The organism is Alicyclobacillus acidiphilus NBRC 100859 (assembly GCF_001544355.1).
GTDB classification, from domain to species: Bacteria; Bacillota; Bacilli; order Alicyclobacillales; family Alicyclobacillaceae; genus Alicyclobacillus; species Alicyclobacillus acidiphilus.
Window position 1 is genome coordinate 1 of the sequence record NZ_BCQI01000020.1, and the last position, 49,663, is coordinate 49,663.

Genomic DNA, 49,663 nt, shown 5'->3' on the forward strand with positions numbered 1-49,663 from the left:
GGAGGTGCAGGAGCAAATAGGCGGCCCAGAGACGCTTATTTCGGTGAAATGGCCGGATCGAGGGAAAATAGGCGGCTCCCAGACGCCTATTTGCCTCCGCCGCCCTCGAAATGGAGGGGGTGCAGCCATTTAAGCGGTCCTCGACCGCTTATTCCGTGCAAATGAGATGATTCGACACACTTAAGCGGCCAGGGGAGGCTTATTTTCCGCTACCGCTACCGTCACCACTACCATCACTACCATCACCGCTGCTCCGATTCGTGTCCACTGAGAACTGTTCCTCTTTCATTTCTACCAAACGATGACTCTGCATAGCGCTTGCATAGAAGAATACAGCCTATCTCTGTACTCCCTTATGAATCGAAAAAGAAGATGCTCTTACAATCCCACCCTACACCCCCGCGGCGCTGGACACGACACTGATCAGTGTCCTATGATAAATCATACGTCAATGGGCATTGTTCAAACCGTGGCAGTAAAGGGGGCGTGATTTTGAGTCATACAAAACCCGCGAGGGATGTGTATGAGGCGATTGCCGACCCGACGCGACGGGAATTGCTCCGACTCTTGGCGGATGTGGATGAATCGCCTCTTCACGATTTAACAGTTCACTTTCAAATGGGGCGAACAGCGGTTTCGAAGCACTTGGCCGTGTTGAAAGAGGCTGGACTAGTGCTGGATCGGAAGGTTGGCAGGGAAACAAGGTACAAGCTCAATGCTGAGCCGCTCCGAGAAATTCAAGATTGGGTGGCTTTCTACAGCAAGTTTTGGAATTGCAAAATGGCGCGGTTAAACCAACTGCTGCAAGAGGAAGAGTAGTTTTTTATTCGATCCCGTGTGGACGGCTGATGAACAGTGGAAGAGGGGTTTTCCGTGGAGACGGATCGCAGACTGAATCCGAAGGTTGATGATTTTTTAAGAAAGTCTAAAAAGTGGAAAGAAGAATATGAGAAGCTGCGGCAGATTGTTCTGGATTGTGGGTTGACGGAAGAATACAAGTGGATGCATCCATGTTATACATTCGAGAACAAGAACATCGTTTTGATACATGGTTTTAAAGAATATTGCGCGCTTTTGTTTCACAAGGGCGCTTTGTTGAAAGATCCCTATGGAATCCTCATTCAACAGACGGAAAATGTGCAGGCGGCGCGTCAGATTCGTTTCACGCATGTGCAAGAAATTATCGATATGGAACCCATGTTGAAAGTCTACATTGAGGAAGCGATTGAAGTTGAAAGATCCGGTTTGGAAATCCAGTACAAAAAGAACACAGACTACGCTATTCCAGAAGAGTTGCACCACAAATTCGATGAAATCCCCGGCTTGAAGACTGCCTTTGAAGCCTTGACGCCGGGACGGCAGCGAGCCTACATTCTTTACTTTTCGCAACCGAAACAGCCCAAGACTCGAGTGTCGAGGGTTGAAAAATACGTAAAGCAAATTCTTGATGGAAAGGGACTCAATGATTAGATCGAGGCTCAAAAACAGGCGTGGACCACGAAATGGACAGGATGCCGAACACCGCCATGGAACTTCGCTTGTTTGGTGGTGAGAGGCAGGGGCTGGACGCCCCTCCTACTCGATGAGAACAGTTCTGTGCGAACAGGAACGGGTCAGTCCACTTTGTTCGACAGGGTGAAAATCGGACGCAGTCGAACGCCGACTAAGCTGCCGATGAATCCAAAAACTGCCCAAGCCCATCCATGCAGGCTGAATGACGCAATTCCGTCAAAATATGCCCCGATGTTGCAGCCAAAGGCGATGCGTGCCCCGTAACCCATCATGATGCCGCCGATGATGACGGCGATCGTCATCCGAGTGGGAATACGCCGAAAATACGGTTTTGGAAAACGACCAGACATCGATGCGGCCAACAGCGCGCCCAAGATAATGCTGACATCCAATGCCATCGTCGAATTGGCGAAGACATTGGCGTGAAGCGCGTGGGCGTTTGTAGGCGTCTGCCAATATCCCCAATGAGTCACGGGAATGCCGACAGCCTGTGCGATTTTTGCGCCCACGAGCGCAAAGGCAAAGGTTACGCCCCACGCGTTGCCGGTGATCATCAAAACCACTGCGTTGCCGATGGCCAGGATGACGCTTCCGGCCAGCAGTGACCAAGGGCCTTTGAACACTCTCCGCCAGCCGAGTCCATCGCCGCTCGCGAGAATCGACTTTACATTGCCGTTTCTGCGGCGTTCCCACAGCAATGTGCCAAAGAACACAATCGCTAGGAGCAGCAGGTTGAACAGAAAGCCGCCGGCCGCGCCAAACGTTTGGATGAAGGAGATAGGCTGCAACTGCCAAGTGGACTGCCACCAGCCAAAGTTCCAACTGCCTAGCACCGATCCGACGATAAAACCAAGGATGGTGAGTGCGCCGCGAACATCTCCACCGCCGGAGTGAAACAAGGTGCCTGACGCGCAGCCGTCGGCGACTTGCATACCTAAGCCAAACAAGAACGAGCCAGCGAAGACGGACAAACCGACTGGATCGACGGATCCCGTCACGGGGTGCCCGAAAATATGTCCACGCAACAGGAGTGGAAGAAACAGAATGTTGGCAATGAAAAACATCACCATATGCGATCGCAGTCCTGCGCCGCGCCGCGCAACAATGAAATTCCGCCAAGCGCTGGTGAATCCGTAGCGAGCTTGGTACAGCGTGATGCCAAGAATGCCGCCAACCAAAAAGAGCAAGGCTTGGAGCCAAGAGATGGAAAAGCCAATATACAAAGTACCGACGAGAAACAGGATGATTGCGAATACGAGAAGCCCCTTGTTGGAACCGCGGCGTTCGTTCACGGATTTCGCCGTTGTCGGTCCGTCAAGGTTGACCACGTGATTGGATACTGCCAAAACGTTCACCTCCCCTAACGAACGTCATCTTACAATAAGTAAGCAATCTAATCAAGTTTAATAATACCGGAATTGTCGGAATTGACCGTTGACGCGAAATCGCCTTGGCGTGAGCAGCCAAGGCGATCGAAGTGTCTTGCGGGGGGCTGCGCGTCATTCGCTCAATGACCGGGGGCGATTCGCTTGCTTCGCGCTTCGTCATACCCGCCGAGATACGTTGTCGCAAGGCCGTCTTCCAGCCAAACCGTGACGTTGCAGACGCGGTTGAGAAAGTGCCGATCATGCGAGACGACCACCAAGGTGCCGTCATAGTCGTCCAGGGCGTCCTCCAAGGCTTCACGCGAGTCGATATCCAGGTGGTTCGTCGGTTCGTCGAGCAAGAGCAGGTTGACGTCCTGCTGCATCAGTTGTGCCATGCGCAACCGCATCCGTTCGCCGCCGCTGAGAGACGCATACGATTTGAACACGTCCTCACCGTAGAACAGAAACTTCGCCAGAATGTTGCGCGCCTGTTCTTCGCTGACCGCGACTTCGCTTCGAAACATGCCGATCACGCTGGTTCGCAGGGGCTCATCCAGCGCCTGCTGGGACAAGTAGCCGGCGCGAACGGACGAACCCAATCGCACCTCGCCTTCGTCCGGCTGCAGTTCTCCGATCATCAGCTTCAACACCGTCGATTTGCCAGCGCCGTTGTGGCCGACGATACCCACGCGATTGCCCCAGCGCACTCGCAAATGGACATCCATGAGCACGATCCGCTCCCCGAACCGTTTGCCGACACCATGCATCGTCACCACGTCCTGCCCGCTGCGCTCTCCTACCTCAAACCGCGCAGCCATACGCGCACGCTCCAACACGGGTCTGTCGAGTTTCGCGATCCGATCCATCGCCCGCTGCATATTGGTAGCCCTCCGATGCAGTCCAGCGTTTGGCGGATGGGCACGGTTCGCCCATTCACGCAGCCGTTTGATGGCTTTGCGCATCTGTTCCAGCTTTTTCTGCTGCTCCTGATACGCGTGAAATTCGGCGAGCAGTCGCGCTTCGCGTTGCCGCATCGCACTCGTGTAGTTGCCGTGGTACACTTCCAGCTTGCCAGCATCGAGATCGAACACTTTTGTTGCGACCCGATTCAAAAATTGCCGATCATGCGAAACCACCAGCAGCGCCCCACGATAATTGGCCAGAAACGTCTCGAGCCACTCAATGGCGTCGAGATCGAGATGGTTCGTCGGTTCGTCCAGCAGCAACAGATCCGGTTCGCGCATCAACAGTGCCGCCAGCTCGACTTTGGATCGCTCACCACCGCTCAGCGACACGCACGCGGTGTCCAGCATCGCCTCGGCAATGCCCAGGCCGCCAGCCGTGGACCGAATTTTCGCGTCCACCTGATAGCCGCCGGCTTCCTCATAGCGTTGCTGCAGCGTCGCGTACTTGGCCAACAGTCGGTCGAGTTCCCCCGATTCCGCCGCTGGATCGGCCATCTGCGCTTCAACGCGCTCCATCTGCCGCTCGATCTCGCCGATGTCCGCAAACGCCCTCTTCAATCGCTGCCACACCGTCAAATCCGCGTCATACGCTGGCAGTTGCTGCAGATAACCGATTTCGATGCCGCGTTTCACAGCGACCGTTCCGCCGTCCGGCTTGCGCTCTCCGGTCAACACCCGCAATAGGGTCGATTTGCCGCAGCCGTTCGGGCCGATGAGTGCGACGCGATCGCGATGGTGAATCTCCAACGAAACGTCCTCAAACAGCGGCTCTTTGTAAAAAGCCACCCGTACATGTTGTGCCGAACAGTAGATCATGTTCACGCGCTCCTTGAGCGCCCGCATAAACAAAAAGACTGTGGGCGTAAGCTCCCACAGTCCATTCAAGTCCGATATCCGCTTGGACGAAGGAAGGCCTGCTTATGCCGAGACGCCGATTGTATGATGAAAATTGGACAAAGCTATCCCGTTCAAGCTGACCGTGCCCAATTTCACGTGGCGTTCACACATGCACCACGCATCAAACAACCTTGCGCTCGTAAGCATTCCTTCACCTCCTCCACAAGTTCAATTGTCCCCATTGTATGCGCTCAGTCTCGGCAGCGCAAGACCCGTGTATCGTCGTCCCCGCCGCATGACGCTGTAACATCGAACTTTCACCGCTGTCCGCCCATTGCCGGACGACAAAGTGTCGGAGGATGCCGTAACATAGTCTCTATGAGAATCGCATGTGCAGAGAGCTTCCATGTGTGACGCAACGGGTGCGAAGTGACTGAGGTGTTCGCTGGAGGCAAACGTTCTCATGCCCAATCCAGGAATCGAAGATCCGATGATTGGAAACAAGCACGCAGCTGGCAAATATCCCTGTTACAGCGACGGGCTGCAAGTTTGGCCTTACTGGAGATAAGACGTTCCAATGGGACGGAGAAGGAAGCGGAGGAAGCGGAGGAAGCGGAGGAAGCGGAGGAAGCGGAGGAAGCGGAGGAAGCGGAGGGTCGCCTGCGCGATCGCGCTGCCGGCCGGGCGATGGGGCGACCGACGCGAATAAGCGGCGCTAGGCCGCTTAAGTGTGTCGAATCGTCTAAGTTGCGACGAATAAGCGGCGCGCAGCCGCTTAAGTGACTGACGCCGCGCCATTCTAAGCGTAACGGAGGCAAATAAGCGTCTTTGGGCCGCCTATTTGCTTTTGGTCCGGCCATTTTGCCGAAATTGGCGTCTGAGAGCCGCTTATTTGCCTGTCACCTTCGACAGCCATCGACAGCGGGGCGTCACCCGCGCGATCACGCTACCGTAAGGGAAGATTTGTCCGCTATGTCTCGGGAGTCGCGTGCCCGCCCGCGCGATCACGCCGACGTAAGGGAAGATTTGTCCGTTATGTCGCGGAAGTCGCCTCGCCGCCCTTCGCGCCCTTGCGTGCCCTTCGTGCCCTTGCGTGCCCGCCCGCACCTTCGCCGCAAGGCTGCAACACGTTCAGATTATAATCCACCGTTGAAGGAGCCTCAGCATGGTTTACTTGGCTGTAACGTTGTTCATCGTCACATTGGTGTTTGTCATTTGGCAACCGAGGGGCTTGTCCATTGGCTGGAGTGCGATTGGCGGCGCCGTTCTGGCTCTGGTTTTCCACGTCGTGTCGTTTCACGATGTCATTTCCGTCACGAAGATCGTCTGGGATGCGACGCTCGCATTCGTAGGGATCATCATTACGTCGACCATTCTCGACAAGACAGGGTTCTTCGAGTGGGCTGCGTTGAAGATGGCGCGGGCGGCGAATGGAGACGGGCGCAGGGTGTTTCTGTTTGTCATTTTGTTAGGGGCGATGGTTTCCGCCTTTTTCGCGAATGATGGTGCTGCCTTGATTCTGACACCGATTGTGTTGGAGAAGGTCAAGTTGTTGAAGTTTGACATGAAGAAGATGATTCCGTTTATCATGGCGTCCGGATTCGTTGCCGATACCACTTCGTTGCCGCTGATCGTAAGCAATCTGGTCAACATCGTGTCGGCGGACTACTTTCATGTCGGTTTTCTAACGTACTTGGCGCATATGGTCGTGCCTGATCTGTTTTCGCTCGGCGCCAGTATGCTCATGCTGTATCTGTTTTTCCGAAGAGACATTCCGGAGAGATACAATCCGAACGATTTGTCCGATCCGTCGAGAGCCATCGTCCATCACGGCATGTTTAGGGCTTCCTGGGCGATCCTTGCGGTTCTTCTGGTTGGCTACATATTGACCGAATTGTTGCATATTCCGGTGTCGTCGGTGGTGGGTGTCATTGCGATCGTGTTTCTTATCGTCGGCAGCCGGACGCGGGTGATTCGACCGTGGAACGTGATCAAGGAAGCTCCGTGGGCAATCGTGGTCTTCTCGATTGGCATGTATGTGGTGGTCTACGGACTTCGGAATGCGGGATTAACGACGCTTCTCGGTCATGTGATTGAAGGGGCGGCGCATGACGGGTTGTTTGCCGGAACCATGGCAATGGGCTTCCTTGCGGCGATCCTCTCAAGCGTCATGAACAACCTGCCGACGGTGATGATCGATGCGCTTGCGATCCACTCGACGACGGAGACTGCCGCAACGCAGCATGTCTTGGCTTACGCGAATGTGATCGGCTGTGATCTGGGACCGAAAATGACGCCGATTGGTTCGCTGGCAACACTGCTTTGGCTGCACGTTCTTGGGAAGAAGGGTATCACGATTTCGTGGGGGCGCTATTTTCGAACTGGGATCGTGTTGACGATTCCGACGTTGTTCGTGACGTTGTCTGGGTTGTATGTGTGGAGCGTCGTGATTGGATGACTGGGAGGTACGCATGTGGAAGACGAGGGTATTCAGGTGATCACAACCCGTGTCAATAGTGTATCGTTCGAACGGCGCACGGTGGTCAACTCCCTGCGCCGTCATGGAGCGATTCATTTGAGTCGGCGCGTTTCATGAGATAGAAGAACCTGACCCAGGTGGATTGAACCAAAAGATAAATCACGAACGAGACTTGCAGTTTATAGCCATGATCATAATGGAAAATGCCGATCTTCACTGCAGCCCATTCGCAGCATGTCGAGATGAGCGCGGAGCACAGAATGTATATGGGAGAGAACTTGGGCTTTACATGGAAACGGTCGTAGACATAAAAAAACAAGTAACTGATGGGCCCGTACATCCAGTACGAAATGAAGTCCATGATTTGGAACTGAGATGTGTCGTTGACATCGTAAAAGCTGACCGGCATCACGCTGATGACGTGATCGAAAAGGAACCCACAGGTCACGCCGCACATGAAGAAGACGATGGAGAGCTTGCGCGAGAAGCGGCGCGGGAGCAGGTAGATCAATACCAGCCCGACGCAGAGCCCAATCATCACGGTCCATTCGTTTTGATTGAATTGAGTATCGTACACTTTCACGGGCTCGTTCATAGTTGGACATTCTTCCTGTCAGAGCTTCTGTACCACCGCGTTAACCCCCACGAAATGACAATGAATCCCAGATAAACGATGGATGTGGTTAACGCGTGCCAAACAAACGAGTTGCGATATGTGATGATCTTGAGAAGATCGAGCACCCAATCGAAAACTGTGAGCACCAGCCATATCGCGATGGCGGTGAGCCAATTTGGTTGCCTCCCTTCAGAGGGCTGTAATGCGTCGACTGCCATCATAATAAGCACTGGGATGGTGACCAGTCGAGTTAGAATCGTTGCAAAGGAGATGGAAGGGGCTCTGCTGATCGTTACAACGCGCAGGTTCACATCAAATATGGTATACGATGCGGTCGTCAAAATGAAAATGACACAATACAAAAATACGAGGTCCAAAATCGACAACCTCTTTGGGACGATGGAAAAGAGAATGATCGCGAGCCAGGCGAACAGGGCGCTCAATGCGAGTTGCATGTGTTAGACCCCTCAGTATACCAATGTGTAGGTACCTGTATACTACCCTTTCCAATCATCCACCATGTATGGCAAGGGTACGGATGTTGGATGGAACGAACGCGGGGCTCGTGATCGACAAGGACTGTGGGGCGGTGCCGCCACAGTCCTTGCGCAAACAGAGCGATTGTCTTTACCTCAGCGGCCGATTCCGCACGCTCACTGGTACATTTGGCCGTTGTAGATCACGAAGCCGAATGGGTGGTGCGTTTCGTCGATCACGGCGTATCCAGGATTCGCCGCGCTCGGATACGCGTCGGCTGCGGGAATGTAGCGGCCTTGCAGCGTGATCGACTGCCCCGGCGCGAGTCCAGGCACTTGGCTCGGCAGCCCGTCGGCGTCGCCGTAGCGAATGGCGACGTACGCTTGGCTGTCGATATCCTCCTGTGTGCCATTCCACACCTTCAGCACCTGGACGTCCCGGACCAGGAGCTGTTGGTGGCTGCCGTCGCTGGTGTGTTCATCCGCTTCCACCTTGTCGATCACGGCCTCCACACGCACCAGCACTCCCTTGTCGCTTCGCGGCGGCGAAGGCAGTGTGGGATTCGCGCCGCCGTCTCCGCGCAGCGGTGCCGGTTCGGGAGTCGCTGGTTCCGGATTGCTTCCGGACGGATTCGATGACGTGCTTGGGGCAGGCGAGGTCGGCGTGCGTCCAACGTTCGGCTGGCTCAGGTAGTTGATAAGCGCTGTCGCGTCGAACGAGCCGAACCCGGTGCAGGCGTCCCATCCGGGCGCAGCGTCGTAACCCTGCACACCGTTGAACGAGTTGTTGCCTGTCGTAATATCGCGGAACGCCGACTGCGCTTCCGATGCGTAGAGGGCACAAGCCACACCGGACAAAGGTGGCAGTCCGTTTTGCTCGCGCTGTTGATTCGCGAGCGCAATGACCGCCGCGAACACAGGGCACGACACCGAAGTGCCGCCGACGACAGCAGGCTGCCTTTGGAAGATGATTTGATATCCGGTCGCTGGATCGGCGTTGCACGCGATGTCAGGCAAGCCTCGCATCGAACCGGAAATGCCGTTTTGATACGCGGGTTTGTCGAAAATGGCGCTGAAGCCGCCGCCAGTCGCTCCGCCGTTTTGCGGACCGAGGTAGGTCCATGCGGTCTCCGTGCCGTTCGGGTTGAGAGATGTGCCGCCGACCGCGATTGCGAAGGGCAGCGAAGCTGGTGCATCCGCATGCCGCGTTTTCGGCCCGGTCGTATCGTGCAAGCCGTACGCGCCCTGATCGCCCGAGGAAATGCAGACGGTCACTCCTTTGGCGTCCAGTTGCTGAATCAACCGCGCCCACGCGTCCATATCGCTTTGCTCGAAGGAAGATTCGCCGTCGCCGTAGGAAATCGACAGAACGCTCGGTTGGTACTGCGTATCGTCGAGGATATATTGCAGCGTGCGCGTGATGGCAGCCGCAAATTCCGCATACGTGCTGCCGCCGTTCGCTTCGTATACCACGATGTGCGCGCCCGGCGCGATTGCGCCAGCCCATTGGAGGTCGAGCGTCGCTTCTTCATCGTCCGGACTGGACCCGTTGTCGTTGCGAGTGCCATCGACGGAGACAAACGAGACCTTCGGCGGCGTGATGCCGTGGCTTTGCCAGAACTGCGTAGCGTCTCGAAGGTTGTAGCCGTTGGAGAATTCCAGGATGCCGATGGTCTGGCCGCTGCCGTCCAGATTGGAGGGAATGTTGTACGCTTTCTTGATGTCGGCGGGGAAATAGCCCTGCCCACCGTTGGGTGCGGCAGCGTCACCAAACAAAATCGTGCGTCGCGTCATGTTCGAGCCAACCTCCTTGGGGATCGAAAAGTTTGGGACTGCGTGTCCCATATATACGAATTCGATCACGCCGACAGAATTGTGTTGGATCTGTTCCGGGTTTTCTAAAAATGGGCGTGCGGCGAGGCCGCGGGGCCTTCGTCTGTAAGCGTCCAGGAAGCCGATGGGACGTTGTAATCCACGTGTACTGCCGCGTGGCGAACGACATACAATTTTGCCATATGGGCACCTCCAGACGGATTCCGACGATTTCGAAGAATTCGTGCTCGTTTCGAATTCTATGCGGTATACTGTAGCTCGGCCGTAGTCTTGCGGTCGAACTCAGGAGGAAACCTATGATTGTCCGAGTGCTGCGGAAGTACGTGTTCCGTCGCTATGCGAAGTTTCTTCTCATCGGTGTGGTGAACGCGTGTATCGATTTGATCGTGCTGAACGGGTTGTTGTTTTTGATTCCCGTGCGATCCAGTTTTCTACTAACCATGTACAATACGATTGGCGTCATCTGCGCCATCTTGAATAGCTACTTCTGGAATCGATATTGGGCCTTCAAGGACATCGCCCGCGGCGGTCGCACGGAAAGGTTCAAGTTTTTCGCTCAGGCTCTGATCAATATTGCGCTGAATGACGTGATTGTCGTGGTTGCGACGAAATACCTCACGGCGAACCGCTCCATCCCCTTCGTGGTCAGCAGCGATCTCGCCAAAGGCCTCGCCATGCTCCTCTCATCGTCACTCACTTACATACTTCTCAAGTATGTCGTTTTTCGCGGCGCGCGTACATCGGGAGCGCGGAAAGATTGAGCCGTTTTGTTATGATGGTGGTACAAAGGCGGCCGGACATCGCCGTCACAGGCACGATGCTGCACATTCACTTGTTTCTCAGAGGGAGGGCATTCCTATGGATCTAGGCGTGAAGGGCAAGGTCGCTCTCATCACCGGCGGCAGCAAAGGCATCGGTTTCGCGACCGCGCTGGAATTGGCGAAGGAAGGTGCGCGAGTTGCCATCTGCGCGCGAACGGAGGCTGATTTACAGAGGGCGGCGGCCGAGATTCAATCCGCGGCACATGGCGACGTGTTTTACGTGCCGGCTGACGTGCGCCAGGCGGACGATTGCGCGCGGGTTGTGCAGGCGGTCTTCCATCACTATGGCCGCCTGGATATCTTGATCAACAATGCAGGCACGTCGAACGCTCGACCGTTTACCGAGGTCGGCGAGGAAACGTGGCGGGACGACATCGATTTGAAGGTGTTCGCGGCTATCCACTGTTCGAAGGCGGCAGTGCCCCTGATGAGGCAAAACGGCGGCGGATCGATTGTCAATGTGACGGCCATCGGCGGCAAGGCGCCGTCCGCGAGCTCGGTGCCGACGTCGGTCAGCCGCGCCGCAGGGCTTGCGTTGACGAAGGCGATGAGCAAGGATCTGGGACCCGATGGCATCCGTGTGAACGCGGTGTGCATCGGTTTGGTTCGATCCCATCAAATCGAAAAGATGGCGGCGCGGACGTACCCGGATCTCGCGTGGGAAACGTATGCCCGCTTGCCCGAACATGGGGTGCCGCTCGGCCGCATCGGCGATACGGAGGAAGCGGCGCGCGTGATTGCGTTTCTTGCTTCCGACGCCGCGTCGTACGTGTCAGGCACCGCGGTGAACATCGACGGCGGCAAAGCGGCCGTCTTGTGACACGGCCTACATCCAAGTACAGGAGCGTCGATAGCGAGTGACTTTGAGAATCGGATTTCTGGCGTCGCACAACGGATCGAGCATGCGAACCATCCTGCAAGCCATCGACGACGGCGCCATCGACGCGCAGCCGACCATCTGCATCAGCAACAACGCGTCGTCCGGGGCCATCGCTTATGCCAAGGATCGAGGCATTCCGACGCGCTGCCTGAACGCGAAGGTTTGCGGCGGTGAGGAAGCGGTGGATCGAGCCATCCGCGACGCCCTTCAAGCGGTGCGTACAGACTACGTGATTCTGTCTGGGTATATGAAGCGAATCGGTCTGCTTACGCTCGCCGCGTTTCCGGATCGGATCTTCAATATTCATCCCAGTCTCCTGCCCGCGTTTGGCGGCGAAGGCATGTATGGCATGAACGTGCATCGCGCCGTGCTTGCCGCAGGCGTCCCTGAAACGGGAGCGACGGTTCACGTCGTGGACGAGGTGTACGATCACGGCCGCATTCTAGCCCAAGTTCGCGTCCCGGTTCTCCCGGACGATACCGAAGAGACCATCCGCGCAAGGGTGGCCGCCGAAGAAGGACCATTGTACGTCAAGGTGTTGACCGAATTGGCGAAAGGCGAAAACGCCCAAAATATGTTAAGCTGATTCGGAATCTGGAAACGTGTTGACCTGCGTGATGGGAGGTTGCGAATATGCTGGCAATTACCACGCCATCTTTCGGCGCTCCGGAGGTGCTCACCATCGCCGAGGTGGAGACACCTCGGCCCATGCCCGGCGAAGTGTTGGTACGCGTTCGTGCGACCGCGCTGAACCGTGCAGATCTGCTGCAGCGACGGGGGCTGTATCCGCCGCCCAAGGGCGCGACAGACATTCTCGGCCTGGAGATGGCGGGGGAAGTGGCTGAAGTCGGCGAGGGAGTTGGTGGTGTGGCCAATGGAGATCGCGTCATGGCCCTGTTGCCAGGAGGCGGTTACGCCCAGTACGTCCCAGTGCCGGCCGGCATGCTGATGAAACTGCCGGATTCCATGACTTTTGCCCAAGGCGCAGCCATCCCGGAAGCGTTTTTGACGGCTTATCTCAACTTGTTCCCAATCGGTCGGCTGTCGCCAGGCGAAACCGTGTTGGTGCACGCTGGTGCAAGCGGCGTCGGGACGTCCGCGATTCAGTTGATCCGGCTGGCGGGGGCGAGATCGATTGTCACAGCCGGCTCCGAGTCGAAGATCGAACGTTGCTTGGCCCTGGGTGCTGAGGCCGGTTGGAACTACCACGACGGATCGTTCAGATCCTTCGTCGAGGAGCAGACGGCAGGTGAAGGTGTCAACGTGATCTTCGACTTCATCGGGGCGCCGTATTTCGCGGACAACCTGGCGTCGCTCGCCGTCGACGGCCGTCTGATCATCATCGGCACGATGGGCGGAACACAGGTCGAAGACATCAATCTCGGCATGCTCCTGTCGCGGCGTTTGGAAGTCATCGGGACGGCGTTGCGATCCAGATCGCTCGCCACCAAAATCGAACTGACCGCGGCGTTTCAGACATTCGCCGGGGATGCCTTGGCGCGTGGGGAGATTGCGCCGGTGATTGATTCGGTCTTTGACTGGAAAGACGTGCAGGAAGCGCACCGATATATGGAGTCGAACAAAAATGTCGGCAAGATTGTGCTGGCTGTCGACTGACGCCTGACAGTGAGGGCTGACCGATGACCGGTCGGCCCTCAGCGTTTTTCACACACCGACAAGACCAGTACGGCGGTCGTCGCGACAAGACCGAATGCGGTGAACCCAACATCGCGCCATGTCCACCGTCGCCGCGGCGCCGCGTTGGTTGGGAACGGTCGAATAAAGATCAGGCGGGCCGCCATCGCGTCCGCGGTCGTCTCGCCAAATTGGATGAGGCGAATCACCAACGGCGTCAAGATATGGACGATGCGCAGCCACGCCCACGCCCGTGATGTTCCGCGCGCGTGCGAACGGCGGCCCAGCGTGCGTGCCTCGTAGGCGCGAACCTGTTGGCGATACATCGCGTCGATGGCCGATATATACCGCGTCACCAGCATGGCGATCACGCCGGTCGTCCGCTGCCATGGCTGTGGCAGACGCAGTGCGCCGAACGTCCGAGCAAAGAGCGCGCCGACTTCGAGTGGTGTGAACCCGGTCACGTACAATTGGCTGAATTGCAGATAGCACCAGTACGGGACGATTTCGCGCAGATCCTGGACTGCAGCCTGCGCATGAAACGCGGGGTGCGCATGAAACGGCGGACCGAGCTGCAAGGCGCTTACGGCGAGCGTGAGTATGGCGAAAACGGCCCAGCCAGCGGTCAAGCGCATGGTCCTTCGCAATGGAGTTCGCAAGGCGATGAGGATACCGATGGTGGCCGCGACCGCTACAGCCAGCGGGGCAGGCTTGCCCGCGCAGGCGATCGCGATGGTCAATGCGGTCAGAACGAGCCAGCGCAGTCGAATGTCGATGTCGGCCGCAGGTGTTCGGCGGCCCTCGCCGCCCTCGCGGTCGTCGGGATCGGACCACCGCTCTCCGCGATCCAGCGGCTGCGGCACGGCTTTCGACCTTGGCGCCTGAAAGTCTCCGCTCGCCAAGGCAATCCGGAGCTTGGCGCCGAGTTGCTCTGGCGCGGCGTCGTCCAGTGTTCCCGCTGTATCGCCGGGCAGCAGTCCGGTCTCGCGGAGCATCGCGCGCAGTCGCAGGCCAGGTGAGAGGCCAACGCCCGCTTCAAGCAATCGTTCCGGCTCCGCGCAGATTGCCTCCGGTGGGCCGTCGAACACGATGCGGCCACCATCCAGCAGCCAGACTCGGGTTGCCATGGGCAGGAAGTCGTCGAGATCGTGCGTGCTGACAATTGCCGTTTGCCCGTTCGCCACCTGTCGCTGCAACTGGCACAGCACGGCTGATCTCGCCTTCGCATCCAATCCGGCCGTCGGCTCGTCGAGGAGCAAATACTTGGCCGACTGCGCCTCGGCCAAGGCATACGCGAATTTTCGTTTCGTCCCCGTACTCCACGTCGGCGGCAGCGAGGTCGGCGACACATCCAGCAGTCCGAGCGGCGACAGCGATTTCGCCTGGACGATTGGCCATTGTCGCACGATCTCGTCGACCGATCTCCGCAGCGTGAACGCGAATTCTTCGCTGGCATTCGTTCCGAACAGGCTCGTTTCCGGCGTCTGGTAGAGATAGGCGAGCGAGGTGTTCGATGAAGGCGGCCTTGTTGACGCGTCGGGACCAGTTGTGTCGTCGCCGTGATGAAGCGTGATCGAGCCCTCCGTGGGTGCGGAAAGCCCTGCCAATACGTCGAGCAGGGTTGATTTGCCCGCACCGTTCGCGCCAATCACGACGACCAGTTCACCCAGCCCCACACTCAGCTCCGGTACGTCCAGGCGAACTTTTCCATTCGTTGTGACGCGAACCTGCTCAAGCTTGATGGCCATGCACGAGTACCTCCACCAGTTGTTCTTCCGACAACGGCGACACCTGCCGCGCCCACACGGGGTGGATGCTTTTCGCCACCCGCACGAGATATGGCGGCTCGAATCCCCACTGTTCGCAGGGCGACTCGCCGTAGAAAAACTCCGCGGGTGTCCAGTCGCCGACCATCGTTCCCGCGTGGAACAGCAGCACTCTGTCGCAGGCGAGCACGTCTTCCATGTGGTGCGTGATCGACAAAATCGTCTTGCCCGATTGCGTCAGTTGTCGCAACAGGACGGATATCCTGGCGCGCGCGGCGGGATTAAGTTCCTGCAGGGCTTCGTCGAGGATCAGCACGTCCGCCCCGGACATGATGCACTGTGCAATGCACAAGCGGGCGAGCTGTCCGCCGGACAGATGATGGATTGGGGTGTCGAGCGGAATGTCGAGATCGAAGTCGCGGCAGATGCTCCGGACCGCTTCAGGCCGAACCTGTGCCTCCGAGGATGCGGGGGAGGCTGCCAAGGTCATCGCCAATTCTTCATAGACTGTCGATCCCAGGACCTGCGCCGCCGGCGGTTGAAACACCATCTGGACGCGAGCGCTCGGCTGCCGCCGGATGGGTTCGCCGAATACGCTCACGTCGCCGGATGCGAGCGGGATCAACCCAGCCAGCACCCTCGCGAACGTCGTCTTGCCTGCGCCATTGTGTCCGCAGATCGCCACGAACTGACCCGCGTCCACCCGCACATTGACGCGTTGGAGTGTCGATTTTTGCTGACCGATTCGACGCACCACCGCGTCCCGAACTTCAATCGCGATTTCTCCCAAACCTATTCCCTCGTTTACGTCTCTATGGTATTCTTTCGATTGTTAACTTTACGTATATAATAAGTTAACAATATGGATTCAGTAAAGGAGAATGACCATTGCGATATCGAGGTCTGATCTTCTCGACACTGTTCGCGGCTTTGTTCGCGGTCTTGAGTCTGGTCGAGATTCCCATCGGCACTGTGCCGATCTCCCTCGAAACACTCATCGTCATGATCGCCGGGGGCCTGCTCGGACCTTGGTACGGAGGGCTCACATTTCTCATCGTGATCGGCCTCGATCTCGCCGGCCTTCCGCTCATCGCCGGCCACGCTGGCCCGAGCTTCCTCGTCAGCGCCACTGCCGGCTATATCTGGGGGTGGCCGTTCTGCGCCTTCTTCGCAGGACTTGCTGTCCGACGGGTACGCGTCGGAGCAAGAGGCGAGTGGATTTGGCTGCTGCTGATTCTCTTTTTTCTCGGCGACTTTCTCTGCTACTTTTCGGGGGTGCTGTGGCTGCGCCACGTCGTCGCGGCGGTTCGTCCGTGGGGATCCGCCTTGGCGGCAGGCTTCTGGCCTTATCTCCCAGGGGATGCGGCCAAGGCCGTGATCGCAGCCATCATCGTCGCGCGCGTTCGCCGCATCTATCCGATGGACTCCATCACGCGCGGCGAGCAGTTCGTTCAAGGCGATTGAGCAGAATTGGTGTTGACGGACAAGGGGCGGAGCGCCGCCCTGATCCAGGTGACTGGCGGCGGATGAGAGGTTGACCTCCGCCAGTCACGAGTCCTCAGCAAACTCGACTATCGATTGCATCATTCTGCGGAATTCGCGTACTGGTAGAATCCTTTACCTACGCGTTGAATGAGACCGTTTGACTTGATCATTAAGTTGGACAATTTCACAGCTGGATTACTGCCCCATTTGATTTCAGGCAACAGAGAACGCAACTCGCCCGCTTTCACCGGGCGGCGAATTTCCTTCAATACTTTGAGAAGAGCCGATAGTTCTTCAGTAAGTCGATCACTTTTTTCAGCGTTCATACCGGTGCTAGGTTTGTCCGCCACCGGCCCCCGAACCTCTTTCGCATGTTCCCTTGAAACAGCTCGATCCGCGCTTTCTCGCGATTGCGAAGTCAACATGCTCCGGAGCTCTTGGATTTCTTCTCGCAACGAAATCATCTCTTCGCGCAACTTGGCGTCGACAGCCTTTTCGATCACCTCAGGCAGAACTCGGGAGATGGCAGCCTCCACGGACGTTGCAAATATCTTGGAGAAGGTTTCCAATCCTTCCTGGGTAAACGTCGCAGCGACATTGTCCGTTCTTGCACTGCGCGGATTGCCGCTGTCCTTTTGACTTGAATGACGAGAGTTCGGCGTATTTGTTCGCTGATTGGCATTGCCCAAGTTCGCTTTTGAATTTGGCCCATTTGTCCAACTCACTCATCATGACTCCCTTAGTATTTTGTCATCCATCGTACCATAAGAAAGTCAGTCATTGGCGACAGATTCGCACGGTGCGCCAGAAATAGGTTTGTCGATTCTATGCGGAAAGGCCCGTGAAGGCGCAGGGAGTTGATGTATACTGGTTTTGCAAACCGTTCAATTTTTCTAGACTCTCATATCTAGCGGACAGGGGCGACAACCAGAGTGGAAGTCCGGGATTTTTTAGCGGGGCTGCTGTTTGCGTACATACCACTTATTTTGTGTGAATTTTGGTATACCAGAAGAGCGCACGCACCCTCTACAAGGTATTTGACAAGTTCGGGTTTGGTCGTGTTGATCGGCGTTTTTTCGTCATTGTGCACTTTGTTTACGTTTCAAATCGGGCCAGGTACACCGCTGAATTTCGCCTTGGTGTGTCTGACATGGGGATTCTTCCTGCTCCCTTGGAGCAGAGCGCTCGTATCCCTAGTGATATACATGCTGTGCCAAATCACCATGTCGTTTGTGTTACTCACGGAAAAAGGCGATTCTGCGCAACAAGTGACGCACATCGTCGTATCCGGGTTAAAACACTCGATTCTCACCGTGATCGTGTTTGCTGTATTCATGTCGATCACGTCCTGGATCCTGCGCAATCAGTCCGCATTTTACAGAGGCATGGGCATGGTCGTCGCTTTATGTTGTTACGGCGCTTTTGATTACATTTATACCATGCGCACGTTGATGCGCGCTCCGTTGAATGCGGGCGATTTTGCTTGGTTTCTTGCGATCGTAGGTGCGGCGGTTGCGAGCGCCGTGAGGGTGACCGTAGGAGGTTACAACGCGCGGATCATGGCGGAGAATCAAGTGCGTCTGGAGAAATCCGAGCTAGTAAGCCAATTGGCGGCGTCGGTTGCTCACGAGATACGGAATCCCATCACCGTCGTTCGTGGATTTACTCAACTCCTCGCGAGCAAGGAGTTTGACCGTAAAACGGCAGTCGGTTTTTACAGCACGATGGTGGAAGAACTGGACCGGGCGGAGTCTATCATTGGCGAATATTTGAACATCGCGAAATCGCCTCTCAGTGATGACGAAACCAATGTCAATTTGTCCGTCTTGGTAACAGGTGCCGTTCAGGCATTACAGCCGTATGCCTTGAACAAGAATGTGGATCTTCAGTCGACAGTGTGTGAAGAAGCGGTGATTCGCGGGAATTATTCGACGATCTTACAGGCGGTTATCAATGTGATCAAAAATGCGATTGAAGCATGCACGGACAAAGAGTCCGCGTCCGTCAAAGTCCATTTAAGCAAGGTGAAGGCGAAGGCTGAACTGACCGTGGTGGATACAGGCAGTGGCATGTCCAAAACGACGTTGGACAAGCTGGGCCAGCCGTACTACTCAACAAAGTCTCAGGGAACGGGTCTCGGGTTGACATTGACCTATAAGGTAATTCACGAACTGGGCGGCAAAATCGTTGTCCACAGCGAAGTAGGGCTGGGAACGACATTCTCAATCATCTTTCCATTGGCTGAAAACGTCTTGTTCAAGACGGCCAGTGTAGGCGTCGCTCAATTGCAAGCGGACAGCTAGTCGACGTTCTGCGATTCGGTATCCGAGATAGTTCTTGATCCCGGTGGCGGGCAAGAGGTCGTACGTGCCCTAAGTCGGCATCGAGATCGCCTGCCCGCGACTTTCTCGGAGGACAAAGGAGTGGACGTGTCACACAAGGCCATAATGTTCTCGCAATGTGGTCCCTTCGTATTCCGTACGGAATAGCCCGCGTCGGCGCAACTCCGGAATAATATGCTCTATGAACTCTTCGAGTCCTCCAAACATGAGCTGGGGCATAACGTTGAACCCATCCGCTGCACCATCACAGAACCACCGCTCCATCTCGTCGGCAATATCCTTCGGGGTGCCCGTGATGGTCTTGTGCCCTCTGCCACCCGCCAGGCGAACAAGTAAATCGCGAATCGTCAGGTTTTCCCTCTTCGCTAAATCAGCGATCAATTCCGATCGACTTCGATGCCCCTCGACCTTATCCATGGGCAGCTCAGGAAACGGGCCGTCTAAAGGATACGGAGATAGATCGAATCCAATCCGGTTCGATAACTGCGATAAACTGTATTCTGGCGTTGTTAAGGTGTGTAGTCGGCGCTCCTTCGCTTTCGCCTCAGATTTTGTGGTACCAATGATTGGGCAAATGCCAGGCAATACTTTCACTCGGGCTGGATCTCTGCCCGCCTGGGCGACGCGGGTTTTTATGTCTGAATAAAACTTTTTCGCGTCGTCGAATGTTTGCTGAGCCGTAAATATTGCTTCCGCCCACTTCGCAGCAAATTCCTTCCCATCCTCGGAAGAGCCAGCCTGTACGAGCAGCGGTCGTCCTTGAGGCGAACGCGGCATGTTTAAAGGACCACGCACAGCGAAATACGTGCCTCGGTGCTGAATTTCACGTACGCGATTCGGATCGGCGAATACTCCATTCTGTTGATCGAGAATCAGGGCGTCAGGAGACCAACTGTCCCACAATTTTAATGCTACCTCAACAAATTCATTTGCGCGTTCGTATCGCTCACGGTGCAATGGACTTGAATCGTAGCTGAAATTTTGCGCTTCTACGTCGGTTCCGGAAGTCACGATATTCCAACCAACTCGTCCCATGCTCAATCGATCAATTGACGAAAATCTCCTGGCGAGATTGAATGGGTCGTTGAACGACGTCGACACAGTTCCGATCAGGCCGATCCGATGGGTTACCACAGCGAGCGCAGACATCAGGGTGAGAGGCTCATAGCCAGATGCAGCGCCATGCGCGACTGCTTGCGGGGATATGGATAATCGATCCGCAAAGAAGATCGAATCAAATTTCGCTTCCTCAGCCAACTGTGTAAGACGCTGGTAATGATCAAATTTGTAAATTTGCGACAAGTCCGTGTCGGGATGTCTCCACGCTGCTTCGTGATGTCCGACATGGGTCAGGAACAGGTTCAAGTGCATAGTCCGTAAGGCAGTCATCGGTTTTCCTCCTCGACAGGAATGGATGCGCGAGAACTTCATGCAATCAAAAAAGACTTCCCTGATCGCGCTCCAGGCGGCGCGATTTGAGGGGAGTCTTTGGACGACCAATCGACTCGGCTCAATTTACTTGAAAAATCTACCTATGCTTATCAAACCAACTTACAATGTGTTGTAAACGTTCCACTCGATGGCGGGGTCTTCCGCGGGTTGCTAACCCATGGTGTTCATTCGGAAAGCGGACAAATTCGACATCCACGTTACCCAATCGCTTCAACGCCACGAACCATTGCTCAGCTTGTTCAATGGGACATCGGTGGTCTAGTTCGCCGTGGATGATTTTCACATCGGCAGTAACGCGGTCTGCATAACGTATTGGTGAACGCGACATGATGAACTCCTCGTCGCTCCACAACTCCGCATCTGCCAATTCGGATTTATTTGTGTAAAAGCCGTTGTCACTTGTTCCATATTTGCTGTACAGATTACATATCGAAGCTTGCGCGACCGCAGCGCGAAACAGATTCGTTTGAGAAACGAGCCAGTTCGTCATATAACCACCGTAACTCGCCCCGGTGACGTACAAGCGATTTGAATCCACAAACGGCAGATTTGCAACCTGATGGATGACACACAGCAGATCTTGATAGTCTCGTCCTCCCCGACTCGATAGGAATTGAAATTCGTGATGAAAATTGTATCCGTAAGCGACGTGTGGTCCTCCGTGAATTTCTAAAACCACTGGATACTTTTTTCCTGGCTCGAAATCCACGGGCTTGATCAACCAGGTATCTATCGCTGTACCATCTTCTGCGATGATCTCCACGGGTTCAGGTGCGACGATACTCATCTCGTTTAGGTACGATTCATTGTATCGAGTCAGTGCCACACTCTTCCCGTGATTCAGCCAACGTAATTCGCCGACTGACGCAGCTTGCTCCAAGATGTACACCAGGGTGTCATACTTCACGTCGAAGGAGGAGACGACAAATTCTTCACCAGGGATCTCTTTGCGCAATTGCGCATCCAGCGATGTACTGAAGAGAAAAACGTTTCCCCGATCTGTGACGGGGAAATAGATTCTGTCACTGCTTGCTGACCATACTGGACGGGCAATGCTCAAATCGTACCTCGCGTCTGTCCCTACATAATTACCGACAGGTCTATCGAGTGCCGACGTTACATTGCGCGGTTCTCCGCCGGCAGACGGTATGATCCACAGGTGATTGTTGTAGGAGGTGGTTTCACCGTGCGTGTGGCCGAAGTAAGCAATCCAATTGCCATCTGGGGAAAACGAGGGAGCAGAGATCACGCCGTCGACCTCTATGAGAAGATGCAGACTATGCGTGGATATATCCGCAGTATAGAGTGCTGGCCTCAATTTGGATTCGTCCTGACCGTCAAACGAGACAAATGCGATTGTCCTGCCATCCGGGGAAAACGCTGGCTCGTGCGCGGCGTATATCCCTTGTGTCAACTGGCTGGTTTGTCCTGATTCGATATCCACAAGCCATAAATGCGTGGGAGCGTCACCGAAAATCCCCTCTCCATTCAGCTTATAGCGCAACCGACGAATGACCTTCACATCGGAAGAAGATTCTGGCGCGACACGTGCGACTACGACCAACGATTTCCCATCAGGGGCCCACTCAAACGACTTGACCCCATTCGGAAAATCTGTCACCTTTCGAGGCTCGCCGACCGTCCATGGCATGACATACACCTGGGGTTTCCCGGATCGCGTAGATAAAAACGCAAGTCGAGAACCATCTGTTGAAAATTTCGGTGAATAATCGCGAACCATTTCCATATTCGGGCCGATCCCGTGTGTGACTACCGTGTCTTGCCTGGTCGCGAGGTCGATCTTATGTATCGAGGATTGATACCGATCTTCTTGCAGAAGAAGCTTGGTGCATACATAGATGACCTCTTTCGCATTGGGTGCGATTTGCGGTTCTCCAATGAACACGAAGGATTCGAGCGAACTTTCGAGAACAGGCTTCCCCATGCGATCACCCCACTCTGGAATGAGTAGAATACTGAGAATCGGGTCGCGTAACGTAGCGTTGTGGAATGTTACTTCTTCGTGGGTCACTACGCTACATCAACAATTTCAATTTTGTCAAGCGAACACAATCCTCTCGCAATTGGATTGACAATGGCAAATTGGCGATATTAAGATAGCCATGGAATATTGCTCGTTCCGAAAAACGGTGAGTCGACTGTAGACACAGAGACCCAGACTGCATCTTGCAGTTTTGGGTCTCTTTTTGTTTATGGTCCGTCGTCACTGACCAGTACAATTCTAGGGGAGTGGATCGACATTGAAACAGACACTTCTGGTTTCCGGGATTGCCGCAATTTTTGCCACTTCAATGTCTTTTGGTGAAGTTTCTGCGGCAACGACAACATCCCAGGGGGGCATCGTCGAGGCCTTGCCGGCACTGACGGATATCAATTGGTATCTGCCTTTGCGCCCGAATTCCACCAACACAGTTTACAATGCGTGGGCTTCATCACTCATGTACCAAGATCTTTTGAACATCGGACCAAATGGTAAATTTGATTTCTCGCAGAGCGTCGCGAAGAGTGTGCAGTGGAATTCGAAGGGTACGGTTTATACGGTCCAGTTGAACCCGAAGTGGCACTGGTCCAATGGCAAGCCAGTCACGGCAAACGACGTCGAGTTTACGTGGAACCTAATCAAGGCCGCATCCTCGCCGAAGGCGCCAGCCCCATGGCCCTATGCAGGCGCGGACACAGGTGGGGTTCCAAATATGATCAAGTCGTTTAAAGTGGTGAATTCATATGAATTCCAAATTACGCTGAACCAATCGGTCAATCAGCAATGGTTCGAATACAATGGTTTAACGGATTTCGTGCCTCTCCCTGAAGCCTCATGGAACAAATATCCGAACGACGTAAACAAAGAGCTCAGCTACCTGGCGTCCAATGCGAACAACCCCAAATTTTTCACCGTGATCGATGGGCCTTTTGAAATGAGCTCAGTCGTACCAAATGTTTCGTGGAAATTTGTACCTAATCCGAAATACGATGGGCATAAAGCATCGATCACCAGCTTCACCTTGGCGTACGAAACATCTGATTCGGCTGAGGTCTCGGCGCTGCGTACCGGGACGGTTCAAATCGGCTATCTCCCTTCCTACATGTACGCGAGCCGATCCCAATTGTCCGGCACGGATACGCTTATTCCTAGCTACAGTTTTGCCATGGCGGTTACGAGGCTGGATTTTAAAAATCCCAAGTTGGGCAAAATCTTTGACGAGCTGCCCGTGAGGCAAGCATTGCAAATGGGGATCGATCAAAACAGCATTATCAAAGATTTGTATAATGGCATGGCTGTGCCCGGCACAGGCCCGGTACCGCAAAAACCTTCTACATTTCTAGCCCCGCAGCTAAAATCGCCCTTGTATAAATTTAATCCGGCCGCCGGAAAAGCGTTGCTTGAGAAAAATGGCTGGCATGAGGTCAACGGTGTCATGACCAACGCGAAAGGCCAGCAGCTTGCGTTTGTCGACCAATATCCATCTGGCAATACAACGACAGCGGCGTTAGTACAGCTATTACAGCAAGATTGGGCGAAGGAGGGGATCAAAGTCACACTGCAACCTCTCCCGTTCGCGACGCTGGTCCAATATCATCAAAATCCGGCCCAGTGGGAGGTTCAAACCGGAATCAGTTGGAATTACGGAGGGAGCTATCCTTCGGGAGATGGCATTTATCAAACCAATGGGGGCTACAACTTTTTTGGATACAGTAACGCACACATGGATCAATTGATTAAGGCAACACTCCAACCGCACGCGACGGCAGCGGAAGCTCAAAAGGACCTCGACGCATACCAAATCTATGCTGCCCAGCAACTGCCCAATCTTTGGATGCCGCTCGCAGCCTCACTGACAGAAATATCAAAATCGCTGCATGGATATGAGCAAGCTGTGAACTCGTTCACAGGTGGAATTTCCCCTGAGTTCTGGACCATCTCGTAATGTTCGTGTTTCGAAGAACCCGGCTCACAATACCGGGTTCTTCTCCTGCTTCATTTGTTTGTGAGAGGTGACCTGATGAATACGCAACTACGAACACAGCGCAAGGATGGCATAGTCAATCTGGCGATCCCCGCCAGTTCTTCAGCAGGATGGTTCCGACTGGCTTTGCGACGCTACGCTCAATCGTCTCTTGGACGTGTCGGCGCCTGCCTTCTGGTGGTCTTGGTTCTATTCTGCTTTCTGGGACCAGTCCTTGATCCGGCCTCTCCGAATCAAATCAATTTGATTGCTATTCTCCATCCACCTACATGGGCGTTTCCTTTTGGGACTGATGAACTCGGGAGAGATCTTCTGATTCGAACGATGATAGGAGGACAAGCGTCGTTAGAAGTCGGGTTCGCCGCAGCGATCGCCTCTATGGCTGTGGGAATTTTCTACGGGCTCGTCTCGGGGTATTTTGGAGGCTGGCTCGATCACCTGATGATGCGCATCGTCGATGTTTTGCGTGCAGTTCCCACACTGTTTCTGCTGGTGTTTTTCGACTCGGCATTTCGGCCGAATGTGGGTCTTCTCATTTTCCTGATTGCGATCACGTCGTGGCATGGGGTCAGTCGCTTGGTGCGAGCGGATGTACTGGCAGTTCGGCAAATGCTGTACGTCGATGCCGCGAAAATAAGCGGAGCATCTCATTTTCGCATCTTGGTACGTCACATTCTGCCGAATATCATGGGAACCGTACTGGTTTCGTCCACGTTTATGGTTGGCGACGCCGTGCTGCTCATTGCAAGCTTAAGTTTTCTAGGTCTTGGCCTTCCGCCTCCGGCTCCAAATTGGGGTTCCATGCTATCAGACTCGATGTCGTACTTCTCGCAAAATTGCTGGTGGTTAATTTATGCTCCCGGTGCCGCTATTCTAACCACGGTGCTCGCGATCAATTTTATTGGAGATGCGCTTCGAACCGCGTTTGACATGAGATTAGAACAGGAGGGGGATTGATTCCGTGGTTCATTACGTCATCCATAGAATATTGCAAGCCATCCCTACCATGTTTGGAATCACGGCGCTAAGTTTCCTTCTTATGCATATCATTCCAGGCGGACCCGCTGTCGTGATGTTGGGAGATAAGGCTACCCCACAGTTGATTGCGCAAATTAATCGCTCGTTAGGTCTAGATAAACCGCTGTATGTTCAATATGCTATTTGGCTTTGGCATCTTCTGCACGGCAACTTTGGTTATTCCTATACGTATCATCAAAATGTGATCAGTCTTATCGTGGAAAATCTGCCTCGTACGCTCATTTTGGTTGTCGTTGCGATCACGCTTTCCCATATTGTTGCAATTGGTTTAGGTGTGATTCAAGCAATACGGCGAGAGAAAATCGTCGACAACCTAATCACGATCGTCGTCTACTTTCTCTATTCCATGCCGACGTTTTGGCTTGGAATGATTCTCATTTCCATCTTTTCAATCAACCTGCATTGGTTGCCGTCAGGCGGTGTAGCCAATTCGCCAGAACAAAATCCAACCTTGCTTTCCGAGCTCGATCACATCGTCCTTCCAGGCGTGGTGTTGATTTTGGTTACCATCCCTGGATGGAGCCGATATCTTCGTTCGTCGATGATTGAAACGTTAATTCAGGACTACATCAGGACAGCGCATGCGAAGGGACTGAAGCGCTCCCAGGTATTGTTGAAGCATGCGTTGCGCAACTCCCTGCTCCCGTTGGTTACACTCGCCGGGATGAGCGTGCCGTCATTATTTAGTGGGGCGCTCATCATTGAGATGATTTTTAATTACCCTGGCATGGGGCTCCTATTCTGGAATGCAGCTCAAAATCGGGATTACCCTATTCTGTTGGGCATTGTAACGCTGGTTGGTGTGATGACGATCGTAGGGAATCTTTTAGCGGATTGTGTATACAGCGTCTTGGATCCGAGAATCAAGTACAGTCATCAGTAACGTGAAGCTTGAACCGAGGTTCCTATCGGTGTTAGCATGATACGGAATTGACATTCAAACACTGGCATGAACCGAGGATTGGGTGAGTTTATGAGAATTGCTGTCGTTGGCAGTCTGAACATGGACATTGTAAATCGGGTTGAGAGAAATCCAGTGCCTGGGGAAACTTTGAAAGCGGAATCGACGGAGTACATGAGCGGTGGCAAAGGCGCCAATCAGGCTGTTGCAGCCGCCCGGGCAGGGGCAGATGTGATCATGGTCGGCGCTGTAGGGACTGATGGGTTCGGCGGGGAATTATGCGACTCGTTGAATCGCGAGGGCATTGATACTCAATATGTCTTCAAGAAACCGGGCAGTTCAGGACTTGCGTTTATCACCGTAAATGCGGATGGAGAAAACAGTATCATTTTGTCCGAAGGGGCGAATGGAAAACTCGACAAGACCGATGTTTTCATGGCGGAATCCGTCCGAAACGCGGATGCCATGTTGGTGCAAAATGAGATCCCCATGGACACGGTACAAGCGGCGATTGAATTGGCGCGCCAAAATGGGATTCGGGTATTTTATAACCCTGCGCCAGCAAGTGCAGCCTCGAAATCTTTCATAAACGGGATCGACGTATTGATTTTGAATGAAAGTGAAGCTAATATCATCTTGCAACGAAATTTGTCGAATCAAAGCGACTTGGAAGATGCGGTGCATCAACTGTTGCATTTGGGCGCGAAGTCGGTTGTTTTGACACTCGGGGCGCAAGGACTCATGTATGGTGACTCAAGAGCGATTGTCCGACTGCCTGCGTTTTCTGTGAACGCGCTTGATACGACTGCCGCAGGAGATACGTTCGCTGGCTATTTTGCCACGGTGTTCAACGTCGAAAATGCGATGGAAGCGCTAAGAATGGCTTCGGCAGCGTCGGCGATTTGCGTCACTAGAAAAGGCGCCCAGAGGTCAATTCCATATTGCGACGAGGTTTCGGCTTTCTTGGAAACGAACTCTATGTAGTTTGTGCGGTGTGGAAACGTTACCACAGGCCCTGCGGCGGTTGATGATTGGTCAAAGAAGTTGCTCGAATCGCCGATGTGTTTGCTTCTCCATGGTGCCAGCGTCATTCATGAGAGCGGATACTTGGAAATCAAAGGCGCTTTCGGGCTGTTTAAAACGACCGTTGTTGGAGAGAACTGTTCGGGGATTTCGCGAACGTTCCGGCTACCTTGGTCGCGAACTCATTTTATCTCGCGATATGGAAACGTTACCACAGGGGGTGTGAGGTCTTGGCGACAATCAAAGAAGTTGCCCGACTCGCTGGTGTATCTGTTTCTACGGTGTCTCGCGTGATTAATGAGAGCGGATACGTGGAGAAGAAGACGAAGCAAAAGGTCTTGAGTGTGATGAGGGACCTGCGCTTTACCCCGAGTTCTGTGGCAAGGGGATTGGTTAGCGGGAAAACTTCTACGATTGGTCTGTTGATTCCGGACGTCTCCAACCCGTTCTTCGCGGAAGTCGCTAGAGGCAGTGAAGACGCAGCGATTGAGGCCGGTTTTACGGTGTTTCTTTGTAACACGGATTGGAAATTAGAGCGAGAAGAAATGTATTTACAGGTTTTGAAAAACAAATCTGTCGAGGGCATCGTATTTCTCGGAAATCGATCCGACGAAAGCACACTACTGAAATCTGTCGGGGACATACCTTGTGTTTTTGTGGACAGACGGCTGTCCAAGCAGAGGAACTATATCTGGGTCGATCATGAGTACGGGGCTAGGTTGGCAACCGAAAAACTGATTTCGATTGGGTGCAAACGCATCGTCCATATTTCAGGCCCGGAAAATTCCAATTCAGCAAAGCTTCGAGAGCGGGGCTTCACTAAAACCGTAAAAGAGCATGGTCTAGATAATTGGCAAGTCGTTCAGGGGGATTTCTCCTTTGCGGGCGGTTACGATGCGGCCAAAATCCTTCTGTCGGGCGATAATCCTCCGGATGGAGTCTTTGCGGGAAATGACATGATGGCATTTGGCTTCATTCGAGCGGCGAACGAACTGGGTATCCGAATTCCCGATGAGGTGTCTATCATCGGCTACGACGATATCGAGATGGCAAAGTGCGTTTCTCCAGCCCTGACGACGATTCGCCAACCGGCGTATCAAATGGGACGAACGGCCTTCTTATCGTTGAAGGATTTCGCGAGTTCCGATGTTGTTGAATTCCAACCAGAACTCATCCTTCGGAATTCAACCAAAGCGTGAGCATTTTTACATACGATGTGGTAACGTTTCCACATTATTGGGAGAGAGAAGAGAAATCATGAAGCGTAGCGGTATTTTACATGGGAAGCTTTCTCAGGTGATCGCTGAACTCGGGCACGGACAGACCATCGTAATCGCCGATTATGGATTGCCTGTACCAAAGGGGATTCCATTCATCGACTTGGCGGTTCGAAAAAATGTCCCGTCCATGACGAGTGTGCTCGAGACAGTGCTTCACGAACTCCGAGTGGAGAAGGCGGTCGTCGCAACTGAATTAGAAGCGACGAATCCCGGTTTGCATAAGGAGATCTGTTCCATGCTCGGTATCAATGTGGAACAGGTTTCTCATGATGACTTGAAGGCTATGACCGAGACAGCAAGCGTGATCGTTCGAACTGGAGAATGGACGTCTTACGCAAACATCGTGTTATTCGCAGGCGTTGTCTTTTAACCAGGAGGTGGTCAGGCATGGGACAACTGAAAATGCAGGGAATCAGTAAAGCGTTTTCGGGCGTACAGGTTTTGCAGGATGTCGAACTTGTCGTGGAAAGTGGAACGGTTCTGGCACTGCTCGGTGAAAACGGGGCCGGGAAGTCGACACTGATGAAAATCTTGACTGGAGAGTACGAAGCGAGTTCCGGACAAATTTTGATTGACGGCGAACCGGTTCAAATCAAGAACGTCGATGACGCTCGCAAGTATGGCATCGGGATGATTCATCAGGAACTCAATTTGTTCCCGAATTTATCGATTGCTGACAACTTTTTGATCGGCAATGAAAGCGATTTTAACAAATCGGGGTTCCTAGAGGGTAAGAAACTGAACGAAATGGTTGCGAGCGTGCTGAAACGCATCAATCTAGCTCGGCATCCTTCTGAGTTGGTTGGGAATCTGGGAATAGGCGAACAGCAATTGGTGGAGATCGGGAAATCTCTCCTGCGGGAAGTTCGGTACATGATCATGGACGAGCCAACAGCAGCGCTCACCGAGAGCGAAACCGAACGGTTGTTTGAAATTATTGAGTCACTCAAGCAACAGGGTGTTGGAATCATCTACATATCCCACCGGATGGAAGAGCTCTATCGGATAGCCGATTACGTGTCTGTCTTACGGGATGGCCGTTTCATGCGACGAGGGACATGAAGACCGCGGATGAGAAGGAACTCATCGCGATGATGGTTGGACGGACAGTCGAAAACCGTTATCCGAGAGTTGCCGCCAACCCAGGCGAAACCATTCTCAAGGCGGTGAATGTGCGGACTGACCGCGTCAAAGACGCTTCCATAGAACTGCGTGCGGGCGAAATCGTCGGACTTGGTGGATTGATGGGGGCAGGAAGAACGGAGTTCGCAAGGGCGCTTGCTGGCGTTGATCGGGTGCTGAGCGGAGAAATCGAATTCCGCGGCGAACGGGTGTCGTTTAAAAATCCTGGGGATGCCATTCGCAAAGGCATCGCATTTGTCACTGAAGATCGGAAATCGCAGGGCGTGATTTTGCAGTTTAGCGTTCGCGAGAACATGGCGTTGCCTACATTGAGCCAGAGACAGCGAATGGGATTTATCAATATGAAACGCGAGCGGACGTTTACAGCAGATATGATCGAGAAACTTCACGTTCGCCTAAGTTCGATGGAACAAGCGGTGGAGAGTCTAAGCGGCGGAAACCAGCAAAAGATTGTGATTGCGAAGTGGCTGGCAAGAGATCCAGCTCTGCTCATTTTGGACGAACCGACACGCGGCATTGATGTGGGCGCGAAACGAGAAATTTACGACTTGATGAACGAGATGAAATCCGAAGGCAGAGCGATTCTCATGATCTCGTCTGATCTACCCGAACTTCTTGGCATATGTGATCGGATCTACGTCATGCACGAGGGGAAGACAATGGGTGAGCTCGAAGGCGAGTCCATGAATGAAAGTAACTTTATCAAACTAGCAACGGGGAGAGATTTGGCATGGATTGGGTAAGGAAATACCGCTTAGGGCCACTCATTGGTTTCGTTATTTTATTCATTGTTTTATCGATTCTCTCGTCGCAATTTCTCACATTTGACAATCTGCGTAACGTGGCTCTTCAAACCACCGTTAACGCTCTGCTGTCAGTAGGCATGACTTTTGTCATCTTAACGTCTGGTATCGATCTCTCAGTCGGCTCAACCCTGGCACTGAGTTCAGCGATCGCAGCGCAATTGATGGTTTCTCACGTGAATGTCGCTTTGGCTTGCATAGTCGGAGTGGTCATTGGTGGATTAGCCGGCGCTTTAAATGGACTTTTGGTGTCCTATGGGAACCTTGCTCCTTTTATCGTAACCCTTGGTACTCAACAGTTGTTTCGAGGTCTGACAGAAGTCTACACGCAAGGTATGCCGATTTATAATTTGCCAACTTCGTTTACCGACTTTGGAACCGGAACAGTCCTAGGTATACCGATACCTGTCATTCTAGCTGCGATCATGTTCATTGCAGGTTGGATTGTTCTCCGGAAAACGGTGATTGGCCGGAAAATCTACGCTTTGGGTGGGAATTTGAAGGTAGCTCACCTGGCGGGCATCAAGGTAAAGCGCTACTTGGTTTGGGTTTACGTGGCGTGTGGCGTCCTAGCTGCACTTGGAGGCCTGGTGTTGACGGCTCGCCTAGGTTCAGCTGAATCAACCGCCGGCACCGGATACGAACTGAACGCGATCACTGCGGTCGTTCTCGGTGGTACCAGCTTGCTTGGCGGTGAAGGCAGTGTCATCGGTACGCTGATCGGCGCGCTGATTTTGGGGGTGATTGATGACGGACTTAACTTGTTGAATGTGAACTCGTTCTGGCAAGACGCTGTGACTGGTTTGATTATCTTGATCGCGATTCTGTTAGATCGAAAAAAATCACGGTGAAGTTGACTAAAATTGGGGGAATCAATGATGAAGATGTGGAAGTTGGCTGCGATGAGCACAGTAGCAATTGGAATGCTGGCGACAAGTTTTACGACCGCATATGCTGGAACCGCGAAGACCGCCTCGGTGTCGGGCAAAACGATTGGATTTGCTGATTCGACACTGACGAATCCGTACTTTGTCGCACTGCAAAAAGGCGTGGATTCTGAGGCTAAGAAGTATGGACTCAAGGTCATCAACGACAACGCAAACAACGATGACTCGACTCAGCTCAACCAGGTTGAGGACCTCATCCAACAACACGTCAGCGTGATTCTTTTGAATCCTGTAGACAGCCAGAGCCTGTCCAGTGCGGTGAAGGCTGCGAATAGCGCTGGAATTCCAGTCATCACGCTGGATCGCAGCGTCAACAGCGGCAAGGTTGCGACGTTTATCGCCTCCGACAGCGTCCTGGCGGGCAAGATGGCCGCCCAAGAACTGATCAAGGCACTGCATGGCAAGGGCACGGTCGTCGAGCTTCAAGGGATCCTGGGCGAATCAGCTGAGATTGACCGGGAGCAAGGATTCGATAAGGAAATTGCAACCGCTCCTGGAATCAAGGTGGTCGCGAAGCAAAGCGCCAATTTTGACCGCGCTACGGCCATGAACGTGATGCAAAACATCTTGCAGGCGCATCCGACTATCAACGGCGTGTTCGCTCAGAACGATGAGATGGCTCTGGGAGCTCTCGAAGCGATTCAGCAGGCCGGCAAGAAGAATATCAAGGTTGTCGGCATCGACGGGGAACAAGAAGCGATTAACGATGTGAATAAAGGAACGATGTATGCAGACATCGCTCAGCAACCCACAGAAGAAGGTGTGCTTGGCATCGACTACGCTGTCAAGCTGCTGAAGGGCCAAAAGATTCCGAGCAAAGTCAATTCGCCTTTGCATCTTGTGACGAAGGGCTCCAAGTTCAAAGGTTTCTAATCACCATGCGGAGCGTTTGATGAGAACCATCCTCGCCTGAACGACACGGGCGGGGATGGTTTTTGCTTTGATCGCAAGTCAAAATCTCCTGTCGTCCGCTCATTTCGGGAGGGGAGATTGGTGGATGAGATCTGTTAAAGCGCGATGCCACGCTACATCTCTCCACATTCCGACAAACTGAGGGCCGCAGAAGTTGCTCGTCGCCATCGCCATCCAACGGCCTGTGCCTGCGGCGGAGCGAACGCCTGCCTCGCATAGTTCTTTCACCCAGTCCCATTTCAGAAGAGGCCAGTCTTTGTAGTCGACGACTCCCCAGCATTCGGTGGTGACAAGCGGTTTTTGGCTGGCGATGGACCATTTTGCAATCTGTTGGATTTGCTGTTCGAGACAGCCGATCCAATGAGCTGGATTACTGCGATAGAGCTGTTCGGCAGATGCGACCAAGTTCTCGTAGCCCGTCATGGAAAAGCGTTCGTAGTGATATCCGACGCGATCGTAGAAATCGCTCGCTTGAGCCATCCAGATGTGCGGCTCCAAGAGATCCATAAAGGAAACATCTTCGGTCGCGAGTGTATCGTATTCGGACGTGATCGAATAGCAGTAACGCAATTGTGGATATTTCGCGCGTACGAGATCGATGGAGGTCTTCATCCAAGCGTTTCCTTCTGGCGTATTTCGCCTCACTTCTGTGCCAACCGGTTTGCCAAGCGCGGGGGCAAGGAACGGGGCCCAGCAGCTGAGAGGAAATTCGTTGCAGAGATCGACATAGAGAATGTGATCCAGAAGTCCAGCGTCGGCAACGTGGTCGAGGGTTCGAATCCATCGGGTTGCCATGTCCTCCGGCGAGTGAATGTTCATCCTGTGATTCTCCAGGTCTTCGCGGAACCACGTGGACAGCGCGACATAGATGTTCCGCTGAGCACACTTCGAAATAAACTCAATCAGATGATCCTTGAGGTGATGGATTGTGTTCAACGCGGGCGATCCCCAGTCTTGCACGCTCCATTCCGGCTTCAGGGTCCATGGTCGATCGGGATCGACAGCGATCAGGTGGGGGAACGCGTCGATGCGCACAGCGTCGTAGCCCCGCTCCTGAAGTTCGTCCAACACTTGGTCCCAATCTTCGTAACCGGCTCCCGGCCAGCGCCGCTCAATCCAGGAAAAATCCCACATGGTGATGGCTAGTGGATGTTTGATGGCCATGGTCATATTCGCAGGCTCCCCTCGTCCTTGTTGAACTTGCCTCCCACGCATTCCGCACCGACACTACGGCTGCAATGGGAGCCGCAAACGACCGAGTGTCAGGTGGGGGATATAGGGGCGCGATCGATCCAGATACGACTCCAATACTCCGGTGTACAGTCGATCATGCAAACTCATGATGTCATCTTTGCCAAAGTCACGTGAGGGGGAATCAAATCCGCGAGCGGATCGTACTTGGCCCTCAGCGTATGAAGGGATTGGGCATTCGGAAATTCCGGAAACAGATGGATTGCCCTCAGAACCATATTACATCACCACTATCGCGCTTTTTGTCAAGCCGTGGGCGCGGACTTCGAACGACTGGCAGGACGCGGCCGATTGACGAAGTAGATACTCGCAAGGATGAGCAAAAGGCCAAGGATCAGCGAAATGGTCACCCGTTCGTGCAAAAAGACAGCGCTCACGAGTGCGGAAATGAGAGGAATCAGGAAGGTGAAAGAGCCGACTTTCGTCGCTTCGCCTGATCCAATCAGCGTGAAGTAGACGAGCCATCCCGCGGCGATCACGAGCAGCGCAATCACAAGCAACAACCAAATGAACGCGCCGGTCCAGTGAATCGCCGACCACCGCTCCACACCCGTTCCGATCCCAGTCATGAACAGTCCTCCGACGATCAACTGCACCGTCACGAGCCATAGTGGTTCGATGTGCTGTGCCGCCTTCTTGACGTACACGGTACCGATGGCCCAGGCGAAGGACGTCCCGAGCGCAAGAACGATGCCAATGGGCGAACTCACACCGGCGAGGCTGCCGAGGCTGATGACGGCGACGCCAACCACACCGAGTACAAGGCCAACGATTTTGAGCCCGTGCATGCTCTCGCCGAGCCACAACCAGGCCATGATACCAAGTAGGACCGGCTGCAGGAACACGATGGCGGAGAACAGTCCGGCTGGCAAATAACCCAGGCCCACCGTCTGCAATCCATAGAACAGGACGATATTGAGCAGGCACGAAATCAGGTATATATACCAATTTTCTCGAAAGCGAAGCGATTTTAGGCGCGGCAACGCGATGATCAGGAGGGCAAGCCCGCCGAGCAACGTTCGAATGCCGGCGAACAGAATAGGCGGCGTATATTGCAAGGCTGTTTTCGACAACGGCCAGTTGATGCCCCACATCACGACGAGAAAAGCGACGAGCAGCACGGTTTGCTTGGTGGAAATCTGCTTCATGCCCCAGCCTCCTTCTATCTCTAACTTGAGTATCATAGCGCGATTGTGCCGGGATCGGAAATCGGAATGGGGTCGGGCAGGGGGCGAAGGCGGCCTGTGCCGCCGCAAGGGACAAAAGTTCCCTTGCGGCGGCGCGATCGATGGGGTGGCGGTGAGGGTGGCGCGGTGAGGGTGGCGCGGCGAGGGTGGCGCGGTGAGGGTGGCAGATAAGCGTCCCTCAGCCGCTTATTTCGGATAAATCGCCGGACCGAAGGCAAATAGGCGGCCCCAGGCCGCTTATTTGCCTCGCTGCTTCCAAAATGGGGCGGCAACAGCCGATTAAGCGGCTGTGGACCTCTTATTCGTCGCCAATCTGCGGATTCGACACGAATAAGCGTCCTGGGGCCGCTTATTCGCCCCGCCCCATCTCCGCCCCACCTCCACCCCCGCCCCATCTCCGCCCCACCTCCGCCCCATCTCCGCCCCATCTCCACCGCACCTCCACCGCACCTCCACCGCACCTCCACCCCGCCTCCACCCCGCCTCCACCCCGCCTCCACCCCGCCTCCACCCCGCCTCCACCCCGCCCTCGCGCTGGCGCAATAGTGACACCTCTGGCAAGATGATACAGTATAACCGAGAAGAATGAGGAGGCAGATGGCTATGAGACATCGCTGCGCGGTTCTGGATGATTACCAAGGCGTCGCCTTGGCGATGGCAGATTGGTCGTCCCTGGCGGCAGAGGTCGACGTGCGAGTGTACCGGGAGCGCTTTGAGACGCCGGAGAAGCTGATTGACGCTGTACACGATTGCGACATCATCGTCGCCATGCGGGAACGGACGCCGTTTTCGGATGACGTCATCGCGCGGTTGCCCAACCTGCGCCTGCTTGTCTCCACGGGCATGCGCAACGCTTCTATCGATCTCGACGCCGCACGAGACCATGGCGTCACGGTCTGCGGCACCGCGAGTCAGTCCGAGCCGCCCGCCGAGTTGACCTGGGCGCTCATCCTCGGGTTGGCCAAGCATGTGATGGTGGAGGCGCAGGCGATGCGGACGGACGGGCCGTGGCAGCAAACCATCGGGATCGATCTCTGCGGCAAGACACTCGGCCTGCTCGGACTGGGCAAGATTGGCGCCAAGGTGGCGCGGATTGGCCAAGCGTTCGACATGCGTGTCATGGCATGGAGCCAAAATTTGACGCGGGAACGCTGCGATCAACTCGGCGTCGAGTATGCCCGGACCAAAGAAGCGTTGTTGGAAGCGAGCGATATCGTGTCGATCCACTTGCAGCTGAGCGATAGGACGCGCGGTCTGGTGACGAAGGAGGATTTGCGACGGATGAAGTCGACCGCCTTTCTCATCAATACGTCTCGCGCACCGATTGTCGACGGGGCCGGATTGATGGAGGCTTTGCAGGCAGGTTGGATCGGCGGGGCAGGACTCGACGTTTACGAGGAAGAACCGCTGCCAGATGGCCATCCGCTGCGCCAAATGCCGAATGTGCTGGCAATGCCGCATGTCGGCTATGTGACCGAGGCCAATTACCGAACATACTACGGCGAGGCGGTGGAAGATATTGCGGCGTTTTTGGCGGGAGCGCCCATCCGGGTGATGAGCTAGTCGTGAATGGGCAATGTGACCTTGACGGTTGTGCCGTGCCCCACTTCGCTGGAAAATTCGATTCGACCATTGTGGCTCTGCACGATGTTCATACAAACCACCAAGCCCAGTCCGGTGCCGGATTCCTTGGTCGTCATGAACGGCGTGCCGAGCTTCGCAATGCGTTCGGGCGGAATGCCTTCGCCCTCGTCCTGGAAGACAATCGCCGCGTTGTCACCTTCGCGATCGATACGGACCGTCAGCGTACCGCCTTGTGGCATCGCCTCGATGGCATTCTTCATGAGGTTGACGAACACTTGCGTCAAGCCGTGGGCGTCGCACAGCAGAGTCGGAACCGGGGCGACGTGTGTGGCCAGTTGCACGTTTCGCAGAGCCATCTCCGGCTCAATCAGCGTGACGGCGCTGCGCAAAATATCCTCGACATCAACAGGCGCTTTCCGTCTGGTATGCGGCTTTGACAGTGTCAGCATCTCGGAGGACAACAACTCAATCTGCTCGATCTCGTTCTTGACGAGCCGGAGCAGGTCCGGTGTCAGCTCGATGGAGTCGTCCGCGAGCATCTGGAAAAAACCTTTGATAAATGTGAGTGGATTGCGCACTTCATGGGCGATGCCAGCCGCCAATTCACCCACGATGGATCGCCGCTCGGCGCTGACAAATTTCGTGATGTCGGCGGATCGATAGACCGCCAGCGGCCTTCCCGAGATGATCAGTTGAGTTCGCTTGACATCGATCACACTGCCATCAGGCGCCGAATAGGTGAAATCGTGGTTGGCCAACAGCTTGGTCTTCTCAACAGTTCCTAAGTGGCGCCTGAATGACTCGTTCTCGTAGACGATCGATTCGCCCTGAGTCATGCAGTAACCCATCGAGGATTGATCGATCAAACTTCGAAACAACACTTCGTTTCGTTGCCTTTCGAGCGACCATGACAAGAGGCCCGCGAGCGACTCGACCAACGCGATCTCGTCCCGCGTGAACGGATGTGGCGTAAAGCCGAACAGGCACAGGGCACCGTACGCATCTTCGTTTGACCAACGAATCGGAACGCCGAGGAAACAGCCCCGCAGGGGCAGTCCAGCCCAAGGTTGATTCGGCAGGGACTCGGATAAATCGGGAATCACAACGGCTCGCGGGGATTCGGATCGACCTCCGTGAGCCAGGCTGCAAACGTGATCGATCAACGGACGCAGGTCGCCCAACGGCGCGGCCACTTCACTATGATGGCTGACGATGGCTACAGAGTTCGTCTCACCGTCGCGTTTGGCAACAAAAATCGAGTCGACGTGGACGTAGGCGGACAACGCACGCAGCATCCCGTTCGTTATTTCGAACAACTCCGACTCTTCGGCAGTCCACACTTCCGTTTCCCGACGGTCCATGTGCGTCCCCCAGCACAAATGTCAGACGTATGTAGATGAAATATATAACAATTATATAGCACACAATTCTGTCTGTAAGCCACTACTTCATCGGTTAAAGGAATGCAGCGAGGGGAAGCGGCGAGTCTGGGGCTGGGGCGGCGGGGCGAATAAGCGGCCTGGGGGCGCCTATTTGCCTCCTCGATCGCGCGCCCCCTCCTCGATCGCGCCGCCGCCGCCCGCCCCGGCCCTCGCGCTCCAGCAGGTTTGTGACCCACCCAGATCGTCCATCTGTCGCGATCGACAATCGGCAGTCGCCGTTCAACCGCTCGTCCATGTACGAAATCAAATCCTCCAACTCGACGTCTGACAATTCGTGCAGGATCGAGCGGCCCTTGCGAGAGCGGATGTCGTTGAAGAAAGCCTCGCGCGAGGCATAAACCTGGCGTGTTTCCCAAAGCTGAACCAGCCGCGGATGTGTTCGGCGGAGCCGGGAAGCGAGACGTCCTCCGGGGTTCGATCCTGCACGATCACGAGGCCGCCTGGCACGAGCAGCCGAAATGCCTCCCGATCCCGACGACTTCGGCCGCGCCGAGATCGAGCCAAGCCTTGGCGTAGATACCACCTCCACAGCCGATATCAGCCACGCGCAGACCGTCCGGGGTGATCCATTGGTGCATGGCGTTTTGCCACGTCGCGCAGCCTGACGCATATCCGCGGATGGAATGGCCCTATCGCAAATCACGATTGCAATTCGATTTCAATTCAATTTCAAACTTTTCAGGCTAGATTGGCAGGAAGACATCCTATGAACTGAGAGGTGAGGTGCGTTGTGACGAAACGGCACCTGTACGAAGTCGACTTCATGCGATCCGCCATCATGTTTGCCGTGGTTTGCGTCCACACAACCACCATGTTCCTATCCATGGAAACGGACAAGACGAAAGCCTTCTTGGCGTTTGGCGCTCTGATTACCTCCCTTCACTTCACACGCGAATCGTTCATGTTCATTACAGGCCTTGTCCTCGTGTATACATACAAGAAACGCACGGATTGGGTGTTTGGGTTCTGGCGAAAGCGGTTTTTCCTCATCTGCATTCCATATCTCACGTGGACCGCTGCGTATATCGTATTCAAAGGCGTCTATTACTCGATTGGGGATTATTGGAGCCTGACCAATCTCTGGCACACCTTTCGCTATTCCGTTCTGACCGGGTATCAATACTACCTGTACTATTTATTTGTCACCATGCAACTTTACGTCGTATTTCCATTGCTCGTGAAGGGACTTCAGAAATTTCGGCGGTATCATTGGGCGATTTTGGTCGGGAGTTTTATCGTTCAGATGGGCCTCATGGCCTTGTGCAAGTTCGTACTGCCGTTTGTGTCTGTGCAAACACTTCCCGTTTGGCTCGCGCAACTGGACAAATTCCGCGAATCCTTCATTGTAACCTACCAATTCTGGTTTGTACTCGGCGGGATCGTGGCGTTCCACTATGAACGTGTCGTCGCCTTCACGGCCCGTCACTCCAAAGCGATCATGGCCGCGTTGGTGCTGAGCACGCTTGCCGTCTGGGCGCACTATTTCGTGGATCGGCTGATCGTTGGAGAAGCGGAAGGGCGGGCGCAAATGGTCGTACAGCCTATCATGATTCCGTACAGCGCCATTGTGACCATTGCCATGCTCTACGTGGGCTCCTTGATGATGAAGGAGCGCGGCAGGGTGGCTTCAGCAGCGATTGGTCGTATCGTGGCGAAAACATCCAACGCGTCGTTCGGCATTTTGCTGTTTCAACCGATTCTGATTGTGCTTGCTCAAGGCGCGATTACTCGATTTGATCAGATGGGCATCTCCCGGTGGGTTCACTTTGGCCTTTGGCCAGTGAGCATTCTTTTCATTTATGTCGCGGGCGCACTGTTGTCCGACTTGGTTGGCCGAATTCCGTACCTATCCTACATCGTTGGACGAAAGACAAAAGGCATACGGCGATCCGACTCCGCGTCGGCCGCCGCATAACTTGCCATCGCCGGTACCCTTCGTCTTTTTCAGACTCGCACTTTCAACTCGACGAGAGATCGGAACAATGGCGAAGGGTGCCATTGCACATCGTCTGTCGCGAGCGATATCGCCGCGAATTTCTGCACCAAGGCTGCAAATGCAATCGCGCCTTCCTTACGGGCCAATGGTGCGCCGAGACAGTAGTGGATGCCTTGGCCAAACGCGAGGTGGCGATTGTTGGTCCGCGTGATGTCGAAGTGATCTGGGTTGTCGAAGACGGCGGGATCGCGATGGGCGGCAGCCATCCAGACATCCACTAGGTCTGCCCGTTTCAGCAGGTGGCCCTTGTACTCCATATCCTCGCCGATTGCGCGGCTGGTGAACTGGACGGGCGGTTCGTAACGCAGAACCTCTTCGACGGCGGACTCAGCGAGGTTGGGGTGTTCACGCAGAAGCGACTGCTGGTCAGGAAATTGGGTGAACAAATAGACGCCGTTGGCGAGCAGATTCGTCGTCGTTTCGTGACCGGCGACGAGAATGAGGATGCACATGTCGAGGAGTTCTTCTTCCGACAGTCGATCCCCGTCCATACCCACCTGAATCAGTTCGCTGACGAGATCGTTCTGAGGATGGACTCTCCGTTGGCGCGAGAGCTCGCGGAAGTAATCTCGGAAGTCGATGGTGACGCGCTCACCTTCCATCAACGTGTCCATCGATGGGTTGTAGTCGATGGTGCGGGCAAACGCGGTCGACCACGCCTTGAACAGGGCCCGATCCTCCGTCGGAACGCCAAGCAGCTCCGCGATCACGATGACTGGCAGCGGTATTGCCACGCTCTGGACGAAATCGAACGTCAGGCCAGTCTCGATCGGTCCCAACAACTCGTCGACAACAGCCCGAATGCGAGGTTCCAGGCTCGCCACCATGCGAGGCGAGAACGCTGTGTTGACCAGGGAGCGCAGGCGGGTGTGATCGGGGGGATCGCGGAACAACAGCATATTGCGCTGCGATGCGCTCAAGGTTTGGAGCTGCGGCGGCGGGGGAGGCGTTGCGCCATCAGACAGCAGCGTTCTGGAATCACGCACGAAGCGCCGATCCCGAAGTGCGAACAGGACGTCCTCGTACGCAGTGAACACGAACGCCGTGCACGCGCGTCCTGCGGAGTTTTCGCCTGGATAGCTGTGAATGGGCGTCGTGCTTCGCAACTCGTTCAGCACCGTATACCGATCTCGCAGAAATTTCTCCGACTCCGGATCAAATGCAACACTTGGCTGCGTCAACGCAAACCCTCCCAACGATAGGATTCGATCCATTCTTGATACGGTCGATGCGAGCAAACTTTGGTAACATGATATTCAGCAGGTTGGATGTGAAATCCTGCCACTTCGATTGTTACAGAAATGGAGCGAATCAGATGCCGAAAAACGACTGGAACGACGCGCAGACAGCACAAGCCTGGGACGTCAACGGAGATTCCCGCAATCCTATCCGTGCAGAGCAACTGGACATACTCGTTTCCGTCCTCGCCGACGCTTTGCAGCCCGACGATTGGTTTGTCGATCTCGGCTTCGGTTCCGGCAAAGTGGAGGAACTGATTTTCTCGAAGATCGCGGGGGTGCGCGGCATCGGGATCGACATGTCGGAAGCCATGATGAAGTTGGCCGAAGACCGCCTCAAACCGTACCGTGGGCGCTTTGAAACCGTCGCCCGCAATCTCGCCGACTTGTCGACACTGCAGTTGGATAAGCCAATTCGGGCCGCCGTCGCTGTCCAATCACTGCACCACCTGTCGCAGGAAGCCATGTACGCGGCGTACCAGTGGATCTATCAGACCTTGGAGCCGGGCGGGGTGTTTTTGCTGTCGGATCGGATGCAGGTGGCCAGCGCGGCCCAGTGGACGTTGCTGCGTTCGCTGTGGAAGCGCCAGGATCGCCTGTACCATTCCCATGTGACGCCTCACGAAGGCGACAGTTTTGAGCACCACCAGCAAACCGTGATCGATCGCGGCGATTATCCCATTCCGCTGATCCAACAGTTGACGTGGCTGCAGTCCATCGGATTTGACGCCTTTTGTCTGCACGTTCACGCGCACAGGGCATTGATTGCAGCGGTCAAACCCGCAGAGGGGCCCAAGGTCGCGACGACGGAATGAGTGCTGACGAATTGGAACGTCTCCCTTACGCGGGGCGTGATCGACAGAACCCGAGCCTTGGTCCCCAAAACCTTGGTCCCCAAAATTACCACTGTTGCGCGACGTGTGAGCACTTCGCAAGCGGCCGCGAAGACGGCCGCGTGTACACGCGCTGTCGGCGGCTTGGCTACGATACGAAGTCGTTCTATCGGTTCAATTGCTGGTCACCAAGGCCGGACGTCATCGCCAGGATGAAAGGGCGATGACGTCGGGCGGCAATACGTAATTCGATTGCCGCCACAGTTATTTGCCACGGCGATTCGGTTGTCGAAGCAGTGGTATCGCAATCAGGACTGCAAACACAGATGCTATGATGCCAAGCGAGAGTGGACTCGGCACGCCAGAATGAATCGTCCAGTGGCGCCACGGGGCGGAGATCGGGATGACGATCACCGCCGCGATCCCGCCAAGGATGAGTCCCAGTACGTTGACGCCCAACCGGCTCGATCGTCCAGGAATGTGACGTTCGGAACGCCAATCGCTCGCAATGAGCCGCGGCACTCGTCGAACGTGTGCGTACACATGGACCGCAAGCAGTGGGAGCCAAAGTGCCACGCTTACAGCGTGAATCTTCAGCAGCAGGCCTATGTGAAGAGGTCCAACCAACGCAAGCGCAAATCCACTGATGAAGACCAGCAGCGTGACGACGATGAGGAACGGCGCCAGCAATCGCAGCCAGACATTCGGCGCACCCTTTTCGAGAAACGCGGGGTGTCCCGTGTAGAATCGGAAGAAGCGATAGCCGACACTGGACATCTTGACCATCAGTGGGCCTGCCAGGAGTACGCCGATGAATATGTGAAATGAGATCAGCGCGTGCAAATTCGCCGTGATCGCAAGTTCTATCACAATAAGAACAAGAAGAATAGCGCCCGCGAATGCAGTGAGCCGTTCATTGCGAACGATCACGGTTTGGTTCTTGGTTTGGTTCTTCGTCTGATTCAACTGGCATCACCCCACCTGGATTCAAGTTTATCCGGCTCATATGGAGAAAAGGTTGAGGTGATGTGGTTTTTACGTGCGTGGAACGAGTCAGTATATATTCTTCGTCAATTGAAATTGGATTTCTCCTATTGAATTTCTCCTTGAAATCGGATCCATCTGTAGGCGTGGACCACGAAATGTTCAAGGTGGTGGGAGAGGCCCACTCCGAATCCGTGTATGGAAATGTGCCGAAGTCGGGATCGACAAAAGCCAGTGAACACGTGCCAATCAACCGAGCGCGTGGCACGTCGAGAGAATGGACAAGTCACTGACAGGGCGGGACAGGGTTTATTTGCGGCGGAGCATCCGCCGCAAATAAGCCCCTCGTGGCCGCTTAAGTGTGTCGAATTGTCTGAGATGGTAGGAATAAGCGGCCCACAGACGCTTAAATGGCGGCGATCGCTCCATTTCGAGGGTGGGGAGGGCAAATAAGCCGCTCGGCACCGCCTATTTGCCTTCGATCCGGTCACTTCACCGAAATAAGCGGTTCAGGGCCGCCTATTTGCCCGTACCCCCGTACCCCCGCACCCCCGTACCCCCGCATCCCCGCCAACCTCCACCGATCGCGCCCCCCCGCCGTCCGTCTGCCACATCCGTTATCCCCAAACGTCGTGCGCGATTTCGACCACCCGTTGCAATTTGGCCCATTGCTCGTCTTCGGTCAGCAGATTGCCTTCTTCCGTCGACGCGAAGCCGCATTGCGGGCTGAGGCAGAGTTGGTTGATGTCGGCAAACTTGGATGCTTCGTCGATCCGCCGCTTGACGTCGTCCGCATCTTCCAATTCGCCGAATTTGCTCGTGATGAGGCCAAGCACAATCTGTAAGTCTTTGCGCTTCACGAAGCGCAGCGGTTCGAATCCACCAGCGCGATCGCTGTCGTATTCCAGGAAGAATCCGTCAATGTCGATGCCTTGGAACAGTCGCTCGGCAACTGGTTCGTAGCCGCCGGACGCAATCCACGTGGAGCGGAAGTTGCCGCGGCAGATGTGCATCGTGATGGTGAGATCGGCAGGGCGGTCGGCAACAGCCTCGTTGATGGTCTTTGCGTATCGCTCGCCGATTTGATCCGGATCGAGCCCATTCGCACGCAACTTACCGCGCTGCTCTTCCGAACACAGGTACGCCCACGCCGTGTCGTCGAGCTGCAGGTAACGGCATCCCGCGTCGTAAAATGCCGAGATCGCCGATTTGTACGCTTTGGCCAAGTCGGCGAAGAATTCGTCCGCGTCCGGATAGACTTCGGCGTTCATTTCGCCGCGAAAGTGCAGCATGCTCGGGCTCGGGATGGTCATCTTCGCGACGTGCGATCCGGCGATGCTTCGCAGGAACTTGAAATGATCCAGCATCGGGTGGTTGGAGAAGCCGAGCTTGTCGATCACGCGGATGGCCCGTGGCTTGGTGGTCACATTGTGGAACTGAATGCCGCCCGTTTCCGCATAGTAACCTTGGACGCCGTCGAGCTCTTCGAGGAAGTCGAAGTGCCACCACGCGCGGCGAAATTCGCCGTCCGTGACGGCTTGCAGCCCGATTTCCTTCTGCTTGGCGACGACGCGCTCGATTTCTTCATGTTCGATTTGTCGCAGATCGTCTGCAGAGATATTGCCAGCTGCGTACCCTTCGCGGGCAGCCTTCAGTCGAGCCGGACGCAGCAAACTTCCTACCTGATCCGCGCGGAACGGCGGGCGCTCCCGTGTTGTGTGGTTTGCCATATGCATATCACCCTTCTCATGAATCAAAAATATCCGCCCTGGACCGGGCGGATCGTGATCATCCTGAATTTCCATGTCATTTCCGCGATCGATACAAATCGTACCACAAACCAGGACTCAATCGATAGGCTTGAGATTCGCGAGAATCTCCTTGCGGTGCGGCTCCAATTGGGGCGCTAGAACGACCTTCTCGCCGAGCGTCTCGACATCTTCGTCGACCGCGAATCCTGGTCCTTCCGTGGCGATCTCGAAAAGGATCCCGTTGGGTTCCCGGAAGTACAGGCTGCGGAACCAGAATCTATCAACAGGGCCGCTGTTCGGCAGCTTGAACGATCGAATGCGGTGGATCCACTCTTCGTACTCGTCGTCCGGCGTCCGGAAGGCGACGTGGTGCACGCCGCCCGCCCCCGGCTGCGCGGTGGGCAGTCCAGGCTGCACGGCGACATGCAGTTCCGCGTGGGCCCCGCCGTCGCCCATTTCGTAAACGTACACGGTGTCGCCGCGATCGACCGGATGCGGATAACTCCGCACCTGCCGCATATTCATGACCGTCGTGAGCACCACATCGGTGTATTTGAGCTCGGGCACGCTGATCAGAATCGGGCCCTGGCCGCGAATCGTGTGCTCGGCCGGAACAGGGCTTCGTTCCCATGGATCTATGGGATCACCCTGACCGCCGTCATCGACGATGGCCAGCCGTTGGCCCTCGGGATCGTCGAAGAGGAGCGTCGCCCGACCGTCGATCACGCCGATCTCTCCAACCTCGACACCCTTTTCCTTCAGCCACTCGGCCCACCACTGTACACTTGCCGCCCCGTTCACTCGCAGATAGGTGCGCGTGATGCTGTGTGTGCCGCGCCGCTCCCGCGGAACGTTCCAATCGAAGAAGGTCAGGTCATTGCCGGGGATGCCGCGCTTGTCCCCGCTGTAAAACAGGTGGTACGCGCTGACGTCGTCCTGATTGACGCTGCGCTTGACAAGCCGCAATCCCATCGTCTTCGTGTAAAATTGATAATTCTCCCGAATCCGTGCGGACACGGCGGTCAAATGGTGAATCCCGAGCAAATTGAAATCCTGATGTTCGCGTGATGCCGCTTGGTTGTCCATGAGTTGTCCTCCAGATACAAATGAGATGGCGGTGGCAGGATCCACTTCCTATTTCGCGATCGCGATAGGTACTATGTGAAATGTGAACGAATTACTTACATTAGGTAAACATCTTACTATAGTGTAGACCATTGTCCGATCCGTAGCAACGTGCAGATTCCTCGGCATTGCCCAATTCGCGTCCATGTCCCAGGTCTTACGTGGGAGTGTGTGGAAAGATACGTGTGTTCATGTATCATGGAATCGACATTTGTGGAAGGAGTTTTTCTGCCATGCAAAACAAATCTGCTCGTACAGCTCTCCTGGTCATGGACATGCAAAATGGCATCGTTTCGAGGTTTGCGCAAGATGAGCGTGTGTTACAACCTTTTCAGCGTGCGGTGGACGCGGCTCGCCGCTCCGGCATTCCGGTGATCTTCGTGCGTGTCGCTTTCCGTGAGGGGTATCCAGAGGTGAGCCCGCGCAACAAGTCGTTTTCGGCGATCTCGACGCGGGGCGGCATGACAGTGGATGACCACGCGACCCAGATCCACGATTCGGTAAAACCGCAGCCGGGGGAACCTATCGTCACGAAGCTGCGCGTCAGTGCGTTTACGGGCAGCGACTTGGAAGTCATCCTTCGCGCGAAGCAAGTCGAGACGTTGGTTCTGTGCGGGATCGCGACAAGTGGTGTCGTGCTGTCCACGTTGCGCGAAGCTGCAGATAAGGATTACGAAATCACGGTGCTTTCCGACGCCTGTCTCGACGCTGATCCAGAAGTCCATCGCGTCCTCACCGAGAAGGTGTTTCCGCGGCAGGCCGATGTGGTCACGGTCGACGAGTGGATCGGTAGAATTGGTTGATCCAACGTGGCATCTGTTCACGCGCACCTGGGAGGCTTCAAGCTTTTTTTGAAGTTGGTCGCATATGTTAGTCTCCTGAGGGGGTGGACGTATTATGAGTCTTCACAAACATTGGGAAGTCGACTCCGTCTGTCCAAAGTGCGAACAGGTGAATCACGTGACGCTTCCGGAAGGGGAACACGTCGTCCGCGTTCAATGTGTGCATTGCGAACACGGGTACGAATATACCCACATCGTCCGCGAATACACGGAAGTCGAGGATGAAGAGTAGTCCACATGATGATCTCCATCATGTGAACTTCACTTCATGTGAACTTCACTTCATTGCGACGCGATGGCGGCCGGACCACTGGAATCGCTGGCGATTTTTGCAGTTCATTGTTCCGGTAAGATCAATTGGTAGAAGTCCACATCCTGCCATTGGCCAAACTTGTGGCCCACCTCGCGAAACCTCCCGACAAACTGGAAACCCAGTCCTTCGTGCAAGCGAACGCTGGCTTCGTTGCCGCTTGTAATGCCTGCGATCACCACATGGTGACCGCAGGTTTTTGCACGCTCCAGTATATCCACCATCAACGCTTTTCCAATGCCTTGACCGTGAAACTTCGGATGTACATACACGGAAGATTCGACAGTCCGGTCATACGCCGCCTTCTCGCGGTAGCGAGACAGTGAAGCGTACCCGGCGATCACGCCGTCCTGTTCCGCGACAATCAGCGGATAATGGCCGCCGTAGTGGGAGAACCATTCGCGGCGCTCGTCGAGTGTGAATTCGTCGAGATCGAACGTGGCCACGGTTGTGCGAACCGCGTGATTGTAGATCTCCAGCAGGCTCGGCAGGTCGTCGATGACAGCGGGCCGGATTTGCCTCCCCGAGACTTCAGGATTCATTGATTCGCCAGCTCCTCAAACAAGATGCAGAATCCCTCTTGACCCAGCGGAAAATTCTTCAGCTTGAAGAATTCGTTGGGGGCGTGGATATTTTCGTGATCGCCCGAAAAACCATACGAAATCGTGTGGACGCCGAGAAGACGGTTCATGATGCCAAGGAATGGAACCGTTCCGCCGCTGCGCGTCAAGACGGGTTCCTGCCCGTTGTAGACGCGTTTCAACGCGCGAATCGATGCTTGGGCGCCCGGGTGATCCAGCGGGAGCAAGTACGGAAACGCCGATCCCGGCAACCGTGTCACGGTACACTCCACGAGCGGCGACGCGTGTTTGAGGATGTGTCCTTTCACGCGTTCAAAAATCTGGTCAGGCGTCTGTCCCGGCACAAGACGGCAGGTGATTTTGGCGTGCGCTTCGGCCGGAATGACCGTCTTCACGCCGTCCTCCTGGAAGCCGCCCCAAATGCCGTTGATCTCCAGCGTCGGCCGCGCGACGCCGCGTTCAGCCGGCGTGTAGGCAGGCTCGCCAATGGTGCCTTTGATGCCCGCGTACTGCACGAACTCGGCGACGTTGTCATTTGCCGCGATGCGTTTGCGCTCTGCTTCGTCGAGATCGATCACGTCGTCGTAGAAACCGTCCACCAGAATGGTTCCATCGGCCGCCCGCATGGAAGCGAGCAACTCGACCAAGGTGTGAATCGAGTTCGGCGCGATGCCGCCGCCCGAACCGGAATGCAGGTCCGTCTTCGCGCTCCGCACGTCAATTTGCATGCCGACCAAACCTCTCACCCCGTACGGCAGCTCCGGCCCCTTGTCGCTCTGGCCGGAATCGGCGGAAATGACGAGATCACAAGCCAGCAGGTCCTTGTGGGCCGCGACAAACGACTCCAGGTTTGGCGAGCCAATCTCCTCCTCGGCCTCAATCAGCAACTTTACGTTGACTGGCAGACGGCCCTCCGCCTTGAGCCACGCTTCACACGCGATCACGGCGGTCAACACGCTGGTCTTCATATCCGAGGCGCCGCGCGCGTAGATGCGCCCGTCGCGAATGGTCGGCTCAAACGGCGGCGTCTCCCACAGTGCCAGCGGATCGATCGGCTGCACGTCGCAGTGCCCATAGATGAGCACCGTCGGCGCGGACGGCGCGTTCAGCCACTGCGCGAAAAGCACAGGATGGCCGCCCGTTTCGAAGATTTGCGTATCGTCAAAGCCAGCTTGTTTAACGCGATTCTCTGTCCACTCGACCGCCCGTCGGACGTCTCCGGAATGAGCCGGACTCGTGGAAATGCTCGGTATTTTCAAAAATTCGATAAGCTCGTCGAGAAAGCGCGGCTGCGCCTTCTCCAAATACGTCTTCCAGGACATGGTCTGCCTCCCTTGTCTTACGCCGATGAAAGGCGCATCGACCCACTTTGTCCTATTCTAGCGGAACGGGCTGCCGAAGGGATAGAGTGCTCACGACAAATGCTTTCGGTTCGGGCGGGAAGGGAAGGAGCGGGAAGGAGCGGGAAGGGAGGCGCGATCGCGAGGGGCGGCGGGGTGACCGAGCAAATAGGCGGCCCAGAGCCGCTTATTTCGGAGAAACGGTGGAATCGAAGGCAAATTAGGCGGCCCCAGGCCGCTTATTTGCCTCCGGTACCCTCAGAATGGAGTGGTTTCGGCCAAATAAACGGCTGTGGGCCGTTTATTTGGCACCTATTCGATTATTCGACACACTTAAGCTGCCCCAGGCCGCTTATTTGCCCCCGGTGCCCCGGGCCGCCGCAGAATGGAGCGCCCCCGGGGTCGCTTAACCGTCCCGTTCTCCCCGGTGCGTGGAATCATTCACCTGACTGCGGGCAGACGGCAGCGCGATCGCGAGGGGCGGCGGGGTGACCGAGCAAATAGGCGGCCCAGAGCCGCTTATTTCGGAGAAACGGTGGAATCGAAGGCAAATTAGGCGGCCCCAGGCCGCTTATTTGCCTCCACTGCCCTCAGAATGGAGTGGTTTCGGCCAAATAAACGGCTGTGGGCCGTTTATTTGGCGTCCATTCGATTATTCGACACACTTAAGCTGCCCCAGGCCGCTTATTTGCCTCCGGTG

The 49,663-nt window shown here is 55.1% G+C and carries 45 protein-coding genes; 25 read left to right on the forward strand and 20 right to left on the reverse strand.

The features are described from left to right. The first annotated feature begins 492 nt into the window (after positions 1-492). Together AAC01S_RS09525 and AAC01S_RS09530 are read left to right on the forward strand one after the other, a co-directional pair. The gene (locus tag AAC01S_RS09525) at positions 493-819 is read left to right on the forward strand and encodes an ArsR/SmtB family transcription factor (RefSeq protein WP_067621468.1); all 327 of its coding nucleotides are present in this window, start codon (positions 493-495) and stop codon (positions 817-819) included. 54 nt (positions 820-873) lie between these two features. Further along, a complete protein-coding gene (locus AAC01S_RS09530) occupies positions 874-1,470 on the forward strand; it encodes a YdeI/OmpD-associated family protein (protein WP_067621469.1) in 597 nt (198 codons plus the stop codon). A gap of 143 nt (positions 1,471-1,613) precedes the next feature. Here the strand turns inward: AAC01S_RS09530 and AAC01S_RS09535 are convergent, their stop codons facing one another. The 3 genes from AAC01S_RS09535 to AAC01S_RS20090 all read right to left on the reverse strand — a co-directional run bounded on the left by AAC01S_RS09535 (position 1,614) and on the right by AAC01S_RS20090 (position 4,888). Continuing rightward, positions 1,614-2,867 carry a YeeE/YedE family protein gene (locus AAC01S_RS09535; protein ID WP_157071117.1) on the reverse strand — a complete coding sequence of 418 codons (1,254 nt, stop codon included), beginning with the start codon at positions 2,865-2,867 and terminating at the stop codon, positions 1,614-1,616. Positions 2,868-3,019: 152 nt separating this feature from the next. Next, entirely contained in the window at positions 3,020-4,729 is a 1,710-nt protein-coding gene (gene abc-f, locus AAC01S_RS09540; protein ID WP_245630152.1) for a ribosomal protection-like ABC-F family protein, read from the reverse strand. Positions 4,730-4,762: 33 nt separating this feature from the next. Further along, positions 4,763-4,888, reverse strand: a complete 126-nt coding sequence (locus AAC01S_RS20090; protein WP_281178125.1) for a hypothetical protein — start codon at positions 4,886-4,888, stop codon at positions 4,763-4,765. A gap of 342 nt (positions 4,889-5,230) precedes the next feature. Between AAC01S_RS20090 and AAC01S_RS09545 the strand changes: the two genes are divergently transcribed. Further along, the gene (locus AAC01S_RS09545) at positions 5,231-5,464 is read left to right on the forward strand and encodes a hypothetical protein (RefSeq protein WP_067621472.1); all 234 of its coding nucleotides are present in this window, start codon (positions 5,231-5,233) and stop codon (positions 5,462-5,464) included. A gap of 382 nt (positions 5,465-5,846) precedes the next feature. After that, on the forward strand, positions 5,847-7,139 hold the full coding sequence (locus AAC01S_RS09550) for an arsenic transporter (protein WP_067621473.1): 1,293 nt from the start codon (positions 5,847-5,849) through the stop codon (positions 7,137-7,139). A gap of 85 nt (positions 7,140-7,224) precedes the next feature. Here the strand turns inward: AAC01S_RS09550 and AAC01S_RS09555 are convergent, their stop codons facing one another. From AAC01S_RS09555 to AAC01S_RS09565, 3 genes are all read right to left on the reverse strand, one after another. Continuing rightward, on the reverse strand, positions 7,225-7,755 hold the full coding sequence (locus AAC01S_RS09555; RefSeq protein ID WP_067621474.1) for a hypothetical protein: 531 nt from the start codon (positions 7,753-7,755) through the stop codon (positions 7,225-7,227). Then, positions 7,752-8,231: a hypothetical protein gene (locus AAC01S_RS09560; RefSeq protein WP_067621475.1), complete on the reverse strand. Its 480-nt coding sequence runs from the start codon at positions 8,229-8,231 to the stop codon at positions 7,752-7,754. Before AAC01S_RS09560 ends, AAC01S_RS09555 begins: the two co-directional genes overlap by 4 nt. A 198-nt stretch (positions 8,232-8,429) precedes the next feature. Next, the gene (locus tag AAC01S_RS09565; protein ID WP_067621476.1) at positions 8,430-10,046 is read right to left on the reverse strand and encodes a S53 family peptidase; all 1,617 of its coding nucleotides are present in this window, start codon (positions 10,044-10,046) and stop codon (positions 8,430-8,432) included. 335 nt (positions 10,047-10,381) lie between these two features. On the opposite strand from AAC01S_RS09565, the gene AAC01S_RS09570 reads away from it, so the two are divergent. The 4 genes from AAC01S_RS09570 to AAC01S_RS09585 all read left to right on the forward strand — a co-directional run bounded on the left by AAC01S_RS09570 (position 10,382) and on the right by AAC01S_RS09585 (position 13,403). Continuing rightward, a complete protein-coding gene (locus AAC01S_RS09570) occupies positions 10,382-10,846 on the forward strand; it encodes a GtrA family protein (RefSeq protein ID WP_067621477.1) in 465 nt (154 codons plus the stop codon). A 97-nt stretch (positions 10,847-10,943) separates the two neighbouring features. After that, entirely contained in the window at positions 10,944-11,726 is a 783-nt protein-coding gene (locus AAC01S_RS09575) for an SDR family NAD(P)-dependent oxidoreductase (RefSeq protein ID WP_067621478.1), read from the forward strand. Between the two features lie 37 nt (positions 11,727-11,763). Next, positions 11,764-12,372, forward strand: coding sequence for a phosphoribosylglycinamide formyltransferase (gene purN / locus AAC01S_RS09580; protein WP_083511663.1), 609 nt, complete (start codon positions 11,764-11,766; stop codon positions 12,370-12,372). Positions 12,373-12,419: 47 nt separating this feature from the next. Beyond that, a complete protein-coding gene (locus AAC01S_RS09585; protein ID WP_067621479.1) occupies positions 12,420-13,403 on the forward strand; it encodes an NAD(P)H-quinone oxidoreductase in 984 nt (327 codons plus the stop codon). Between the two features lie 38 nt (positions 13,404-13,441). Here the strand turns inward: AAC01S_RS09585 and AAC01S_RS09590 are convergent, their stop codons facing one another. Together AAC01S_RS09590 and AAC01S_RS09595 are read right to left on the reverse strand one after the other, a co-directional pair. Next, complete coding sequence (locus tag AAC01S_RS09590) at positions 13,442-15,169, reverse strand: ATP-binding cassette domain-containing protein (protein WP_067621480.1); 1,728 nt, start codon at positions 15,167-15,169, stop codon at positions 13,442-13,444. Continuing rightward, on the reverse strand, positions 15,153-15,977 hold the full coding sequence (locus AAC01S_RS09595; RefSeq protein WP_067621481.1) for an energy-coupling factor ABC transporter ATP-binding protein: 825 nt from the start codon (positions 15,975-15,977) through the stop codon (positions 15,153-15,155). The genes AAC01S_RS09590 and AAC01S_RS09595 overlap by 17 nt, the downstream gene beginning before the upstream one ends. A gap of 98 nt (positions 15,978-16,075) precedes the next feature. Between AAC01S_RS09595 and AAC01S_RS09600 the strand changes: the two genes are divergently transcribed. Next, positions 16,076-16,651, forward strand: coding sequence for a biotin transporter BioY (locus AAC01S_RS09600; RefSeq protein WP_067621482.1), 576 nt, complete (start codon positions 16,076-16,078; stop codon positions 16,649-16,651). A 119-nt stretch (positions 16,652-16,770) separates the two neighbouring features. On the opposite strand, the gene AAC01S_RS09605 is transcribed toward AAC01S_RS09600, so the two are convergent. Further along, on the reverse strand, positions 16,771-17,397 hold the full coding sequence (locus AAC01S_RS09605; protein ID WP_067621483.1) for a hypothetical protein: 627 nt from the start codon (positions 17,395-17,397) through the stop codon (positions 16,771-16,773). Between the two features lie 333 nt (positions 17,398-17,730). On the opposite strand from AAC01S_RS09605, the gene AAC01S_RS09610 reads away from it, so the two are divergent. Next, positions 17,731-18,975, forward strand: a complete 1,245-nt coding sequence (locus AAC01S_RS09610) for an ATP-binding protein (protein WP_157071119.1) — start codon at positions 17,731-17,733, stop codon at positions 18,973-18,975. 129 nt (positions 18,976-19,104) lie between these two features. Here AAC01S_RS09610 and AAC01S_RS09615 read toward each other — a convergent pair whose 3' ends face one another. Next, positions 19,105-20,403, reverse strand: coding sequence for an LLM class flavin-dependent oxidoreductase (locus AAC01S_RS09615; protein ID WP_067621485.1), 1,299 nt, complete (start codon positions 20,401-20,403; stop codon positions 19,105-19,107). A 139-nt stretch (positions 20,404-20,542) separates the two neighbouring features. Continuing rightward, positions 20,543-22,411: a S9 family peptidase gene (locus AAC01S_RS09620; RefSeq protein ID WP_067621486.1), complete on the reverse strand. Its 1,869-nt coding sequence runs from the start codon at positions 22,409-22,411 to the stop codon at positions 20,543-20,545. 514 nt (positions 22,412-22,925) lie between these two features. Between AAC01S_RS09620 and AAC01S_RS09625 the strand changes: the two genes are divergently transcribed. From AAC01S_RS09625 to AAC01S_RS09665, 10 genes are all read left to right on the forward strand, one after another. Next, positions 22,926-24,413, forward strand: coding sequence for a peptide ABC transporter substrate-binding protein (locus AAC01S_RS09625; protein ID WP_245630155.1), 1,488 nt, complete (start codon positions 22,926-22,928; stop codon positions 24,411-24,413). Positions 24,414-24,488: 75 nt separating this feature from the next. Further along, positions 24,489-25,409 (forward strand): ABC transporter permease, encoded by a 921-nt coding sequence (locus tag AAC01S_RS09630; RefSeq protein WP_067621488.1) that lies wholly within the window; start codon positions 24,489-24,491, stop codon positions 25,407-25,409. 4 nt (positions 25,410-25,413) lie between these two features. Continuing rightward, positions 25,414-26,373: an ABC transporter permease gene (locus AAC01S_RS09635; RefSeq protein ID WP_067621489.1), complete on the forward strand. Its 960-nt coding sequence runs from the start codon at positions 25,414-25,416 to the stop codon at positions 26,371-26,373. Between the two features lie 90 nt (positions 26,374-26,463). After that, the gene (gene rbsK / locus AAC01S_RS09640; RefSeq protein WP_067621490.1) at positions 26,464-27,375 is read left to right on the forward strand and encodes a ribokinase; all 912 of its coding nucleotides are present in this window, start codon (positions 26,464-26,466) and stop codon (positions 27,373-27,375) included. 269 nt (positions 27,376-27,644) lie between these two features. Next, positions 27,645-28,613 (forward strand): LacI family DNA-binding transcriptional regulator, encoded by a 969-nt coding sequence (locus tag AAC01S_RS09645; RefSeq protein ID WP_067621491.1) that lies wholly within the window; start codon positions 27,645-27,647, stop codon positions 28,611-28,613. Between the two features lie 58 nt (positions 28,614-28,671). Further along, positions 28,672-29,064: a D-ribose pyranase gene (gene rbsD, locus AAC01S_RS09650; protein ID WP_067621492.1), complete on the forward strand. Its 393-nt coding sequence runs from the start codon at positions 28,672-28,674 to the stop codon at positions 29,062-29,064. A 17-nt stretch (positions 29,065-29,081) separates the two neighbouring features. Beyond that, the gene (locus AAC01S_RS19895; RefSeq protein WP_245630153.1) at positions 29,082-29,756 is read left to right on the forward strand and encodes an ATP-binding cassette domain-containing protein; all 675 of its coding nucleotides are present in this window, start codon (positions 29,082-29,084) and stop codon (positions 29,754-29,756) included. Then, complete coding sequence (locus AAC01S_RS19900; RefSeq protein ID WP_245630154.1) at positions 29,753-30,580, forward strand: ATP-binding cassette domain-containing protein; 828 nt, start codon at positions 29,753-29,755, stop codon at positions 30,578-30,580. The genes AAC01S_RS19895 and AAC01S_RS19900 overlap by 4 nt, the downstream gene beginning before the upstream one ends. Continuing rightward, positions 30,568-31,491: an ABC transporter permease gene (locus AAC01S_RS09660; RefSeq protein WP_067621493.1), complete on the forward strand. Its 924-nt coding sequence runs from the start codon at positions 30,568-30,570 to the stop codon at positions 31,489-31,491. The genes AAC01S_RS19900 and AAC01S_RS09660 overlap by 13 nt, the downstream gene beginning before the upstream one ends. Positions 31,492-31,518: 27 nt before the next feature. After that, positions 31,519-32,460, forward strand: coding sequence for a D-ribose ABC transporter substrate-binding protein (locus AAC01S_RS09665; protein WP_067621494.1), 942 nt, complete (start codon positions 31,519-31,521; stop codon positions 32,458-32,460). Positions 32,461-32,559: 99 nt separating this feature from the next. Here the strand turns inward: AAC01S_RS09665 and AAC01S_RS09670 are convergent, their stop codons facing one another. Next, complete coding sequence (locus tag AAC01S_RS09670) at positions 32,560-33,669, reverse strand: cellulase-like family protein (RefSeq protein WP_083511665.1); 1,110 nt, start codon at positions 33,667-33,669, stop codon at positions 32,560-32,562. Positions 33,670-33,995: 326 nt separating this feature from the next. Continuing rightward, entirely contained in the window at positions 33,996-34,898 is a 903-nt protein-coding gene (locus tag AAC01S_RS09675) for a DMT family transporter (RefSeq protein ID WP_067621496.1), read from the reverse strand. Between the two features lie 642 nt (positions 34,899-35,540). On the opposite strand from AAC01S_RS09675, the gene AAC01S_RS09685 reads away from it, so the two are divergent. Next, positions 35,541-36,500, forward strand: a complete 960-nt coding sequence (locus tag AAC01S_RS09685; protein WP_067621498.1) for a D-2-hydroxyacid dehydrogenase family protein — start codon at positions 35,541-35,543, stop codon at positions 36,498-36,500. Here AAC01S_RS09685 and AAC01S_RS09690 read toward each other — a convergent pair. Continuing rightward, on the reverse strand, positions 36,497-37,882 hold the full coding sequence (locus AAC01S_RS09690) for a sensor histidine kinase (protein ID WP_067621499.1): 1,386 nt from the start codon (positions 37,880-37,882) through the stop codon (positions 36,497-36,499). The genes AAC01S_RS09685 and AAC01S_RS09690 overlap by 4 nt on opposite strands. A gap of 811 nt (positions 37,883-38,693) precedes the next feature. Here AAC01S_RS09690 and AAC01S_RS09695 point away from each other — a divergent pair. Next, positions 38,694-39,878, forward strand: coding sequence for an acyltransferase (locus tag AAC01S_RS09695; protein WP_067621500.1), 1,185 nt, complete (start codon positions 38,694-38,696; stop codon positions 39,876-39,878). 29 nt (positions 39,879-39,907) lie between these two features. Here the strand turns inward: AAC01S_RS09695 and AAC01S_RS09700 are convergent, their stop codons facing one another. Beyond that, positions 39,908-41,140, reverse strand: coding sequence for a cytochrome P450 (locus AAC01S_RS09700; protein ID WP_067621501.1), 1,233 nt, complete (start codon positions 41,138-41,140; stop codon positions 39,908-39,910). A 134-nt stretch (positions 41,141-41,274) separates the two neighbouring features. Between AAC01S_RS09700 and AAC01S_RS09705 the strand changes: the two genes are divergently transcribed. Further along, positions 41,275-42,012 (forward strand): class I SAM-dependent methyltransferase, encoded by a 738-nt coding sequence (locus tag AAC01S_RS09705; protein WP_067621502.1) that lies wholly within the window; start codon positions 41,275-41,277, stop codon positions 42,010-42,012. A 282-nt stretch (positions 42,013-42,294) separates the two neighbouring features. On the opposite strand, the gene AAC01S_RS09710 is transcribed toward AAC01S_RS09705, so the two are convergent. The 3 genes from AAC01S_RS09710 to AAC01S_RS09725 all read right to left on the reverse strand — a co-directional run bounded on the left by AAC01S_RS09710 (position 42,295) and on the right by AAC01S_RS09725 (position 45,851). Next, complete coding sequence (locus tag AAC01S_RS09710) at positions 42,295-42,996, reverse strand: hypothetical protein (protein WP_067621503.1); 702 nt, start codon at positions 42,994-42,996, stop codon at positions 42,295-42,297. Between the two features lie 635 nt (positions 42,997-43,631). Further along, positions 43,632-44,744, reverse strand: coding sequence for a 5-methyltetrahydropteroyltriglutamate--homocysteine S-methyltransferase (locus AAC01S_RS09720; protein WP_067621510.1), 1,113 nt, complete (start codon positions 44,742-44,744; stop codon positions 43,632-43,634). Positions 44,745-44,861: 117 nt separating this feature from the next. Then, positions 44,862-45,851, reverse strand: coding sequence for a ring-cleaving dioxygenase (locus AAC01S_RS09725; protein ID WP_067621505.1), 990 nt, complete (start codon positions 45,849-45,851; stop codon positions 44,862-44,864). Positions 45,852-46,123: 272 nt separating this feature from the next. Here AAC01S_RS09725 and AAC01S_RS09730 point away from each other — a divergent pair, with 272 nt between their 5' ends. Next, the gene (locus AAC01S_RS09730; RefSeq protein ID WP_067621506.1) at positions 46,124-46,693 is read left to right on the forward strand and encodes a cysteine hydrolase family protein; all 570 of its coding nucleotides are present in this window, start codon (positions 46,124-46,126) and stop codon (positions 46,691-46,693) included. A gap of 94 nt (positions 46,694-46,787) precedes the next feature. After that, positions 46,788-46,964, forward strand: coding sequence for a hypothetical protein (locus AAC01S_RS19555; protein WP_169794030.1), 177 nt, complete (start codon positions 46,788-46,790; stop codon positions 46,962-46,964). A 104-nt stretch (positions 46,965-47,068) separates the two neighbouring features. Here the strand turns inward: AAC01S_RS19555 and AAC01S_RS09735 are convergent, their stop codons facing one another. Next, entirely contained in the window at positions 47,069-47,584 is a 516-nt protein-coding gene (locus AAC01S_RS09735; RefSeq protein WP_067621507.1) for a GNAT family N-acetyltransferase, read from the reverse strand. Continuing rightward, positions 47,581-48,945, reverse strand: a complete 1,365-nt coding sequence (locus AAC01S_RS09740; protein ID WP_067621508.1) for a dipeptidase — start codon at positions 48,943-48,945, stop codon at positions 47,581-47,583. The genes AAC01S_RS09735 and AAC01S_RS09740 overlap by 4 nt, the downstream gene beginning before the upstream one ends. Between the last annotated feature and the right edge of the window lie 718 nt (positions 48,946-49,663).

Coding starts and splice junctions, on each gene's coding strand:
- AAC01S_RS20090 (WP_281178125.1), bottom strand. CDS start 4,888: ATGCTTACGAGCGCAAGGTTGTTTGATGCGTGGTGCATGTGTGAACGC.
- AAC01S_RS09550 (WP_067621473.1), top strand. CDS start 5,847: ATGGTTTACTTGGCTGTAACGTTGTTCATCGTCACATTGGTGTTTGTC.
- AAC01S_RS09555 (WP_067621474.1), bottom strand. CDS start 7,755: ATGAACGAGCCCGTGAAAGTGTACGATACTCAATTCAATCAAAACGAA.
- AAC01S_RS09560 (WP_067621475.1), bottom strand. CDS start 8,231: ATGCAACTCGCATTGAGCGCCCTGTTCGCCTGGCTCGCGATCATTCTC.
- AAC01S_RS09565 (WP_067621476.1), bottom strand. CDS start 10,046: ATGACGCGACGCACGATTTTGTTTGGTGACGCTGCCGCACCCAACGGT.
- AAC01S_RS09570 (WP_067621477.1), top strand. CDS start 10,382: ATGATTGTCCGAGTGCTGCGGAAGTACGTGTTCCGTCGCTATGCGAAG.
- AAC01S_RS09575 (WP_067621478.1), top strand. CDS start 10,944: ATGGATCTAGGCGTGAAGGGCAAGGTCGCTCTCATCACCGGCGGCAGC.
- AAC01S_RS09585 (WP_067621479.1), top strand. CDS start 12,420: ATGCTGGCAATTACCACGCCATCTTTCGGCGCTCCGGAGGTGCTCACC.
- AAC01S_RS09590 (WP_067621480.1), bottom strand. CDS start 15,169: ATGGCCATCAAGCTTGAGCAGGTTCGCGTCACAACGAATGGAAAAGTT.
- AAC01S_RS09615 (WP_067621485.1), bottom strand. CDS start 20,403: ATGACTGCCTTACGGACTATGCACTTGAACCTGTTCCTGACCCATGTC.
- AAC01S_RS09620 (WP_067621486.1), bottom strand. CDS start 22,411: ATGGGGAAGCCTGTTCTCGAAAGTTCGCTCGAATCCTTCGTGTTCATT.
- AAC01S_RS09625 (WP_245630155.1), top strand. CDS start 22,926: ATGTACCAAGATCTTTTGAACATCGGACCAAATGGTAAATTTGATTTC.
- AAC01S_RS09630 (WP_067621488.1), top strand. CDS start 24,489: ATGAATACGCAACTACGAACACAGCGCAAGGATGGCATAGTCAATCTG.
- rbsK (WP_067621490.1), top strand. CDS start 26,464: ATGAGAATTGCTGTCGTTGGCAGTCTGAACATGGACATTGTAAATCGG.
- rbsD (WP_067621492.1), top strand. CDS start 28,672: ATGAAGCGTAGCGGTATTTTACATGGGAAGCTTTCTCAGGTGATCGCT.
- AAC01S_RS19895 (WP_245630153.1), top strand. CDS start 29,082: ATGGGACAACTGAAAATGCAGGGAATCAGTAAAGCGTTTTCGGGCGTA.
- AAC01S_RS19900 (WP_245630154.1), top strand. CDS start 29,753: ATGAAGACCGCGGATGAGAAGGAACTCATCGCGATGATGGTTGGACGG.
- AAC01S_RS09660 (WP_067621493.1), top strand. CDS start 30,568: ATGGATTGGGTAAGGAAATACCGCTTAGGGCCACTCATTGGTTTCGTT.
- AAC01S_RS09665 (WP_067621494.1), top strand. CDS start 31,519: ATGAAGATGTGGAAGTTGGCTGCGATGAGCACAGTAGCAATTGGAATG.
- AAC01S_RS09670 (WP_083511665.1), bottom strand. CDS start 33,669: ATGACCATGGCCATCAAACATCCACTAGCCATCACCATGTGGGATTTT.
- AAC01S_RS09675 (WP_067621496.1), bottom strand. CDS start 34,898: ATGAAGCAGATTTCCACCAAGCAAACCGTGCTGCTCGTCGCTTTTCTC.
- AAC01S_RS09685 (WP_067621498.1), top strand. CDS start 35,541: ATGAGACATCGCTGCGCGGTTCTGGATGATTACCAAGGCGTCGCCTTG.
- AAC01S_RS09690 (WP_067621499.1), bottom strand. CDS start 37,882: ATGGACCGTCGGGAAACGGAAGTGTGGACTGCCGAAGAGTCGGAGTTG.
- AAC01S_RS09705 (WP_067621502.1), top strand. CDS start 41,275: ATGCCGAAAAACGACTGGAACGACGCGCAGACAGCACAAGCCTGGGAC.
- AAC01S_RS09720 (WP_067621510.1), bottom strand. CDS start 44,744: ATGGCAAACCACACAACACGGGAGCGCCCGCCGTTCCGCGCGGATCAG.
- AAC01S_RS09725 (WP_067621505.1), bottom strand. CDS start 45,851: ATGGACAACCAAGCGGCATCACGCGAACATCAGGATTTCAATTTGCTC.
- AAC01S_RS09730 (WP_067621506.1), top strand. CDS start 46,124: ATGCAAAACAAATCTGCTCGTACAGCTCTCCTGGTCATGGACATGCAA.
- AAC01S_RS19555 (WP_169794030.1), top strand. CDS start 46,788: ATGAGTCTTCACAAACATTGGGAAGTCGACTCCGTCTGTCCAAAGTGC.
- AAC01S_RS09735 (WP_067621507.1), bottom strand. CDS start 47,584: ATGAATCCTGAAGTCTCGGGGAGGCAAATCCGGCCCGCTGTCATCGAC.
- AAC01S_RS09740 (WP_067621508.1), bottom strand. CDS start 48,945: ATGTCCTGGAAGACGTATTTGGAGAAGGCGCAGCCGCGCTTTCTCGAC.